General features: G+C 71.3%; 51 protein-coding genes, 1 tRNA gene and 2 pseudogenes (2 of these 54 only partly in view). 40 read left to right on the forward strand and 14 right to left on the reverse strand.

Features of this window, described 5'->3' with window-relative positions:
- The 3 genes and pseudogenes from EV284_RS32645 to EV284_RS33215 form a co-directional block, all read left to right on the forward strand.
- Positions 1-267, forward strand: a pseudogene (locus EV284_RS32645) (DUF262 domain-containing protein) (its annotated part extends 357 nt beyond the left edge of the window); the annotation flags it as partial.
- 498 nt (positions 268-765) lie between these two features.
- Positions 766-1,792: pseudogene (locus tag EV284_RS32960) on the forward strand (site-specific integrase); the annotation flags it as partial.
- A gap of 191 nt (positions 1,793-1,983) precedes the next feature.
- A complete protein-coding gene (locus EV284_RS33215) occupies positions 1,984-2,367 on the forward strand; it encodes a DUF6083 domain-containing protein (RefSeq protein ID WP_242625633.1) in 384 nt (127 codons plus the stop codon).
- A gap of 175 nt (positions 2,368-2,542) precedes the next feature.
- Here the strand turns inward: EV284_RS33215 and EV284_RS09775 are convergent.
- Positions 2,543-2,614, reverse strand: a tRNA-Arg gene (locus EV284_RS09775).
- Between the two features lie 827 nt (positions 2,615-3,441).
- Between EV284_RS09775 and EV284_RS09780 the strand changes: the two genes are divergently transcribed.
- From EV284_RS09780 to EV284_RS09900, 25 genes are all read left to right on the forward strand, one after another.
- Entirely contained in the window at positions 3,442-3,849 is a 408-nt protein-coding gene (locus EV284_RS09780; RefSeq protein WP_130332329.1) for a response regulator, read from the forward strand.
- Between the two features lie 44 nt (positions 3,850-3,893).
- Positions 3,894-4,898: an ArgS-related anticodon-binding protein NrtL gene (gene nrtL / locus EV284_RS09785; protein WP_130332331.1), complete on the forward strand. Its 1,005-nt coding sequence runs from the start codon at positions 3,894-3,896 to the stop codon at positions 4,896-4,898.
- A 16-nt stretch (positions 4,899-4,914) separates the two neighbouring features.
- Positions 4,915-6,306 (forward strand): diaminopimelate decarboxylase, encoded by a 1,392-nt coding sequence (gene lysA / locus EV284_RS09790; protein ID WP_130332333.1) that lies wholly within the window; start codon positions 4,915-4,917, stop codon positions 6,304-6,306.
- A gap of 133 nt (positions 6,307-6,439) precedes the next feature.
- A complete protein-coding gene (locus tag EV284_RS09795) occupies positions 6,440-7,732 on the forward strand; it encodes a homoserine dehydrogenase (RefSeq protein ID WP_165425493.1) in 1,293 nt (430 codons plus the stop codon).
- 6 nt (positions 7,733-7,738) lie between these two features.
- On the forward strand, positions 7,739-8,797 hold the full coding sequence (gene thrC, locus EV284_RS09800; RefSeq protein WP_030815927.1) for a threonine synthase: 1,059 nt from the start codon (positions 7,739-7,741) through the stop codon (positions 8,795-8,797).
- Between the two features lie 259 nt (positions 8,798-9,056).
- On the forward strand, positions 9,057-9,974 hold the full coding sequence (gene thrB, locus EV284_RS09805) for a homoserine kinase (protein ID WP_130332335.1): 918 nt from the start codon (positions 9,057-9,059) through the stop codon (positions 9,972-9,974).
- A gap of 405 nt (positions 9,975-10,379) precedes the next feature.
- On the forward strand, positions 10,380-12,395 hold the full coding sequence (gene rho / locus EV284_RS09810; RefSeq protein ID WP_130332337.1) for a transcription termination factor Rho: 2,016 nt from the start codon (positions 10,380-10,382) through the stop codon (positions 12,393-12,395).
- Between the two features lie 349 nt (positions 12,396-12,744).
- Positions 12,745-13,875, forward strand: coding sequence for an LCP family protein (locus tag EV284_RS09815; RefSeq protein WP_130332339.1), 1,131 nt, complete (start codon positions 12,745-12,747; stop codon positions 13,873-13,875).
- A gap of 191 nt (positions 13,876-14,066) precedes the next feature.
- Positions 14,067-14,285, forward strand: a complete 219-nt coding sequence (gene rpmE, locus EV284_RS09820) for a 50S ribosomal protein L31 (RefSeq protein ID WP_030815934.1) — start codon at positions 14,067-14,069, stop codon at positions 14,283-14,285.
- A gap of 108 nt (positions 14,286-14,393) precedes the next feature.
- Entirely contained in the window at positions 14,394-15,470 is a 1,077-nt protein-coding gene (gene prfA, locus EV284_RS09825; protein ID WP_130332341.1) for a peptide chain release factor 1, read from the forward strand.
- Between the two features lie 83 nt (positions 15,471-15,553).
- A complete protein-coding gene (gene prmC / locus EV284_RS09830) occupies positions 15,554-16,393 on the forward strand; it encodes a peptide chain release factor N(5)-glutamine methyltransferase (protein ID WP_130333005.1) in 840 nt (279 codons plus the stop codon).
- 52 nt (positions 16,394-16,445) lie between these two features.
- Positions 16,446-17,093 (forward strand): L-threonylcarbamoyladenylate synthase, encoded by a 648-nt coding sequence (locus EV284_RS09835; RefSeq protein WP_086692404.1) that lies wholly within the window; start codon positions 16,446-16,448, stop codon positions 17,091-17,093.
- Between the two features lie 52 nt (positions 17,094-17,145).
- On the forward strand, positions 17,146-17,805 hold the full coding sequence (locus tag EV284_RS09840; protein ID WP_030815947.1) for a low molecular weight phosphatase family protein: 660 nt from the start codon (positions 17,146-17,148) through the stop codon (positions 17,803-17,805).
- 117 nt (positions 17,806-17,922) lie between these two features.
- Positions 17,923-19,161: a serine hydroxymethyltransferase gene (gene glyA / locus EV284_RS09845; protein ID WP_130332343.1), complete on the forward strand. Its 1,239-nt coding sequence runs from the start codon at positions 17,923-17,925 to the stop codon at positions 19,159-19,161.
- Positions 19,162-19,300: 139 nt separating this feature from the next.
- Positions 19,301-20,650: an undecaprenyl/decaprenyl-phosphate alpha-N-acetylglucosaminyl 1-phosphate transferase gene (locus tag EV284_RS09850; RefSeq protein WP_130333007.1), complete on the forward strand. Its 1,350-nt coding sequence runs from the start codon at positions 19,301-19,303 to the stop codon at positions 20,648-20,650.
- Positions 20,651-21,043: 393 nt separating this feature from the next.
- Entirely contained in the window at positions 21,044-21,484 is a 441-nt protein-coding gene (locus tag EV284_RS09855; RefSeq protein ID WP_030815953.1) for a hypothetical protein, read from the forward strand.
- A gap of 210 nt (positions 21,485-21,694) precedes the next feature.
- The gene (gene atpB, locus EV284_RS09860) at positions 21,695-22,531 is read left to right on the forward strand and encodes a F0F1 ATP synthase subunit A (RefSeq protein WP_030815955.1); all 837 of its coding nucleotides are present in this window, start codon (positions 21,695-21,697) and stop codon (positions 22,529-22,531) included.
- Positions 22,532-22,605: 74 nt separating this feature from the next.
- Positions 22,606-22,854 carry an ATP synthase subunit C gene (locus EV284_RS09865; protein ID WP_030610088.1) on the forward strand — a complete coding sequence of 83 codons (249 nt, stop codon included), beginning with the start codon at positions 22,606-22,608 and terminating at the stop codon, positions 22,852-22,854.
- Between the two features lie 38 nt (positions 22,855-22,892).
- Entirely contained in the window at positions 22,893-23,438 is a 546-nt protein-coding gene (locus EV284_RS09870) for a F0F1 ATP synthase subunit B (RefSeq protein WP_130332345.1), read from the forward strand.
- Entirely contained in the window at positions 23,435-24,250 is an 816-nt protein-coding gene (locus EV284_RS09875) for a F0F1 ATP synthase subunit delta (RefSeq protein WP_130332346.1), read from the forward strand. Before EV284_RS09870 ends, EV284_RS09875 begins: the two co-directional genes overlap by 4 nt.
- A gap of 135 nt (positions 24,251-24,385) precedes the next feature.
- A complete protein-coding gene (atpA, locus tag EV284_RS09880) occupies positions 24,386-25,978 on the forward strand; it encodes a F0F1 ATP synthase subunit alpha (protein ID WP_130332348.1) in 1,593 nt (530 codons plus the stop codon).
- A 21-nt stretch (positions 25,979-25,999) separates the two neighbouring features.
- Positions 26,000-26,917, forward strand: a complete 918-nt coding sequence (locus EV284_RS09885; protein WP_130332350.1) for a F0F1 ATP synthase subunit gamma — start codon at positions 26,000-26,002, stop codon at positions 26,915-26,917.
- The gene (atpD, locus tag EV284_RS09890) at positions 26,917-28,353 is read left to right on the forward strand and encodes a F0F1 ATP synthase subunit beta (protein ID WP_130332352.1); all 1,437 of its coding nucleotides are present in this window, start codon (positions 26,917-26,919) and stop codon (positions 28,351-28,353) included. Before EV284_RS09885 ends, atpD begins: the two co-directional genes overlap by 1 nt.
- Positions 28,354-28,464: 111 nt before the next feature.
- The gene (locus EV284_RS09895; protein WP_130332354.1) at positions 28,465-28,842 is read left to right on the forward strand and encodes a F0F1 ATP synthase subunit epsilon; all 378 of its coding nucleotides are present in this window, start codon (positions 28,465-28,467) and stop codon (positions 28,840-28,842) included.
- A 172-nt stretch (positions 28,843-29,014) separates the two neighbouring features.
- Positions 29,015-29,461 (forward strand): DUF2550 domain-containing protein, encoded by a 447-nt coding sequence (locus EV284_RS09900; protein ID WP_130332356.1) that lies wholly within the window; start codon positions 29,015-29,017, stop codon positions 29,459-29,461.
- Positions 29,462-29,548: 87 nt separating this feature from the next.
- On the opposite strand, the gene EV284_RS09905 is transcribed toward EV284_RS09900, so the two are convergent.
- Positions 29,549-31,375 (reverse strand): glycoside hydrolase family 18 chitinase, encoded by a 1,827-nt coding sequence (locus EV284_RS09905; protein WP_130332358.1) that lies wholly within the window; start codon positions 31,373-31,375, stop codon positions 29,549-29,551.
- 195 nt (positions 31,376-31,570) lie between these two features.
- On the opposite strand from EV284_RS09905, the gene EV284_RS09910 reads away from it, so the two are divergent.
- Genes EV284_RS09910 through EV284_RS32655 form a run of 4 tightly spaced genes read left to right on the forward strand, consistent with a single transcriptional unit; the run spans position 31,571 to position 34,374 of the window.
- Positions 31,571-32,266 (forward strand): response regulator transcription factor, encoded by a 696-nt coding sequence (locus EV284_RS09910; RefSeq protein ID WP_130332360.1) that lies wholly within the window; start codon positions 31,571-31,573, stop codon positions 32,264-32,266.
- Positions 32,263-33,711 (forward strand): HAMP domain-containing sensor histidine kinase, encoded by a 1,449-nt coding sequence (locus EV284_RS09915; RefSeq protein ID WP_130332362.1) that lies wholly within the window; start codon positions 32,263-32,265, stop codon positions 33,709-33,711. Before EV284_RS09910 ends, EV284_RS09915 begins: the two co-directional genes overlap by 4 nt.
- Before the next feature lie 55 nt (positions 33,712-33,766).
- A complete protein-coding gene (locus tag EV284_RS09920; RefSeq protein WP_130332364.1) occupies positions 33,767-34,171 on the forward strand; it encodes a hypothetical protein in 405 nt (134 codons plus the stop codon).
- Positions 34,171-34,374, forward strand: a complete 204-nt coding sequence (locus EV284_RS32655) for a hypothetical protein (RefSeq protein WP_165425494.1) — start codon at positions 34,171-34,173, stop codon at positions 34,372-34,374. Before EV284_RS09920 ends, EV284_RS32655 begins: the two co-directional genes overlap by 1 nt.
- A 182-nt stretch (positions 34,375-34,556) precedes the next feature.
- Here EV284_RS32655 and EV284_RS09930 read toward each other — a convergent pair whose 3' ends face one another.
- Positions 34,557-35,129: a cob(I)yrinic acid a,c-diamide adenosyltransferase gene (locus EV284_RS09930; protein ID WP_130332368.1), complete on the reverse strand. Its 573-nt coding sequence runs from the start codon at positions 35,127-35,129 to the stop codon at positions 34,557-34,559.
- 420 nt (positions 35,130-35,549) lie between these two features.
- On the opposite strand from EV284_RS09930, the gene EV284_RS09935 reads away from it, so the two are divergent.
- The 3 genes from EV284_RS09935 to EV284_RS09945 all read left to right on the forward strand — a co-directional run bounded on the left by EV284_RS09935 (position 35,550) and on the right by EV284_RS09945 (position 39,648).
- Positions 35,550-36,398: a 3-hydroxyacyl-CoA dehydrogenase family protein gene (locus tag EV284_RS09935; RefSeq protein WP_130332370.1), complete on the forward strand. Its 849-nt coding sequence runs from the start codon at positions 35,550-35,552 to the stop codon at positions 36,396-36,398.
- Between the two features lie 179 nt (positions 36,399-36,577).
- Complete coding sequence (locus EV284_RS09940; RefSeq protein WP_031181232.1) at positions 36,578-36,901, forward strand: STAS domain-containing protein; 324 nt, start codon at positions 36,578-36,580, stop codon at positions 36,899-36,901.
- Positions 36,902-37,158: 257 nt separating this feature from the next.
- Complete coding sequence (locus tag EV284_RS09945; RefSeq protein WP_130332372.1) at positions 37,159-39,648, forward strand: ATP-binding protein; 2,490 nt, start codon at positions 37,159-37,161, stop codon at positions 39,646-39,648.
- Positions 39,649-39,679: 31 nt separating this feature from the next.
- On the opposite strand, the gene nucS is transcribed toward EV284_RS09945, so the two are convergent.
- Positions 39,680-40,351 (reverse strand): endonuclease NucS, encoded by a 672-nt coding sequence (nucS, locus tag EV284_RS09950; RefSeq protein ID WP_130332374.1) that lies wholly within the window; start codon positions 40,349-40,351, stop codon positions 39,680-39,682.
- A gap of 298 nt (positions 40,352-40,649) precedes the next feature.
- On the opposite strand from nucS, the gene EV284_RS09955 reads away from it, so the two are divergent.
- Positions 40,650-41,042, forward strand: coding sequence for an SCO5389 family protein (locus EV284_RS09955; protein WP_030815996.1), 393 nt, complete (start codon positions 40,650-40,652; stop codon positions 41,040-41,042).
- A gap of 113 nt (positions 41,043-41,155) precedes the next feature.
- Here the strand turns inward: EV284_RS09955 and EV284_RS09960 are convergent, their stop codons facing one another.
- Complete coding sequence (locus EV284_RS09960; RefSeq protein WP_130332376.1) at positions 41,156-42,184, reverse strand: LLM class flavin-dependent oxidoreductase; 1,029 nt, start codon at positions 42,182-42,184, stop codon at positions 41,156-41,158.
- Between the two features lie 242 nt (positions 42,185-42,426).
- Here EV284_RS09960 and EV284_RS09965 point away from each other — a divergent pair, with 242 nt between their 5' ends.
- Positions 42,427-42,759 (forward strand): ATP/GTP-binding protein, encoded by a 333-nt coding sequence (locus EV284_RS09965; RefSeq protein ID WP_130332378.1) that lies wholly within the window; start codon positions 42,427-42,429, stop codon positions 42,757-42,759.
- A gap of 12 nt (positions 42,760-42,771) precedes the next feature.
- On the opposite strand, the gene EV284_RS09970 is transcribed toward EV284_RS09965, so the two are convergent.
- From EV284_RS09970 to mce, 5 genes are all read right to left on the reverse strand, one after another.
- Positions 42,772-43,626 carry an ABC transporter permease gene (locus EV284_RS09970; protein ID WP_130332380.1) on the reverse strand — a complete coding sequence of 285 codons (855 nt, stop codon included), beginning with the start codon at positions 43,624-43,626 and terminating at the stop codon, positions 42,772-42,774.
- Positions 43,623-44,750, reverse strand: a complete 1,128-nt coding sequence (locus EV284_RS09975) for an ABC transporter ATP-binding protein (RefSeq protein ID WP_130332382.1) — start codon at positions 44,748-44,750, stop codon at positions 43,623-43,625. Before EV284_RS09975 ends, EV284_RS09970 begins: the two co-directional genes overlap by 4 nt.
- 211 nt (positions 44,751-44,961) lie before the next feature.
- Positions 44,962-45,897, reverse strand: a complete 936-nt coding sequence (locus tag EV284_RS09980) for a cellulose-binding protein (RefSeq protein ID WP_130332384.1) — start codon at positions 45,895-45,897, stop codon at positions 44,962-44,964.
- A gap of 144 nt (positions 45,898-46,041) precedes the next feature.
- Positions 46,042-49,887, reverse strand: coding sequence for a polarized growth protein Scy (scy, locus tag EV284_RS09985; protein ID WP_130332386.1), 3,846 nt, complete (start codon positions 49,885-49,887; stop codon positions 46,042-46,044).
- Positions 49,888-50,095: 208 nt separating this feature from the next.
- Positions 50,096-50,536, reverse strand: a complete 441-nt coding sequence (gene mce, locus EV284_RS09990; protein WP_130332388.1) for a methylmalonyl-CoA epimerase — start codon at positions 50,534-50,536, stop codon at positions 50,096-50,098.
- Between the two features lie 149 nt (positions 50,537-50,685).
- Here mce and EV284_RS09995 point away from each other — a divergent pair, with 149 nt between their 5' ends.
- From EV284_RS09995 to EV284_RS10005, 3 genes are all read left to right on the forward strand, one after another.
- Positions 50,686-51,885: an acetyl-CoA C-acetyltransferase gene (locus EV284_RS09995; RefSeq protein WP_207228986.1), complete on the forward strand. Its 1,200-nt coding sequence runs from the start codon at positions 50,686-50,688 to the stop codon at positions 51,883-51,885.
- A 49-nt stretch (positions 51,886-51,934) separates the two neighbouring features.
- Positions 51,935-52,891, forward strand: coding sequence for a methylmalonyl Co-A mutase-associated GTPase MeaB (gene meaB / locus EV284_RS10000; protein ID WP_130332392.1), 957 nt, complete (start codon positions 51,935-51,937; stop codon positions 52,889-52,891).
- A gap of 142 nt (positions 52,892-53,033) precedes the next feature.
- A complete protein-coding gene (locus EV284_RS10005) occupies positions 53,034-54,248 on the forward strand; it encodes an MFS transporter (protein WP_130332394.1) in 1,215 nt (404 codons plus the stop codon).
- 182 nt (positions 54,249-54,430) lie between these two features.
- Here EV284_RS10005 and EV284_RS10010 read toward each other — a convergent pair whose 3' ends face one another.
- The 4 genes from EV284_RS10010 to EV284_RS10025 form a co-directional block, all read right to left on the reverse strand.
- Complete coding sequence (locus tag EV284_RS10010) at positions 54,431-54,907, reverse strand: MarR family transcriptional regulator (RefSeq protein WP_130332396.1); 477 nt, start codon at positions 54,905-54,907, stop codon at positions 54,431-54,433.
- Positions 54,908-54,999: 92 nt separating this feature from the next.
- On the reverse strand, positions 55,000-55,806 hold the full coding sequence (locus EV284_RS10015; RefSeq protein WP_130332398.1) for an AIM24 family protein: 807 nt from the start codon (positions 55,804-55,806) through the stop codon (positions 55,000-55,002).
- Entirely contained in the window at positions 55,803-56,453 is a 651-nt protein-coding gene (locus EV284_RS10020) for an AIM24 family protein (RefSeq protein WP_130332400.1), read from the reverse strand. The genes EV284_RS10015 and EV284_RS10020 overlap by 4 nt, the downstream gene beginning before the upstream one ends.
- A gap of 1 nt (position 56,454) precedes the next feature.
- A protein-coding gene (locus EV284_RS10025) for an AIM24 family protein (RefSeq protein WP_031181249.1) crosses the window boundary here: on the reverse strand, positions 56,455-56,920 show its 3' portion. The gene runs 167 nt beyond the window's last position; the window shows 466 of its 633 coding nt (coding positions 168-633); its start codon lies beyond the right edge, outside the window; it ends in the stop codon at positions 56,455-56,457.

The following is a 56,920-nucleotide window of genomic DNA, read 5'->3' on the forward strand; positions in this document are numbered from 1 at the left end:
ATTAGACAATCACTGTTTCCGCTTTCTCTAATTGAGTGCGAGCTCATCGAGGAATGGCTCGACAGCATGGAGGAGGCGGTAGCGGGTGAAGATTGGAAAGCTCGACGCAGTGAGGTCTGCCGACTGGTGCGGAGGTATCTTCGGCCGATTGGAAACTATCGATTCCCTGTAGTTGAACTGCCAGAGGCTACGCCCCTTGATGCAGTGTGTCGCATTTTCGAAACCATTAATCGGACAGGTGTGAAGCTTAGTGTTTTCGAGCTCTTGGCCGCTCGCTTCTGGCCTGCTGGGGTTGACCTTCGAAGGAATTGGGAGGATGTGCAGCGAAAGCATCCAATCATCACCTCGTTTGAAGTCGACGCTTATTACTTACTTCAAGCTGTTTCGCTTCGAGCAACGGGTGAAAAGTATCAGGGTGTTCGAGCGTCGGCTCAACGTAGTGACGTTTTGGAGCTGACGCCTACGGAATTCGAAAAGTACTGGGATCAGGTGGCGCAGGGGGCGGCGCGTGCACTAACTTTTCTTCGTGATGAGTGCGGAGTCCTCGCTCCGAAGTGGCTTCCGTATTCCATGCTCCTTGTTCCCTTGGCTGCCGTGTGGCACGAAGTTGAATCTAAGCGTTCCGTAGAGAGTGGCACAGCACTACGAAAGATGCGTCGTTTCTTTTGGCGCTCCGTTTTTTCGAGGAATTATGACCAGGGGAGCAACAGTCAGGCAGGAAAAGACTTTACGGATCTCACTTCTTGGCTAAATGGAGGTGAAGGTCGACCAGGTCGGCCACCCGAGGAGCCGATCAGGAGGGTGCTCCGGAACTGGGCTTTCGTCCTTCCCGGTCCGGATGACCGCGAACTGCCACATGAGATCGCACACGCGCTGCACTGGGTGTCGAAGGCTTCACGCCCCCTCGCCGATCTCGATGACGTTGCGATCGCCAGGGCCGGCTGGACGCGTTGAAGCTGAAACTGGACGGCACAGCGGCAGTCGCGGAGACTGTTCGCCGCAAGCGCCGGACGCTGGTCAACGCCCTGCACTACGCGGTCGACCTCGGGGAGTTTAAGAGAACCCGATCACTGGCATTCGCTGGAAGAAACCGAAGGTCGCCGGAGAAGTCGATCTACGGGTGGTGGCCAACCCAGAGCAGGCGCGTTCTTTGCTGGCCGCTGTGTCGTACGTCGGTGGGTACGGTCGGGCCCGCGGCCGTCGACTGGTCGGCCTGTTCGCCTGCATGTATTACGGCGTCTTCCGCCCCGCTGAAGCCGTGGGCCTTACCGCGGCAGACCTGAAGCTGCTGGAGACGGGCTGGGGCACGGCGTTGCTGAACCGGACGCGTCCCAGTGCTGGCAAGCAGTGGACGGACTCGGGAGAGACCCACGACGACCGGGGCCTGAAGAATCGGCCGGCCTAGGAAGTGAGACTCGTGCCGATCTTGCCCCAGCTCGTTGCCATCCTCAGGCGGCACCTCGATACCTTCGGTACCGCCGAGGACGGGCGGCTGTTCACCAATGGGCGTGGGGGAGTGGTCGGCTCCCCGACGTACTACCGCGTCTGGCAGGAGGCTCGTGCGCTCGCTCTCCCGCCGGCCGCGGTGGCCTCGCCACTCGCTGCCCGTCCGTACGACCTGCGGCACTCGGCGTTGTCCACCTGGCTCAACGCCGGTGTCGATCCAACGGAGGGCGCCGAACGCGCAGGCAACAGCGTGTAGGTCTTGCTGAGCCGGTACGCAAAATGCATAGATGGGCGGCAAGAGGTCGTCAATCGCAAGATCGAAGAGTTGCTGCGCGAGTATGAGTGACACGTACGTGCGTTGTTAGCCCCCAGCCCATGGACTGGGGGCTTCGCCCTATCTCGGCCGTGTGTCGTCGGGTGTTGGTTGCTGGGTGCACCTGCCGCGTCGCCTTTTGTGCCGCTTGTCGACTGCCGCCCCAGACGTCCCGTCCGGTTCGCGCCCTACGCCTGGGCTGCCGGACTGGCGACCCTCACGGTATGGGGCTTTTAGAGAGGGAACCGCGGCGGCTGAGTGGTGGGCAGTCCCCTTGTCCTAACTGCGGTCTGTTGCAGGACCGAGTGCCGACTCTTGAGCAAGAGTGGGTGCTGCTGGAGCCGGACATGAATCCCCTAGCCCATACGGTGCCGGAGAAGCACCGATGGATCGAACTGTCCGACGGACGGGTGACGGTCTACGGGGTGTGTCCGCCAGACCAGTTCCAGCCGTGCCGCGTCGAGCACCGCCTTGCCTGCCCCGCACAGCCTCTGCCGGATCTGTGGCCGTGGTTGTCGAGCCTGCGAGGGGAGAACGCGCGGCGAGTGAAACGGCAGAACGATCCGGAGCCGCCTTCGCCCCGTGAGGAATGGCCGGACGCCGGCTGATGGCTCCTCCGGAAACTCTGGGGCTGACCAGGGGAGACAGTCCAAGATCTTGTCCACGAATAGTCCACAGATCCCGACATACGCCCGCTCCGGGCGGCACACGCCTGCACATACGCGAAGACCCCGACCGCAGCGTTTCCGCTGGTGACGGGGTCTTTGGGCACCTAATTCAAGGTGCCCCCGGCAGGATTCGAACCTGCGCACACGGCTCCGGAGGCCGTTGCTCTATCCCCTGAGCTACGGGGGCGTGTCGGGCGTTGCGCTGGGCGCTTGCGGCGACGGGTAGAACCCTAGCAGGTCTTGGAGGGTGATCAGGAACGGGTTTGCCCAGGCGGGGTCGGCCTCGCCTGGGCGCCCGTGTGGAGGGCTCTGATCTGCGGCTCGACCGGAGCCGAGTCGGCTGCGCGAGGTGCACGTCCGGCACCCGTGACCCCCTCGACTGGCTGCGCCTCCCCGCCTCCGTGAGTTCGCCCCAGGGATTGCAGCGCCCCCGCTCCAGCACTCGGCTTGGCCTCCGTCCGAGGCTCACCGTGTCCGTGGTCCGGGGTCTGACGCCGACCGGTCTCCGCTCCTGTGGCGTCCCCCGCGTCGGTGGCCCGGGGTCTGAGGCCGACCGGTCTCCGCTCCTGTGGCGTCCCCCGCGTCGGTGGCCCGGGGCGCCGGTCGGCATCCCTCCCCGCGACGCCTCCGCGTCCGTGTCCCCGGCTTGGCGTAAACCAGCTCCCACCCCCACGGCCCCCGCGCGTCCGCATCCCCGTCTCGGCGCCAGCCGGTATCCACCGCCACTGCGCTTGCCCGTGCCCGTGTCCCCGGCCCGGCGCCAGCCAGCCCCCACCCCCAGCGCCCCGCGCGTCCGTATCCCCGCCTCGGCGCCAGCCGGTATCCGCCGCCACTGCCCTCCCGCGTCCACGCCCCCCGGCCTGGCACCGGCCGGCATCCACCCGGCGCCCCCCGTCTCCGTATCCCGCCCCATACCCGCCCGCCCCGCGTCCACCCAAATCCCCCCACCACCCGTCAGAGCGAGAACTCGGGAAAACCGGGACGCGGCCGCCCGCCCCGACCTACTCTCGAGTTGTGTCAGGCGCGTCCGGCCGGGTGCTTGTTGTGGATGACAGCAAGGGCATCCGGCAGCTGATCAAGGTCAACCTCGAGCTGGAAGGGCTTGAGGTGGTGACCGCGGTCGATGGTGCCGAGTGTCTTGATGTGGTGCACCAGGTGCGCCCGGACGTCATCACGCTCGACGTCGTCATGCCCCGTCTCGACGGGCTCAGTACCGCCGCACGCCTCCGGGCCGACCCCCGTACCCGCGACCTCCCGCTCGCCATCGTCAGCGCGTGCACGCAGTACGAGGTGGAGAGCGGGCTCGACGCCGGCGTCGACGCCTTCCTGCCCAAGCCCTTCGAGCCCGACGAGCTGGTTCGCCTGGTCAAGGGGCTGCTGGAGCGGAGCGACCGGCGCGACGGGGTCTGCTCCGGCGGCTAGCCACCCGTCTCCGCCCGCCGTCCCGCCTCCCCTAGGCTTGTCCCGTGACCCCCGCCGAGCTGTCCCGTACCGTCCTGGACGCGGTGTGCCGTGCCGTGGACGCGGGGGAGCTGGACGTGGCCCCGCCGGAACGGGTCACCCTCACCGAGCCCGGCCCCGGCGGCTGCGGCGACTTCGCCACCAACGTCGCCCTCCGCCTCGCCCGCCCCGCCGCCCAGCCCCCGCTGCGTGTCGCCGGCATCCTGCGGGCGCGGCTGCTCGACGCGGACGGGGTCCGCGACGTCGTCGTCACCGGGCCGGGGTTCCTCAACATCAGCCTCCGCGCCCGCGACGACCTGCTCACCGCTCTCGTCCGCGAGATCCGCGAGCGCGGTACGGAGTACGGGCACACAGACGCCCTCGCCGGGCAGACCGTGGTGCTGCGCGTGCCGTACGAGGTGCGCGCCGAGGTCGTGGCCGACGCCGTCGCGCGGATCGTCGCCACCCAGGGCGGCCGGGCGGAGATCGAGCACGGCGAGCCCGTCACGCTACGGCCCGTGCCCGCGCCCGAGGACCCCGCGCCGCTCGGCCCCGACGCCGCCCGCTGGGCCCTGCTCCACCCCGCCCCGCACGACCGGCCCCGCATCACCGCGGACCACCTCGTGCAGCGTGAGATCAACCCCCTCTTCCGCGTCCGCTACGCCCACGCCCGCGTACGAGCGCTCACCCGCAACGCCCACGACCTGGGCTTCACGGCGGAACCGGGGGAGCTGGGCCACGACGCGGGCACCCCCCGTCCGGTCCGCCCCCCGCACCCTCTCCAGACCCCCCTCGCCGACCACCCCCGCGTCCTCCGCGCCGCCGCCACCCACCACGCCCCCGACCGCCTCGCCCGGCACCTGCTGACCGTCGCGGACGCGCTGCTCCCCCTTCTCCCCGAGGTGCTGCCCGTAGGGGAGGAGAAACCCGGGGCCGCCCATCGCGCCCGGCTGGCGCTTGCCGAAGCCGCCGGGGCGGTGCTCGCCGGTGGCCTGTCCCTGCTCGGCATCGACGCACCCGAACACCTCTGAGAACAGAGAGCCACTCATGAGCCGTTCCGCCCACCCCGCCGGGCCCCGTCACGCCGATGTGCTGCCCGAGGGGCACTACTCGGCCCCGCCGGCCGACCTCAACTCCCTCGACCCCAAGGTGTGGGCCCACACCGTGCGCCGGGACGAGGACGGTGTCGTCAGCGTCGGCGGCCGCACCGTGACCGAGCTGGCGGAGGAGTTCGGCACGCCCGCGTACATCCTCGACGAGTCGGACTTCCGGGCCCGCGCCCGTGCCTGGCGGACCGCGTTCGGCACCGACGCCGACGTGTTCTACGCCGGCAAGGCGTTCCTCTCCCGCGCCGTCGTGCGCTGGCTGGACGAGGAGGGGCTCAACCTCGACGTCTGCTCCGGCGGCGAACTGGCCACCGCGCTGTCCGCCGGGATGGACCCCGCCCGCATCGCCTTCCACGGCAACAACAAGTCCGTCGGGGAGATCACCCGCGCCGTCGAGGCCGGCGTGGGCCGGATCGTGCTCGACTCCTTCCAGGAGATCGCCCGCGTCGCGCACATCGCGCAGGGGCTCGGCAAGCGGCAGAAGGCGCAGATCCGCATCACCGTCGGCGTCGAGGCGCACACCCACGAGTTCATCGCCACCGCGCACGAGGACCAGAAGTTCGGCATCCCGCTCGCGGGCGGCCAGGCCGCGGAGGCCGTACGGCGTGCCCTCACCCTCGACGGGCTCGAACTCATCGGCATCCACAGCCACATCGGTTCGCAGATCTTCGACATGTCCGGCTTCGAGGTCGCCGCCCACCGCGTGGTCGGCCTGCTGAAGGACATCCGCGACGAGCACGGCGTCGAGCTGCCCGAGATCGACCTCGGCGGCGGCCTCGGCATCGCCTACACCAGCTCCGACGACCCCCGCGAGCCGCACGAGATCGCCAAGGCGCTCACCGAGATCGTCACCCGTGAGTGCGAGGCGGCCCGGCTGCGCGTGCCCCGTATCTCCGTCGAGCCCGGCCGCGCCATCGTCGGCCCGACCGCGTTCACGCTGTACGAGGTCGGCACGGTCAAGCCGCTCGACGGGCTGCGGACGTACGTCTCCGTCGACGGCGGGATGTCGGACAACATCCGCACCGCGCTGTACGACGCCGAGTACAGCGTGGCCCTCGTCTCGCGGACCAGCGACGCCGAGCCGATGCTCACCCGGGTCGTCGGCAAGCACTGCGAGAGCGGGGACATCGTGGTCAAGGACGCGTTCCTCCCCGCCGACCTCGCGCCGGGCGACCTGATCGCCGTCCCGGCCACGGGCGCCTACTGCCGGTCCATGGCGAGCAACTACAACCACGTCCTGCGTCCGCCGGTCGTCGCGGTCGGCGACGGCGAGGCGCGGGTGATCGTCCGGCGCGAGACGGAGGAGGACCTGCTCCGGCTGGACGTCGGCTGAGCCGTGCCGAGGCCGCCCGGGGCCCGTTCCGGGAACACGAAACAGATGTCTCACGATCCGGACGAAAGGCGGAAAGCCCCATCCGGTGAGTGAGACTGGTCGAACCGTAGACGGTGAGAGGAAACGAGGTCGGATGATGCGTACGCGTCCGCTGAAGGTGGCGCTGCTGGGCTGTGGAGTGGTCGGCTCCGAGGTGGCGCGCATCATGACGACGCACGCCGACGACCTCGCCGCCCGCATCGGGGCCCCGGTCGAACTGGCCGGGGTCGCCGTACGGCGGCCCTCGAAGGTGCGCGCCGGGATCGACCCCGCGCTCGTCACCACCGACGCGACCGCCCTGGTCAAGCGGGGTGACATCGACGTGGTGGTGGAGGTCATCGGCGGCATCGAGCCCGCCCGCGCCCTGATTACCACCGCGCTGGAGCACGGCGCCTCCGTCGTCTCGGCCAACAAGGCCCTGCTCGCCCAGGACGGCGCCGCCCTGCACGCCGCCGCCGAGGAGCACGGCCGGGACCTCTACTACGAGGCCGCCGTCGCCGGCGCCATCCCGCTGATCCGCCCCCTGCGCGAGTCCCTCGCCGGCGACAAGGTCAACCGGGTGCTCGGCATCGTCAACGGCACCACCAACTTCATCCTCGACAAGATGGACTCCACCGGCGCCGGCTACCAGGAGGCCCTGGACGAGGCCACCGCGCTCGGGTACGCCGAGGCCGACCCCACCGCCGACGTGGAGGGCTTCGACGCCGCCGCCAAGGCCGCCATCCTGGCCGGGATCGCCTTCCACACCCGGGTCCGCCTCGACGACGTGCACCGCGAGGGCATGACCGAGGTCACCGCGGCCGACTTCCGTTCGGCGCGGGAGATGGGCTGCACCATCAAGCTGCTCGCCATCTGCGAGCGGGCCAGGGGCGGCGCCTCGGTCACCGCCCGCGTCCACCCCGCGATGATCCCGCTGAGCCATCCGCTGGCCTCGGTGCGCGGCGCGTACAACGCGGTGTTCGTGGAGTCCGACGCGGCGGGCCAGCTCATGTTCTACGGCCCCGGCGCCGGCGGCGCGCCCACCGCCTCGGCGGTCCTCGGCGACCTCGTCGCGGTCTGCCGCAACCGCCTGGGCGGCGCGACGGGGCCCGGCGAATCGGCGTACGCGGCGCTGCCCGTCTCGCCGATGGGGGACGTCGTCACGCGGTACCACATCAGCCTCGACGTCGCCGACAAACCGGGTGTCCTCGCGCAGGTCGCCACGGTGTTCGCCGAGCACGGCGTGTCCATCGACACGGTCAGGCAGCAGGGGAAGGACGGCGAGGCGTCCCTCGTCGTCGTCACGCACCGCGCCTCCGACGCGTCCCTCACCGGGACCGTGGAGGCGCTGCGCAAGCTCGACACCGTGCGGGGTGTCGCCAGCATCATGCGGGTTGAAGGGGAGTAAGCGGCAATGACCCACCAGTGGCGCGGAATCATCGAGGAGTACCGGGACAGGCTGCCGGTCACCGACAGCACGCCCGTCGTGTCGCTCCGCGAGGGCGGCACGCCTCTCGTGCCCGCACAGGTGCTCTCCGAGCGCACGGGCTGCGCGGTCCACCTCAAGGTGGAGGGGGCAAACCCCACCGGCTCCTTCAAGGACCGGGGCATGACCATGGCCATCACGCGGGCCAAGGAGGAGGGCGCCAAGGCGGTCATCTGCGCCTCCACCGGCAACACCTCCGCCTCCGCCGCCGCCTACGCGGTGCGCGCGGGCATGGTCTCGGCGGTGCTGGTCCCGCAGGGCAAGATCGCCCTCGGCAAGATGGGCCAGGCCCTGGTGCACGGCGCGAAGATCCTCCAGGTCGCCGGCAACTTCGACGACTGTCTCGACCTCGCGCGCGCCCTGAGCGACAACTACCCGGTGGCGCTGGTCAATTCGGTCAACCCGGTGCGCATCGAGGGCCAGAAGACGGCCGCCTTCGAGATCGTGGACATGCTGGGCGACGCCCCCGACATCCACGTCCTCCCGGTCGGCAACGCGGGCAACATTACGGCCTACTGGAAGGGCTACCGGGAGTACGCCGCCGACGGCCCGGCCACCCGTACCCCGCGGATGTGGGGCTACCAGGCGTCGGGCAGCGCGCCCATCGTGCGCGGCGAGGTCGTCAAGGACCCGTCCACCGTGGCCACCGCCATCCGGATCGGCAACCCCGCCTCCTGGAGTTACGCCCTGGCCGCGCGGGACGAATCCGGCGGTCACATCGACGAGGTGACGGACCGTGAGATCCTGCGCGCCTACCGGCTGTTGGCCGCGCAGGAGGGTGTCTTCGTGGAGCCCGCCTCCGCAGCCTCGGTCGCCGGTCTGCTCAAGGCCGCCGAACAGGGCAAGGTCGACCCCGGCCAGACCATCGTGTGCACCGTCACCGGCAACGGCCTGAAGGACCCCGACTGGGCCGTGGCCGGTGCCCCGCAGCCGGTCACCGTGCCGGTCGACTCGGCCGTCGCGGCCGAGCGGCTCGGCCTGGCCTGACGCCCGGCCCGAGAGGGTGCACAGGGGGCTTGCGACACGCATCGTGCGCCTCCTGTGCGCCCTATGTCGCGGCGGAACCTTCCTTCGATAGGCTGGGGGCAACCCGCCCACCGCACATGCCCACGCGTGTGGCACGGCGCCGCCGCCCCAAGCGGCCCGACGGGTACTCCGTACGTCATCGAGTGTCCGCACCGGATGCCCCTCGCGGGCCATCCGGCAGTCACGTCAGTCAACGCAGCTCAAGGAGAGACTTCGAGCGATGGCCGGTCCCGCCTTCCGCGCCGCCGCCGTCCGGGTGCGCACCCCCGCCACCAGCGCCAACCTCGGTCCGGGCTTCGACGCCCTGGGCCTGGCGCTGGGGCTGTACGACGACGTGGTCGTCCGGGTCGCCGACTCCGGGCTGCACATCGACATCGCCGGTGAGGGCGGCGACACGCTCCCGCGCGACGAGCGCCATCTGCTCGTACGCGCCCTGCGCACCGCCTTCGACCTGCTGGGCGGACAGCCGCGCGGGCTGGAGATCGTCTGCGCCAACCGCATCCCGCACGGCCGGGGCCTCGGTTCGTCGTCCGCCGCCATCTGCGCGGGGATCGTCGCCGCGCGCGCGGTGACCATAGGCGGCGAGTCCCGTCTCGACGACACCGCGCTGCTGGAACTGGCCACCGAGATCGAGGGCCACCCGGACAACGTCGCGGCCTGCCTGCTCGGCGGATTCACCTTGTCCTGGCTGGAGTCGGGCGCCGCCCGCGCCATCCGGACCGAGCCCGACCCCTCCATCGTCCCGGTGGTCTTCGTGCCCGCGAAGCCCGTACTCACCGAGACCGCGCGCGGACTGCTCCCGCGCACCGTCCCGCACGTCGACGCCGCCGCCAACGCGGGCCGTGCCGCACTGCTCGTCGAGGCCCTCACCCGGCGCCCCGAGCTGCTGCTGCCCGCCACCGAGGACCGGCTGCACCAGGAGTACCGCGCCCCGGCCATGCCGGAGAGCGCCGCACTGGTGGAAAGGCTGCGCGCGGACGGCGTCGCGGCCGTCATCTCCGGTGCCGGGCCCACCGTCATGGCGCTCACCGACGAGGCCACCGCCGACAAGGTGCAGGCCCTCGCGGGCGCCGACTGGGCGGCCAACCGGCTGAGCCTCGACACACAGGGAGCGAGCGTGCTGCCGCTTGCGCCCTGACACCCGGTTGCCGGATTTGGAGAGGGGGAATGTTTGTTGCATCCGGTAGTGTTAATCTCAAGTCTGCACCCGACCTCACCATGGCGAGGTGCTTCATGTCCCCGTCAGGGACAGACATTCTTCCGGGAGCCTCCCAAGCCACTCCGTGTTCCGTGCGCCGTACCTGGGCAGTACGTCGCGTGGCAGCACTGAGCGAGTCAGCGGGCACGCTCCGGAATCGGCGCCGCCGCGCCATGTGACACCGGGTGTCACGGCTCGCGGGAGCGCCATCACCAGAAATTCTCTTCCGCCGCTTCATGGCGGACCACCGCCCCGGCTCGGTACTTCCGAATGGCACCGATGCCGGACAGCACAACCGGTCGCCGAGCCAGACAGGCCGACGTCCGCTCCAGGGAAGGACCCTTCGTGAGCGACACCACCGATCTGATGGGCGCACGTGTCGAGGAGACCGCTGCCGCGCCCGCCACGGACTCCGCGCCTGCCACCGGTGCCGGCTCCCGGCGGCGCCGTGGTACCGGCCTCGAGGGCATGGTGCTGGCCGAGCTCCAGCAGGTCGCCTCGGGCCTCGGCATCAGGGGCACCGCGCGGATGCGCAAGAGCCAGTTGATCGAGGTCATCAAGGAGGCCCAGGCCGGGGGAAGCGCCCCCAAGGCCGAGGCCGCCGAGGAGACCAAGCCCAAGCGCCGCGCCACCTCCAAGGCCCGTACGGGTGAGGCCGCCGGCGAGGCGAAGGCGGAGAAGGCCGCGCAGCCGGCCGCCGACAAGGCCGCCCAGATCGACATCCCCGGCCAGCCGGCCGGCGGTCCCGCCCGCTCGGGCGAGGCCGAGCGCGAGGACGCGCCGAACGAGCGCCGCCGCCGTCGTGCCACCGCCGACGCGGGCAGCCCGGCCGCCGCCGAGTCCACCGAGACCAAGGGCGAGAAGAGCGAGCCGAAGGGCGACGCCCAGCAGCAGCCGAACGCCGACGGCAAGGCCGACGACGGCGAGGGCCGCGGCCGCCGCGACCGCCGGGACCGCGACCGCGACCGGGGCGGCCGGGACCGCGACCGCCGCGGCAAGGGCGACGACCAGCAGGGTGGTGGTCGTCAGGACCGCCAGGACCGCCAGGACCGCCAGCAGGGCCAGCAGCAGGGCGGCCGCCAGGACCGGCAGGACCGCGACCGCCAGCAGCAGGACGACGACGACTTCGAGGGTGGCCGCCGTGGCCGCCGCGGCCGCTACCGCGACCGCCGTGGCCGTCGTGGCCGCGACGAGATCGCCGAGCCGCAGGTCAACGAGGACGACGTCCTGATCCCCGTCGCGGGCATCCTGGACATCCTCGACAACTACGCGTTCATCCGCACCTCCGGCTACCTGCCGGGTCCGAACGACGTGTACGTCTCCCTCGCCCAGGTCCGCAAGAACGGTCTGCGCAAGGGCGACCACGTCACCGGTGCGGTCCGCCAGCCGAAGGACGGCGAGCGCCGCGAGAAGTTCAACGCGCTGGTCCGCCTCGACTCCGTCAACGGCATGGCGCCCGAACACGGCCGTGGGCGGCCGGAGTTCAACAAGCTGACGCCTCTGTACCCGCAGGACCGGCTCCGTCTGGAGTCCGAGTCCAATGTGCTGACGACCCGGATCATCGACCTCGTGTCGCCGATCGGCAAGGGCCAGCGCGGTCTGATCGTGGCCCCGCCGAAGACCGGCAAGACCATGATCATGCAGGCGATCGCCAACGCGATCACGCACAACAACCCCGAGTGCCACCTGATGGTCGTCCTGGTCGACGAGCGTCCGGAAGAGGTCACCGACATGCAGCGGTCGGTGAAGGGCGAGGTCATCTCCTCCACCTTCGACCGCCCGGCCGAGGACCACACCACGGTCGCCGAGCTGGCCATCGAGCGCGCCAAGCGTCTGGTGGAGCTGGGTCACGACGTGGTCGTGCTGCTCGACTCCATCACGCGTCTGGGCCGTGCGTACAACCTCGCCGCCCCGGCGTCGGGCCGCATCCTCTCCGGTGGTGTCGACTCCACGGCGCTCTACCCGCCCAAGCGCTTCTTCGGTGCCGCGCGCAACATCGAGGACGGCGGCTCGCTGACCATCCTCGCCACCGCGCTCGTCGACACCGGGTCCCGCATGGACGAGGTGATCTTCGAGGAGTTCAAGGGCACCGGCAACATGGAGCTCAAGCTCGACCGGAAGCTCGCCGACAAGCGCATCTTCCCGGCGGTGGACGTCGACGCGTCCGGTACCCGCAAGGAAGAGATCCTGCTCGGCAGCGAGGAGCTGGCCATCACCTGGAAGCTGCGTCGCGTGCTGCACGCGCTCGACCAGCAGCAGGCGATCGAGCTGCTGCTCGACAAGATGAAGCAGACCAAGTCGAACATCGAGTTCCTCACCCAGATCCAGAAGACGACGCCGGCTCCCGGCAACAATGACTGAGCCCAGCTGAGTCAGCCGCTTCGGACCTGAAGGGCCGCCCCCGCCGCACACGCGACGGGGGCGGCCCCTTTTGCGCGCTGAGCGCTCCCGCGAGACCTTTGCCACAGGTGTGACGTTCGGTACCGGCTTGGCTCGATAGGGCCCCATACGAGAATGCGCAGGTGAACGGGGAGACGGTCCGCCGTCCCGAGCACGGAGGGTGACAACTGCCGTACCGGGCGGCGCGGTGCTTTGTGCGAGCCTGTCCCGAGTTTCCCTGTCCGACCAGGTGGAGCGACGATGGAGTGGTGATGACCGCTCCCGACCCTGAACGCAGGGGGTAACCGAACGGACGAGACCTAGGAGCGCAGTGTCCACCGAGAGCACGCCGGAGCCCGGCATACCGGAGACCGGAGACGGCCCCCGCCGCCGGAGCAAGGGGCGCCGCCGCAAGCCCCGCAGCACGGGCCGCAAGGCCCTGCTCGCCACGGCATGGACAGCCGCGGGCGTGGTCGTGCTGGCGGGCGCCGGCGCCGGGTACGTCTACTTCAAGCTGAACGGCAACATCCGCAGCATCGACATCAACCAGGTGCTCGGCCGCGACCGGCCCGCGAAGGCCGACAACGGCTCGCAGAACATCCTCGTCCTCGGGTCCGACAGCCGCGACGGCGCCAACCGCAGGATCGGCGGGGGAGCGGGCGACAGCGGCGCCCGTTCCGACACCGCGATGATCGTCCACCTCTACAAGGGCCACAAGAAGGCGTCCGTGGTGTCCATCCCGCGCGACACCCTCATCGACCGGCCCGCCTGCGCCGACACCAAGGGCCACACGTACCCGGCCGCGCGGAACGTCATGTTCAACTCGGCCTACGCCACCGGCGGCGCGCCCTGCGCGGTCAGAACCGTCGAGTCGCTCAGCGGCATCCGCATGGACCACTACCTGGAGGTCGACTTCGCGGGCTTCCAGCGCCTCGTCGACGACCTCGGCGGCGTACGCGTCACCACCACCCGCGCCATCCGGGACCCGGACAGCCATCTGAACCTGGCGGCCGGCACCCACACCCTCGACGGCGCCCAGGCGCTCGGCCTGGTGCGCACCCGGCACGGTGTCGGCGACGGCTCCGACCTCGGCCGCATCCAGCTCCAGCAGGCGTTCGTGAAGGCCCTCATCGCCCAGACCAGGCAGGTGGGCGTGCTGAGCAACCCCAAGAAGCTCTACGACCTCGCCGACACCGCGACCCGGACCGTCACCACCGACTCCGACCTCGGCTCGGTCAACTCCCTCGCGGACTTCGCAGGCGGCCTCAAGGGCATCAGCGCCTCCGGGATGCACATGGTCACCATGCCGGTGCGGTACGACCCGGCCGACCCCAACCGGGTGCTGCTGGAGCGGACCAAGGCCCGGCAGATCTGGACGGCGCTGAAGAACGACCGGCCGGTCCCGGACTCCGCCACCGCCGGCTCGGCCACCGGCGGCGCCAAGGGCGTCGTCACCCCCTGAGCCGGCCCGCAGCCGCCCCTGAGCCGCCCCTGAGCCGCCGGGACCCGTCCCGCGGGCCCGGGGAATAGAACAGCCCCACCCCCGGTTTTGGGGGATGGCGCCAGTCCTGGCAGACTGGTACGTCGGCTCCGGTTCACGCACCCGCATTCCCGCGGTGGCGACCCGGCGCCCTCCCGAACCTAGGAGACACCTTGAAGCGCGACATCCACCCCGAGTACTTCGAGACCCAGGTCAGCTGCACCTGTGGCGCCTCGTTCACCACCCGGAGCACCATCGACGGCACCATCCGTGCCGAGGTCTGCTCCGAGTGCCACCCGTTCTACACGGGCAAGCAGAAGATCCTCGACACCGGTGGCCGCGTGGCCCGCTTCGAGGCCCGCTTCGGCAAGGCTTCCGGCTCCAAGAAGTAGCGAGCCCCCGAACCGCCGGTCCACGGTCGCGCCCCGCGAGGGGCGTGACCACGGACCGGCGTTTTTGGTCGCCCGCCAGCCCTTCACCCGCAGTACAGGAGCCGAAAGATGTTCGAGGCAGTCGAGGAACTCGTCGCCGAGCACGCCGATCTGGAGCGTAAGCTCGCCGACCCGTCGGTCCACGCCGACCAGGCCAACGCGCGCAAGCTGAACAAGCGCTACGCCGAGCTGTCCCCGATCGTGGCCACCTTCCGCTCCTGGAAGCAGACCGGGGACGACATCGAGACCGCCCGTGAGCTGGCGGCCGACGACCCCGACTTCGCCGCCGAGGTGAAGGACCTGGAGAAGCAGCGCGAGGAGCTCACCGAGAAGCTCCGCCTGCTCCTGGTCCCGCGCGACCCCAACGACGACAAGGACGTCATCCTGGAGATCAAGGCCGGCGCCGGCGGCGACGAGTCCGCCCTGTTCGCCGGTGACCTCCTGCGCATGTACCTGCGCTACGCCGAGCGCGTCGGCTGGAAGACCGAGATCATCGACGCCACCGAGTCCGAGCTCGGCGGCTACAAGGACGTCCAGGTCGCGGTGAAGACCAAGGGCGGCCAGGGTGCCACCGAGCCCGGCCAGGGCGTGTGGGCCCGTCTGAAGTACGAGGGCGGGGTGCACCGCGTGCAGCGCGTGCCCGCCACCGAGTCCCAGGGCCGCATCCACACCTCCGCCGCCGGTGTCCTCGTCACCCCCGAGGCCGAGGAGGTGGACGTCGAGATCAACCCCAACGACCTGCGGATCGACGTCTACCGGTCCTCCGGCCCCGGCGGCCAGTCGGTCAACACCACCGACTCCGCGGTGCGCATCACCCACCTGCCCACGGGTGTGGTCGCCTCCTGCCAGAACGAGAAGAGCCAGCTCCAGAACAAGGAGCAGGCCCTGCGCATCCTGCGCTCCCGGCTGCTCGCCGCCGCCCAGGAGAAGGCCGAGGCGGAGGCCGCCGACGCCCGCCGCAGCCAGGTCCGCACCGTGGACCGCTCCGAGAAGATCCGCACGTACAACTTCCCGGAGAACCGCATCTCCGACCACCGCGTGGGCTTCAAGGCGTACAACTTGGACCAGGTGCTCGACGGCGAGCTGAGCGCGCTGATCCAGGCGTGCGTCGACGCCGACTCGGCCGCGAAGCTCGCGAGCGCCTGAGAACACCCGGCAGGACCACGCACGAGGACCGGAGGAGAAGCGTGCAGCAAGACTTCGGGGGGCGACCCCCGAGCCCCCGCAGCGTGCTGCTCGCGGAGGTGGCCCAGGCCACCCAGCGGCTGGCCGACGCCGGAGTGCCCTCCCCGCGCACCGACGCCGAGGAGCTGGCCGCCTTCGTGCACGCCGTCAAGCGCGGCGCCCTGCACACCGTGAAGGACTCCGACTTCGACGCCCGCTACTGGGAGGTCATCGCCCGCCGCGAGCAGCGCGAGCCGCTCCAGCACATCACCGGGCGGGCCTACTTCCGCTACCTGGAGCTCCAGGTCGGCCCCGGCGTCTTCGTGCCCCGGCCGGAGACCGAGTCGGTGGTCGGCTGGGCGATAGACGCGGTACGCGCCATGGACGTCGTCGAGCCCAGCATCGTGGACCTGTGCACCGGCTCCGGCGCCATCGCGCTGGCCCTCGCCCAGGAGGTGCCGCGCTCGCGGGTGCACGCCGTCGAGCTGTCCGAGGACGCGCTCAGGTGGACGCGCAAGAACGTCGAGGGCTCCCGGGTCGACCTGCGCCAGGGTGACGCCCTGACCGCCTTCCCGGACCTGGACGGCCAGGTCGACCTGGTCATCTCCAACCCGCCGTACATCCCGCTCACCGAATGGGAGTACGTCGCCCCCGAGGCCCGCGACTACGACCCCGAGCTGGCCCTGTTCTCCGGCGAGGACGGGCTCGACCTGATCCGGGGCATCGAGCGCACCGCGCACCGGCTGCTGCGCCCCGGCGGTGTCGTCGTCATCGAGCACGCCGACACCCAGGGCGGCCAGGTGCCGTGGATCTTCACCGAGGAGCGGGGCTGGGCCGACGCGGCCGACCACCCCGACCTCAACAACCGCCCCCGGTTCGCCACGGCCCGCAAGGCGACGCTGTGACCACCGCGCAGAACCACTTCCAGAGTTACGTGTACGAGGAGGCCCGCTAGACATGGCACGGCGATACGACACCAACGACGCCACCGACCGCGTGACGGGCCTGCGCGAGGCAGCCGCTGCCGTACGCCGGGGCGAACTGGTGGTGCTGCCGACCGACACGGTCTACGGCATCGGCGCCGACGCGTTCTCCTCGGAAGCCGTCGCCGACCTGCTCGCCGCCAAGGGCCGGGGCCGCAACATGCCCACCCCCGTGCTCATCGGCTCCCCGAACACCCTGCACGGCCTGGTCACCGACTTCTCCGAGCTGGCCTGGGAACTCGTCGACGCCTTCTGGCCCGGCGCGCTCACCCTGGTCGCCCGGCACCAGCCGTCCCTCCAGTGGGACCTCGGTGACACCCGCGGCACCGTCGCCGTACGCATGCCGCTGCACCCGGTCGCCATCGAGCTGCTCACCGAGGTCGGCCCGATGGCCGTCTCCTCCGGCAACCTCACCGGCCACCCCGCCCCGGAGACCTGCGACGACGCCCAGCGCATGCTCGGCGACTCCGTCTCCGTCTACCTCGACGGCGGCCCCACCCCGGGCAACGTGCCCTCGTCCATCGTGGACGTCTCCGGCCCCGTCCCGCTGCTGCTGCGCCAGGGCGCCATCTCCCCGGAGGAGCTGCGCAAGGTCGTACCCGACCTCGAGGTGGCGAATTGACGGCCCCCCAGCGGTACGTCCCGCCCGAGCGCTCCGGGCAGGGGGTCACCCCATGCGCGGCATAGGCGGCGCGGACCGCCCGGCGGAGCAGACCACGACCTTCGGGTTCCCGCGCGACACCTTCCGCATCCTCCACGTCAGCACCGGCAACGTCTGCCGCTCGCCCATCACCGAGCGGCTGACCCGGCATTTCGTGGCGGAACGGCTGGGGGTGCTCGGCGGCGGCCTCATCGTGGAGAGCGCCGGCACCTGGGGCCACGAGGGCGCCCGGATGGAGGAGAACGCGGAGACCGTGCTCTCCGAGTTCGGCGCGGACGCGGCCGGGTTCACCGGCCGGGAACTGCTGGACGAGCACGTCATCATGGCCGACCTGGTGCTGACCGCGACCCGCGACCACCGGGCCCAGGTCATCTCCATGGGCCACTCGGCGGGCCTGCGCACCTTCACGCTGAAGGAGTTCACCCGTCTGGTCCGCGCGATAGACCCGGCCACCCTGCCGCCCCTGGAGGACGGCGTGGTGCTGCGCGCCCGCGCCCTGGTCCGCGCGGCCGCCGCGCTGCGCGGCTGGCTGCTCGCCCCCACCGCGGAGGCGGACGAGGTGTACGACCCCTACGGGGCCCCGCTGCCCTTCTTCCGCTCCATCGGCGACGAGATACGCGACGCCCTCGATCCGGTCGTCACCGCGCTGACGGGCGTGCCCGCCCGCATGTGACGTGCGCGGGCTCCGGCGCCGTGACGGGTCCGGCGGCCGAGCGGCCGTCCCCGGCACGGCCTACATTGGAGAGGTGGGGCCTCGCCCCACGTCACCGTCGACCGCCCGGAGCCCGTCATGTCGGTCACACCCGTGCTGGAAGCGGACAACTTGAGCCGGCAGGACCCGGAGCTGGCCGAGATCCTGCGCGGGGAGCTGGACCGGCAGTCGACGACCCTCCAGCTCACCGCGGCCGAGAACTTCGCCTCGCCCGCCGTGCTCGCCACCCTCGGCTCCCCGCTGGCCAACAAGTACGCCGAGGGCTACCCCGGCTCCCGCTACCACGGGGGCTGCGCGCTGGCCGACACCGCCGAACGCATCGCCGTGGAGCGCGCCAGGGCCCTCTTCGGCGCCGAGCACGCCAACGTGCAGCCCCACACCGGCTCCTCGGCCATGCTGGCCGCCTACGCGGCCGTGCTGCGCCCCGGTGACACCGTCCTCGCCCTCAGCCTGGACGACGGCGGTCATCTCACCCATGGCTCGCCCGCGAACTTCTCCGGCCGCTGGTTCGACTTCGTCGGCTACGGGGTGGACCCGCGGACCGGTCTCGTCGACCACGACGAGGTGCGCCGGCTGGCCCGCGAGCACCGGCCCAAGGCGATCGTGTGCGGCTCGATCGCCTACCCCCGCCACCTCGACCACGCCTTCTTCCGCGACGTCGCCGACGAGGTCGGGGCGTATCTCATCGTCACCCTCGCGCACTCCGCCGGGCTGGTCGCCGGGGGAGCGGCGCCGAATCCGGTGCCGTACGCGGACCTGGTGTGCGCCACCACGCACAAGACGCTGCGCGGGCCGCGCGGCGGGCTCCTCCTGTGCGGGGCGGGGCTGGCCCGGCGGGTCGACCGGGCGGTGTTCCCCTTCACCCAGGGCGGCGCCCAGATGAACGGCGTCGCCGCCAAGGCCGTCGCGTTCGGTGAGGCGGCCACCCCCGCGTTCGCGGCCTACGCCCACCAGACGGTCGCCAACGCGCACGCGCTCGCCGGCCATCTGGCCGACGCCGGCTTCACGGTCGCCACCGGCGGCACCGACACCGCCCTGATCGTGGCCGACCCCGCCCCGCTCGGCATGGACGGCCGCACCGCGCGCGGGCGCCTCGCGGCCGCCGGGCTGGTGCTGGACTGCTGTGCGCTTGCGCACACCGGCGGCCGGGCGCTGCGGCTCGGCACCGCCGCCGTCACCACCCAGGGCATGGGGGAGCCGGCCATGGCCCGGATCGCCGCGCTGCTGGTCGGCGTGGTCAGCGGCGCCCTGGACCCGGCCGCCGCACGGGCCGAGGTGCGCGAGCTGACCGCCGACTTCCCGCCGTACCCGGAGTGAGCACCCGGGTGCGAAGGGGTGGCATACGGGTACGGAACGCCCCGGCGGAACCGTCCCCGTCCCCCGCCGGTCCTTAACCGTACGCGTCCCTCGCTAGGGTGTGGGGCTGTGATGGCCAGCGAACTCTGTGGGGATGCCCGTGCGTGAATACCTGCTGACGCTTCTCATCACGGCCGCGGTGACCTACCTGCTGACAGGGCCGGTACGGAAATTCGCGATCGTGGCGGGAGCGATGCCGGAGATCCGGGCACGGGACGTGCACCGGGAGCCCACTCCGCGGCTCGGCGGTATCGCCATGTTCTTCGGACTGTGCGCGGGCCTGCTCGTCGCGGACCACCTGGAGAACCTCAACGAGGTCTTCGCCAAGTCCAACGAGCCCCGCGCCCTGCTGTCCGGGGCCGCGCTGATCTGGCTGATCGGCGTGCTGGACGACAAGTTCGAGATCGACGCCCTGATCAAGCTGGGCGGCCAGATGATCGCCGCCGGTGTGATGGTGGTGCAGGGTCTGACGATCCTGTGGCTGCCGGTGCCCGGGGTGGGCCTGGTCGCCGTCACCCAGTGGCAGGGCACCCTGCTGACCGTCGCCCTGGTCGTCATCACCATCAACGCGGTCAACTTCGTCGACGGCCTCGACGGTCTCGCCGCCGGCATGGTCTGCATCGCCACCGCCGCGTTCTTCATGTACGCCTACCGCATCTGGTACGGCTACGGCATCGAGGCGGCCGCCCCTGCGACGCTGTTCGCGGCGATCCTGATGGGCATGTGTCTGGGCTTCCTGCCGCACAACATGCATCCGGCGCGCATCTTCATGGGCGACTCCGGCTCGATGCTGATCGGCCTGGTGCTGGCCGGCAGCGCCATCTCCGTCACCGGCCAGATCGACCCGGACCGGCTGAACCTGTTCTCCGGTTCCGAGCGCAGCACCGTGCACCAGATGGTGCCCGCGTACATCCCGCTGCTGCTGCCGCTGTCGATCATCGCCATCCCGGCCGCCGACCTGGTGCTCGCCATCGTGCGCCGCACCTGGCGCGGCCAGTCCCCGTTCGCGGCCGACCGGGGGCATCTGCACCACCGGCTGCTGGAGATCGGGCACTCGCACAGCCGGGCGGTGCTCATCATGTACTTCTGGTCGGCCCTTATCGGCTTCGGCGTGCTCGCCTACTCGGTCAACTCGGCCTCGATGTGGATCGTCCTCGGCGTCGTCTTCCTCAGCGCCGTCGGCCTGGTCATGCTCCTCCTCCCCCGTTTCACCCCCCACGCCCCCCGCTGGGCCCAGCGCTTCGTCCCCCCGCGCTACCGCCGCTATCCGGAACCGTCGGAAGCCGTCGAGGAGGCGGCCACCGACTCCGCCGGGACGCCCGCCGAGGCCCTCACCGAGCCGCCCCCGGAGCCGGCCACCGCGTCGGCGGCCCCGAGCCTCAACGGAGCGACCGCCCTCGGCCACCGGCCGCGGCCGTCCGCCCGCCCCAAGGACAAGACCTACGGCTGACGCGCCGACCGAGTCGGTCCCGAGCGCCCCAGGAGAAGCCCGCTGCGGCTTTCCCCGGGGCGCTCGTGGTGTTACCCGGGCGTACGCGTCGGCACCGTCACAAGGTAAGAATCTGACTAGAGCATTGCCAAGTCGTGGGGGAGCAAAGACCCCCAATACCAGACAAGCTCACCCGGTTCTTGCACCTGTGCGCGCCGTCACTCTCATGTGTGACATTCGATGCGCCTCCAGGTAAAGACCTCATCAAATAGTTTGTGATACGGTTCACGAGAACCCAGGACAGAGCCGGAGACCGTGAAGTCACGGTCCGACGGCGTGAGAGTTTCCGTACTCGGTCCGGGACTACGCTCGTCCATGACGACACCTGCCCCCTGTGAAAGCGGAGTTGCCGCCATGCCGTCCAATGACGTCCGGATTCTTGCCCAGGCCGCCGTGCCCACGGCTGCCGTCGGCGCGATCGCTGCCGTCGTCAGCGGTGTGGTCGCCGGCGGCAAGGGTGCGATCGGGGCCGTCGTGGGCACACTGATCGTCATTCTCTTCATGGGGATCGGTCTTTACGTCCTGCAGCGCACCGCCAGGTCGTTCCCGCAGCTGTTCCAGATGATGGGCCTCATGCTCTACGCGGCCCAACTCCTGCTGCTGGTCGTCTTCGTGGCGGTTTTCAAGAACACGAACCTGTTCAACCCCCGTGCCTTCGCCATCGTTTTGGTGGTCACCACCCTGACGTGGATCGCCGCTCAGGCGCGCGCCCACATGAAGGCCAAGATCCTCTATGTCGATCCCGATGCTCCGTCGAAGGGCGACAAGCCCGAGAAGACGGGGCGCTCGTCATGAGGGGTAGGGCCGGGATAAAGGCACGGGAGAGATCCTGCTATCGTCCGTTGCCAACTGCGGCATCGCGGGCGCGGGCATCCGAGCTGACGCCTGTTCCACTGCGAGGCTAGATGCCCCTCAGCCGCCCCCACATCCGTAACACCAGTCCCGTGCCGAACCGCGGCCGTACGCCGCGCCGACACAACGAGGTTGCCGTACCTATGCGCCACGATGAAGGAGCCCGCGGTGAGTGCTGACCCGACGCAGACGCTCGCTTTCGATACGAGCTGCCACCTGTTCACCGGGTGCGGCTTCCCGGCTCCGGGCCTGCACTCGTTCCTGTTCAAGCCGCTCTGGGGCGACGCGGACAGCAACCTGTACTTCAACAAGACGATGCTGCTGGCCCTGATCGGCTCCATCGTCGTCGTGGCCTTCTTCTGGGCCGCCTTCGCCCGCCCGAAGGTCGTCCCCGGCAAGCTCCAGATGATCGCCGAGTCCGGCTACGACTTCATCCGGCGCGGCGTCGTCTACGAGACCATCGGCAAGAAGGAGGGCGAGAAGTACGTACCTCTGGTCGTCTCGCTGTTCTTCTTCGTCTGGATGATGAACCTCTGGTCGATCATCCCGGTCGCTCAGTTCCCGGTGACGGCGATCATCTCGTACCCGGCCATCCTGGCCGCGATCGTCTACGTCCTCTGGGTCGGTCTCACCTTCAAGCGCCAGGGCTTCGTCGGCGCCTTCAAGAACTTCACCGGTTACGACAAGTCGCTCGGCGCGGTGCTTCCGCTGTCGATGACGATCGAACTGTTCTCGAACCTGCTGGTCCGGCCGTTCACGCACGCCGTGCGGCTCTTCGCCAACATGTTCGCCGGTCACACGCTGCTGCTGCTCTTCACGATCGCCAGCTGGTACATGCTGAACGGCATCGGCATCGCCTACTCCGCCGTCTCGTTCGTCATGGTCCTCGTGATGACCGCCTTCGAACTCTTCATCCAGGCTGTCCAGGCGTACGTCTTCGTGCTCCTCACGTGCAGCTTCATCCAGGGCGCGCTCGCCGAGCACCACTGAGCACCTGCGCCTCACCCATCCAGACATCCGGTGGCCATCCCCCACCGGTCATTGAAAGAGAAGGAAGAACCGGCATGTCCGCTCTCCAGACCCTTGCCGCCGGCGTCGAGATCAAGGGCAACCTCGGCTCCATCGGTTACGGCCTCGCCGCCATCGGCCCGGGCGTCGGCGTCGGCATCATCTTCGGTAACGGCACCCAGGCGCTCGCCCGCCAGCCCGAGGCGGCCGGCCTGATCCGCGCCAACCAGATCCTCGGCTTCGCCTTCTGTGAGGCGCTCGCCCTCATCGGTCTGGTCATGCCGTTCGTCTACCCGAGCTCCTGATCCGACCGACGCCCTTTAGCTAGACGAAAGGCACTGATATGAGCCCCCTGGTTCAGCTTGCGGCTGAGGAGGCCGAGAACCCCCTCATCCCGCCGATCCCAGAGCTCGTCATCGGCCTGATCGCCTTTGTCATCGTCTTCGGCTTCCTCGCCTGGAAGCTCCTCCCGAACATCAACAAGGTTCTGGAGGAGCGCCGCGAAGCGATCGAGGGCGGGATCGAGAAGGCCGAGGCCGCGCAGACCGAGGCTCAGAGCGTCCTCGAGCAGTACAAGGCCCAGCTTGCCGAGGCCCGTCACGAGGCCGCCCGGCTGCGCCAGGAGGCTCAGGAGCAGGGTGCGACGCTCATCGCGGAGATGCGGGCCGAGGGCCAGCGTCAGCGCGAGGAGATCGTGGCCGCCGGTCACGCCCAGATCGCGGCCGACCGCAAGGCCGCTTCGGCCTCGCTCCGCCAGGACGTCGGCAAGCTCGCCACCGAACTGGCCGGCAAGCTCGTCGGTGAGTCCCTCGAGGACCACGCCCGGCAGAGCCGTGTGATCGACCGCTTCCTCGACGAGCTCGACGAGAAGGCCGAGGCCACGCGATGAACGGAGCGAGCCGCGAGGCCCTGGCAGCCGCACGGGAGCGTCTCGACGCGCTGACGGACTCCACCTCCGTGGACGCCGCGCAGCTCGCCGACGAGCTGGCGGCCGTCACCGCGCTGCTCGACCGCGAGGCCGGCCTGCGCCGGGTCCTCACCGACCCGGCGCAGCCCGCCGAGGCCAAGGCCGAGCTGGTGCACCGCCTGATCGGCGGCCAGGTGAGCGGTCCGACCGCCGACCTGGTGGCCGGTCTTGCCCGGTCCCGCTGGTCGCAGCCCCGCGACCTGGTGGACGCGCTGGAGCAGCTGGCGGACATCGCCGACCTCACCGCCGCGGAGAAGTCGGGCACGCTGGACGACGTCGAGGACGAGCTGTTCCGGTTCGGCCGCATCGTCGCCTCCGACCCGGCCCTGCGGGCCGCGCTGACCGACCGGTCGGCGTCCACCGCGGCCAAGGCCGAGCTGGTGCACCGGCTGCTGGGCGGACGGGCCAAGCCCGCCACCGAGCGTCTGGTCACCCGGCTGGTCACCGCGCCGCGTGGACGTAGCCTGGAAGCGGGACTCGAGTCCCTGTCCAAGCTGGCCGCGGAGCGCCGGGACCGGCTGGTGGCGACCGTCACCTCGGCGGTCCCGCTGAGCGAGACCCAGAAGCGTCGCCTGGGCGACGCCCTGGCCAAGCTCTACGGCCGCCGGATGCACCTCAACCTGGACGTGGACCCCGAGGTCATCGGTGGCGTCCGGGTGCAGGTCGGTGACGAGGTCATCAACGGTTCCCTGGCGGACCGGCTGGACGACGCCGCTCGCCGCATGGCGAGCTAGAACGCAAACAAGCAGTACGTAATTACGGCCCTGGTTGGGCCGTGCAGAGGATTCACCTCGTTCAGGGGGGAGTCCGGAGTCAGACATCCCCCCAAAGTGAAACTTCGGGCCCAACAAGGAGAGCAGGGAACCCAGATGGCGGAGCTCACGATCCGGCCGGAGGAGATCCGGGACGCACTGGAGAACTTCGTCCAGTCGTACAAGCCGGACGCGGCCTCGCGCGAGGAGGTCGGTACGGTCACCGTCGCCGGCGACGGCGTCGCGAAGGTCGAGGGTCTTCCCTCGGCCATGGCCAACGAGCTGCTGAAGTTCGAGGACGGCACCCTCGGCCTCGCCCTCAACCTCGAGGAGCGCGAGATCGGTGCCATCGTTCTCGGCGAGTTCAGCGGCATCGAGGAGGGCCAGCCGGTGCACCGCACCGGAGAGGTTCTCTCGGTCGCCGTCGGCGACGGCTACCTCGGTCGTGTCGTCGACCCGCTGGGCCAGCCGATCGACGGCCTCGGCGAGGTCGAGACCGACGGCCGCCGCGCCCTCGAACTGCAGGCCCCCACGGTCATGCAGCGCCAGTCGGTGCACGAGCCGATGGAGACGGGCTACATGGCGGTCGACGCCATGACCCCGGTCGGCCGCGGCCAGCGCCAGCTCATCATCGGTGACCGCCAGACCGGCAAGACCGCCCTGGCCGTCGACACGATCATCAACCAGCGCGACAACTGGCGCACCGGCGACCCGAACAAGCAGGTCCGCTGCATCTACGTCGCCATCGGCCAGAAGGGCTCCACCATCGCCGGCGTGCGCCGCGCGCTGGAGGAGAACGGCGCGCTGGAGTACACGACCATCGTCGCCGCCCCGGCGTCCGACCCGGCCGGCTTCAAGTACCTGGCGCCGTACACCGGTTCCGCCATCGGCCAGCACTGGATGTACCAGGGCAAGCACGTCCTGATCGTCTTCGACGACCTGTCGAAGCAGGCCGACGCCTACCGCGCCGTGTCCCTGCTGCTGCGCCGTCCGCCGGGCCGCGAGGCCTACCCCGGTGACGTCTTCTACCTGCACTCCCGTCTGCTGGAGCGCTGCGCGAAGCTCTCCGACGACATGGGCGCGGGCTCGATGACCGGTCTGCCGATCGTCGAGACGAAGGCCAACGACGTCTCGGCGTTCATCCCGACCAACGTCATCTCCATCACCGACGGCCAGTGCTTCCTGGAGTCGGACCTCTTCAACGCCGGTCAGCGTCCCGCGCTGAACGTCGGTATCTCCGTCTCCCGAGTCGGTGGTTCCGCCCAGCACAAGGCGATGAAGCAGGTCTCCGGCCGACTGCGCGTGGACCTCGCCCAGTACCGTGAGCTGGAGGCGTTCGCCGCCTTCGGTTCCGACCTGGACCAGGCGTCCAAGAACCAGCTCGAGCGCGGTCAGCGCATGACCGAGCTGCTGAAGCAGAACCAGTACCAGCCGATGTCCACCGAGGACCAGGTCGTCTCGATCTGGGCCGGTGGTACGGGCCGCATGGACGACGTCCCGGTCGAGGACGTCCGCCGCTTCGACAAGGAGCTGCTGGAGTTCCTGCACCGCAGCCACCAGGGTCTGATGACCTCCATCCGGGAGGGCGGCAAGATGTCTGACGACACCCTGCAGGCTCTCGGTGACGCGATCGCGGAGTTCAAGAAGCAGTTCGAGACCTCGGACGGCAAGCTCCTCGGCGACGACACCCCGGCCTCTCCCGCCAAGTGACGTAAGGAAGGGACCTGACTCATGGGAGCCCAGCTCCGGGTCTACAAGCGTCGCATCCGATCCGTCACCGCGACCAAGAAGATCACCAAGGCGATGGAGATGATCGCCGCCTCGCGTGTCGTCAAGGCGCAGCGCAAGGTGGCGGCTTCCAAGCCGTACGCGGACGAGCTGACCCGCGCGGTCAAGTCGGTCGCCACCGGCTCGAACACCAAGCACCCGCTCACCACGGAGGCCGAGAACCCGAACCGTGCCGCGGTCCTGCTCCTCACGAGCGACCGCGGCCTGGCCGGCGCCTTCAACTCCAACGCCATCAAGGCGGCCGAGCAGCTCACCCAGCGCCTCGAGCGCGAGGGCAAGCAGGTGGAGACGTTCATCGTCGGCCGCCGCGGTGTCGCGCACTACAACTTCCGTGAGCGCAAGGTCGCGGAGTCGTGGACGGGCTTCACCGACGAGCCCACGTACGGGGACGCCAAGAAGGTCGCGGCGCCCCTGATCGAGGCCATCGAGACGCCCGACGTGGACGGCGGCGCGGACGAGCTGTACATCGTCTTCACCGAGTTCGTCTCGATGATGACGCAGACGGCGGTCGCCGAGCGGCTGCTCCCGCTGCGTCTCGACGAGGTCGCGGAGGAGAAGACCGGCGACGGTGAGATCCTCCCGCTGTACGACTTCGAGCCGTCGGCGGAGGACGTCCTGGACGCCCTGCTGCCCCGGTACGTGGAGAGTCGCATCTACAACGCGATGCTCCAGTCGGCCGCTTCGAAGCACGCCGCCACGCGGCGCGCGATGAAGTCGGCCACCGACAACGCGGGCGAGCTGATCAACACGCTCTCCCGTCTTGCCAACGCGGCCCGCCAGGCCGAAATCACCCAGGAAATCAGCGAGATCGTCGGTGGCGCCAGCGCCCTGGCCGACGCGACCGCGGGGAGTGACCGATAATGACCACCACTGTTGAGACCGCGGCGGCCACGGGTCGCGTCGCCCGCGTCATCGGCCCGGTCGTCGACGTGGAGTTCCCCGTCGACGCGATGCCGGAGATCTACAACGCCCTGACCGTCGAGGTCGCCGACCCGGCGAACGCGGGCGAGAAGAAGACGCTGACCCTGGAGGTCGCCCAGCACCTGGGTGACGGCCTGGTCCGCACCATCTCCATGCAGCCCACCGACGGTCTGGTCCGCCAGTCCGTGGTGACGGACAGCGGCGACGCCATCTCCGTCCCGGTCGGCGACTTCACCAAGGGCAAGGTGTTCAACACCCTCGGCGAGGTGCTGAACGTCGACGAGAAGCACACCGGTGAGCGCTGGCCGATCCACCGCAAGGCCCCGAACTTCGACGAGCTCGAGTCGAAGACCGAGATGTTCGAGACGGGCGTCAAGGTCATCGACCTGCTCACCCCGTACGTCAAGGGCGGCAAGATCGGCCTGTTCGGTGGTGCCGGTGTCGGCAAGACGGTGCTCATCCAGGAGATGATCTACCGCGTCGCCAACAACCACGACGGTGTCTCCGTGTTCGCCGGTGTCGGTGAGCGCACGCGTGAGGGCAACGACCTCATCGCGGAGATGACCGAGTCGGGCGTCATCGACAAGACCGCGCTCGTCTTCGGTCAGATGGACGAGCCGCCGGGCACCCGTCTGCGCGTCGCGCTGGCCGGCCTCACCATGGCCGAGTACTTCCGTGACGTCCAGAAGCAGGACGTGCTGTTCTTCATCGACAACATCTTCCGCTTCACGCAGGCCGGTTCCGAGGTCTCCACGCTGCTCGGCCGCATGCCGTCCGCCGTGGGTTACCAGCCGAACCTGGCCGACGAGATGGGTCTCCTCCAGGAGCGCATCACGTCGACCCGCGGTCACTCGATCACCTCGATGCAGGCGATCTACGTCCCCGCGGACGACCTGACCGACCCGGCCCCGGCCACCACGTTCGCCCACCTCGACGCGACGACGGTGCTCTCCCGTCCGATCTCGGAGAAGGGCATCTACCCGGCCGTGGACCCGCTGGACTCCGTGTCCCGCATCCTGGACCCGCGGTACATCGCGCAGGACCACTACGACTGCGCCATGCGCGTCAAGAGCATCCTGCAGAAGTACAAGGACCTCCAGGACATCATCGCGATCCTCGGTATCGACGAGCTGGGCGAGGAGGACAAGCTCGTCGTCCACCGTGCCCGTCGCGTGGAGCGCTTCCTGTCCCAGAACACCCACGTCGCCAAGCAGTTCACCGGCGTGGACGGTTCGGACGTTCCGGTGGACGAGACCATCGCCGCGTTCAACGCGATCTGCGACGGTGAGTACGACCACTTCCCGGAGCAGGCGTTCTTCATGTGCGGTGGCATCGAGGACCTGAAGAAGAACGCGAAGGAGCTGGGCGTCTCCTGACCCCCGCGCTCCTGGCCGGGGGGCGGGCACGCCCCGCCCCCTCGGCCACGCCCCCTAGAATTGACCCCGACACCCGGCACATCCGCCGGGTGGTGATCCGAGGAGCCAACCTTGGCTGCTGAGCTGCACGTCGAGCTGGTCGCCGCCGACCGCCAGGTCTGGTCCGGCGAGGCCACCCTGGTCGTCGCGCGCACCACGTCCGGCGACATCGGCGTCATGCCCGGTCACCAGCCGCTGCTCGGTGTGCTGGAGTCGGGCCCGGTGACCATCCGCACCAGTGACGGCGGGACCGTCGTCGCCGCGGTGCACGGCGGTTTCATCTCGTTCGCGGACGACAAGCTGTCGCTGCTGGCCGAGGTCGCCGAGCTGGCGGAGGAGATCGACGTCCAGCGCGTCGAGCGCGAGCTGGAGCGAGCGAAGGCGGAGGACGACGAGGACGCCCAGCGTCGCGCCGACGTCCGTCTGCGGGCGGCGACCTCCGCGCGCTGATCATCGCGCCGTGTGACCATCATTCAGCCGCGGCCGGCCCGGAAACATTCCGGTGCCGGTCGCGGCTGAGGTGAATCCGGGTGTTTTTCCGGTTCCATTACCTGGCTCTGCGGTTTCATTACCCTGAGCCGAAAGCAGTTCCACTACCTGGGAGACGAGGAGGTCGGTGCCGATGGTCCTCGCTCTGACTGTGTGCGGAATCGTGGTCGCGCTCGTGGTGGTGGGTCTGTTCCTGTTCGGCCTGCGCCGCAGGCTCATCCAGCGCTCCGGCGGCACCTTCGACTGTTCGCTGCGCTGGGACGTGGCGGAGCAGTCCGATGTGAACGGCAAGGGCTGGAGCTACGGCGTGGCCCGCTACAACGGGGACCGCATCGAGTGGTTCCGGGTCTTCTCCTACGCCCTGCGCCCGCGCCGGGTGCTGGAGCGCTCGCGGATCGAGGTGGCCGGACGCCGGCTGCCCGAGGGCGAGGAGGAGCTGGCGCTGCTGTCCGACGCGGTGATCCTCGCCTGTGTCCACGAGGGCGTCCGCCTCGAACTCGCCATGAGCGAAGACGCGCTGACCGGATTCCTCGCGTGGCTGGAAGCAGCCCCGCCCGGTCAGCGAGTGAATGTGGCGTAGCCACATTCACTCGCTGTGTGTGGGTCCCCCCGGACGAAGTCTGGGGGAGCGTCAACGTCGCTCAGGGGCTGAGCCCCCCGAACCTGTCTACGACAGGCCGTTGCTGAGGGCCGTCACGAGTTCACCGTTGCTGGTGTCCCCGGTGAAGTCCCAGAAGAACGCGCCGCCCAGGCCCTGGCTCTTGGCCCAGCTCATCTTGCCGGCGATGGTCGACGGAGTGTCGTACGACCACCAGTTGCTGCCGCAGTGGGCGTACGCGGTGCCCGCGACCGTGCCGGTGACCGGGCAGGAGCCCTTGAGCACCTTGTAGTCCTCGATGCCCGCCTCGTAGGTGCCCGGAGCGGCTCCGGTGGCGGTGCCGCCGGGGGCGTCCTGGGTGACACCGGTCCAGCCGCGGCCGTAGAAGCCGATGCCGATGAGCAGCTTGTTCGCCGGGACGCCGACCGCCTTGTACTTGGCCATCGCGTCGGCGGTGGTGAAGCCCGCCTTCGGGATGCCGCTGTACGAGGTGAGCGGGGAGTGCGGGGCCGTCGGACCCTTGGCGTCGAAGGCGCCGAAGAAGTCGTACGTCATCACGTTGTACCAGTTGAGGTACTGCGAAGCGCCCGCGTAGTCGGCGGCCTCGATCTTGCCGCCGCTGGAGCCGTCCGCGGTGACCGCGGCGGTGACCAGGTAGTTGGCGCCGAACTTCGAGCGCAGCGCGGAGACCACGTTCTTGAAGGCCGCCGAGCCGCTGGTGTCGCAGGACAGACCGCAGGCGTTGGGGTACTCCCAGTCGATGTCGATGCCGTCGAAGACATCGGCCCAGCGGGGGTCCTCCACCAGGTCGTAGCAGGACTGGGCGAACGCGGCCGGGTTCTTGGCCGCCTCGCCGAAGCCGCCGGACCAGGTCCAGCCGCCGAAGGACCACAGCACCTTGATGTTGGGGTACTTCGCCTTGAGCTGGCGGAGCTGGTTGAAGTTGCCGCGCAGCGGCTGGTCCCAGGTGTCGGCGGCGCCGCTGACCGACTGGTCGGCGGTGAACGCCTTGTCGTAGTCGGCGTAGGAGTCGCCGATCGCGCACTTGCCGCCGGTGACGTTGCCGAAGGCGTAGTTGATGTGCGTGATCTTGGCGGCGGAGCCGGACGTCACGATGTTCTTGACGTTGTAGTTCCGGCCGTAGATGCCCCACTCGGTGAAGTAGCCGAGCTTGACCTTGTCGCCGGTGGCGGGCGGCGGGTTGGTGCCGCCGCCGGTGGTGCGCACGGCCGTCGCGGCGCTCGCCGGACCGGTCTGGCCGGCGGTGTCGCGGGCGCGCACGCTGTAGGAGTAGTCGGTGCCGGCGGTGAGGCCGGTGTCCGTGTACGAGGTGGTGGTGACGGTGGCGACCTTGGCGCCGTCGCGCAGGACGTCGTAGTTCTTGACGCCCTTGTCGTCGGTGGCGGCCGACCAGCTCAGCTTGACCGAGGTGTCGGTCACGGCGGAGGCGGTGGGCTGGCCGGGGGCGGAGGGCGCCGCGTCGCCGGGCACCGTGGTGCCGTCACAGCTGTCGCCGTTCAGCCTGCAGTTGCCGGGTGAGCCGGAGCCCGCGCCGTTGAAGGCGAAGGAGATGGAGGAGCCGGGGGCGACCGAGCCGTTGTACGACTTGTTCTTCGCCGTCCAGTGGGTGCCGGAGGAGGTGACGTCGGCGTCCCAGGCGGAGGTGACGGACGTGCCCGAGGGGAAGTCCCACTCGATCGTCCAGGAGCTGATGGCGGTGGTGCCGGTGTTCTTGACGGTCCACTTGCCTTCGAAACCGCTGCCCCAGTCCTGGGACTTCACGTAGCTCGCGGTGACGTTGGTGGCCGCCTCGGCGGGGGCGGCCAGGCCGACGAGGCCGGCCAGGGGGAGCAGCAGGGTCACGGCACCCGCCGCGACTCTGTGTCTGAAGCGCATGTGCGCCTCCCTCGATGTCGGGGGGAACTTCCGAAAGGCATGGGGGGCATGACTGAGCCTTCACGCCCATGCTGCCGCGAGAATAGGAAAGGTCTGGACCAGCGGTCAATAGGTCTGGACCATTTGTTCCGCAATTCGACTTAACCTCAACTCCTCTGCTGCCGTAGGAGTTTGACCGCCCAGCGAGGAGGAAGCGTGAGTGACTCGGCAAGCCCCGGGACCGTCCTGGTGGTGGACGACGACGCGGCGATCCGCCGCTCCCTCGAGCGCGGCCTGCGGTTGAACGGCTTCACCGTGCGCACCGCCGCCGACGGCCGCCAGGCGCTCGCCGCCCTCGGCCACGAGCCGCCGGACGTGCTGGTGCTGGACGTGTCGATGCCCGGCCTCACCGGCATCGAGGTGTGCGCCCGGCTCCGCGAAGAGGGCCGTGAACTGCCCGTGCTGATGCTGTCCGCGCTGGACGAGACCGCCGACCGGATCACCGGGCTCCAGGCGGGCGGCGACGACTACCTCGTCAAGCCCTTCGCCCTCCAGGAACTCGTGCTCCGGCTGCGCGCCCTGCTGCGCCGCAGCCCGCCCACCGGCCGGGAGGTGCTGCGCGAGGCCGGGGTCGAGATCGACCCCGGCGCCCGCACCGCCGAGCGCGACGGGCGCGTACTCGACCTGACCCGGCGGGAGTTCCAGCTCCTGGAGGTGCTGATGCGCAACGCCGGGCTCGTCCTCACCCGCGACCAGCTCCTCGAACGGGTCTGGGGCTACGACTTCGAGGTGCGCACCGACGCCGTCGACACCTTCGTCAGCTATCTGCGCCGCAAACTCGAGGTCGGCGGCGCCCCGAGGCTGGTGCACACCGTGCGCGGGGTCGGCTTCGTGTTCCGGGAGGCGCGGTGAGGCTCTCCGCCCGCGTCGGCCTCGCCGTCGGCTGCACCGTCCCCCTGCTGGTGCTGGCCTCCGGCTGGCTGCTGACCCACCTGGTCGCCCGCGACCTGCACCGGGCCGGCGACCAGCACCTGCGCCAACGCGCCGCCGCCATCGCCCCGGACGCCCGCGCCCTGCTGCGCGCCTCGGCGGGCGACCGCCCCCGCGTCGCCGACCAGCGGGAGCGGCGACTGTTCAGCGCCGCCCTCGATGTCGGCGTACGCGTCCAGGGGCCGGACGGCGTCTTCAGCGGCGGTCCGCAGCCCGGCCCCTCGGCCCGGCTGCCCGAGCGGGCCGGCGTGCCGGTGACCATCCGCGACGGCGCCCGGAGCTGGCGCGGGCTGGGCCGGCCGGTGCGCGGCGGCACCCTGTGGGTGTTCGCCCCCGACACCGCCGACCGGGCCGGGGTCCTGCTGGTCCGGCGCCGGGTGGTGTTCACCGCACTGCTCGCCGCGCCCGCCTCCGGCGCCCTCGCCTGGGCCCTGGCGGCCGGGGCGAGTGCCCCGCTGCGCCGCCTCACCCGGCGCACGGCGGGCCTGGACCCGCGTACCAGCGGCGTCAGGCCGGAGCCGGAGCGGACCGGCGTCACCGAGGTCGACGAACTCGGCTCCACCCTGCGCACCGTGCTCGCCCGCTACGACGAACAGGCGGCCCGCACCGCGGAGGCGCTCGACACCGCCCGCTCCTTCTCCTCGGCCGCCGCGCACGAACTGCGCACCCCGCTGATGAGCATGGGCACCAACCTGGACGTCCTCGGCATCCCCGGCCTGCCCGCACCGGACCGCGACGAGGCGCTGGCCGACCTGCGCCTCGAACACGCCCGGCTGCTGCACCTGCTGGTGATGCTCCGGGAGCTGGGCCGGGGTGATCTGGTGGAGGCCGAGACCTTCGCCGCCGTCGACCTGGCGGACCTCGCCGACACCGCCGTGGCCGAGGTGCGCCGCCGGGACCGGGGCGCCGATGTCGCGCTGGACGCCGAGCCGGAGGTCACCGTGCCGGGCTGGGAGCCGGGGTTGCGGCTCCTGCTGGACAACCTGCTGGCCAACGCGCTCGCCCACGGCCGCGATCCGGCGGGCGCCGCCCGGATACGGGTGGCCGTGCGGCGGGCGGGGGAGCAGGCGGTGGTGGTCGTGACCGATCAGGGGCCCGGCATACCGCCCGCCTCCCGGCAGCGGCTCTTCGAGCGGTTCCAGCGGGGCCCGCACAGTACCGGTTCCGGGCTCGGGCTCACCCTCGTCGCCCAGCAGGCCGCGCTGCACCGGGGGAGCGTCGGCGTCACCGACGGCCCGGACGGCACCGGTGCCCGCTTCGAGGTACGGCTGCCGCTGGACGGCACCGGGGCGCCGGGGCGGCGGGACTGGCTGATCGGGACGGCCGGGGCGAACCGGTCACAGGGTTTCCCCAAAGAGACCTCCTAGCCTCCGGGGCGACGGACGGCACCACGGCCCGTCCCGGACGTGAACGGAGACGCACATGGACGCACGACGAAGCACCCGCACCCTCCTCGCGGGCCTCGCCACCGCGGCGCTGCTGGCAGGCTCGGCCGGTGCCGCGTCCGCCGCCGGCGCCTCTCCCGGCGCCAAGCCCGCCGGTGACGGGGCGCGGGCACTCTGCAAGCGGGAGCCGAAGATCGACAAGCGCGTCGACCGCGCCCTGAAGCGGCTGGACGCCGGCAAGGGCCGGCGCGGCTCGGTGGCCCGGCTCCAGCAGCGCGTCGACAACGCGAAGAAGGCGGGCCACACCGAGATCGCCACCTTCCTCCAGGGCCGTCTCGACCACCGTGTGTCGCTTAAGAGGACGCTGGAAGAGCGGCAGAAGGACCTCGCCGGGGTCAAGACCTGGTGCGAGAAGAACGACGGCGGCAAGGCGGCCGGCTGATGCGCGGTCTCCGGCGCGCGGCGGCGGCCGCGACCCTCGCCGCGCTCGCGGTCCTCACCACGGCCTGCGGCCACGACGAGACGGCCGCCCCGGCCACCACCGCGACCCCCTCCGGGTACGCGGACATGAAGCAGAAGGTGGACGCGGCGGAGTCCGCCGCCGCCGCGGCGGACAGCGACGCCACGAGCGACGCGGACCGATAGCGGCCCCCGGGGTGCCGGCCCTAGGGCCTCTCGTTTGGATCTTGCCGGGCTCGCGGGGTCTGGCACCGCGCCTCGCGGCGTTGTCGTCGGTTGCCATGGCTCCGCCATGGCGCCCTCCTCCGCCTTGCGATGCACGGCACCAGACCCCGCTCTCTGATCCGGCCTGATCCAAACGAAAGACCCTAGCGCTCGCCGCCCGGCACCCACAGCACGTCCCCGGTCTCCTTGTTCGCCGTGCGGGCCAGGATGAACAGGAGGTCGGAGAGGCGGTTGAGGTAGGTCGCGGTGAGCGGGTTCATCGTCTCGCCGTGCGCCTCCAGCGCGGTCCAGGTGGAGCGTTCGGCCCGGCGCACCACCGTGCACGCCTGGTGCAGCAGGGCCGCGCCGGGGGTGCCGCCGGGCAGGATGAACGAACGCAGCTTCTCCAGCCGCTCGTTGAACCGGTCGCAGTCCGCCTCCAGACGGTCCACGTAGAACTGCTCGACCCGCAGCGGGGGATACGCCGGGTCCTCGACCACCGGCGTGGACAGGTCGGCGCCCACGTCGAACAGGTCGTTCTGCACCCGGGTGAGCACCGTGACGACCTCCTCCGCCAGCCCGCCCAGCGCGATGGCGGTACCGATCACCGCGTTCGCCTCGTTGGCGTCCGCGTACGCGGAGATCCTCAGATCGGTCTTGGCGGTCCGGCTCATGTCACCGAGGGCGGTGGTGCCCTGGTCGCCGGTCCTGGTGTAGATGCGCGTCAGATTGACCATGCGGCCAGCGTAGTGACGCGCCGGCCGCGCGGACCAGACAGACCTGCGGCTCAGCTCGACCTGCGGCGGCGGGCGACGGTGAACGGCGTGGCGCCGACGGCCGGGACCGCGGCCGCTCCGACCGCCACCGCCGCCCGGGGCGGGGCTGGAGCCGTCGCCCAGCTTGCCGGAGGGCTTGTCGACGCGCAGGCCGAAGTCGTACGACGCGAAGCGCCTGCCCAGACCCCCGCCCGCGGGAAACGGTGGTACGGGGAGCTCTCCAACTGCGCGGCCGCGGAGCCGAACTGATCCTCCGCCGACGACGTGACGGGTGTCTCACGCCCTGAGACCGTGACACGCGTTACTTACGGTCCTCACGACCGCGACGGAGCGCTAATGTCCGCCGAGAGGAACCATAAACAGCGCGTAAGGGGAGTCGGAGTGGCAGGGAAGCTCGCCGTCATCGGGGCCGGTCTCATGGGGTCCGGCATCGCCCAGGTCGCCGCACAGGCCGGCTGGGACGTGGTTCTGCGCGACGTCACCGACGAGGCGCTGAAGCGCGGCATCGACGGCATCCGGGCCTCCTACGACAAGTTCGTCGCCAAGGGCAGGCTGGACGCGGCCGACGCCGAGGCCGCCCTCGCCCGGATCGCCCCGACCACCGACCTGGACGACGTCGCCGACGCGGACATCGTGATCGAGGCGGTCTTCGAGAAGCTGGAGGTCAAGCACGAGATCTTCCGCGCGCTCGACAAGATCGTGCGCCCGGACGCCGTGCTCGCCTCCAACACCTCCGCCATCCCGATCACCAAGATCGCGGCCGCCACCGAGCACCCCGAGCGCGTGGTCGGCGTGCACTTCTTCTCGCCGGTGCCGATGATGCAGCTCGTCGAGCTGGTCCGGGGTTACAAGACCAGCGACGAAACCCTGGCCACCGCGCGGGAGTTCGCCGAGTCGGTGGGCAAGACCTGCATCGTCGTCAACCGCGACGTCGCCGGCTTCGTCACCACCCGCCTCATCTCGGCCCTCGTGGTCGAGGCCACCAAGCTCTACGAGTCGGGCGTGGCCACCGCCGAGGACATCGACCTCGCCTGCAAGCTGGGCTTCGGGCACGCCATGGGCCCGCTCGCCACCGCCGACCTCACCGGGGTCGACATCCTGCTGCACGCCACCGGCAACATCTACACCGAGAGCCAGGACGAGAAGTTCGCGCCGCCGGAGCTGATGCGCCGGATGGTGGACGCCGGTGACATCGGCCGCAAGAGCGGGCAGGGCTTCTACACGTACTGACCGCGTCCGGATCACCCGCCGATCCCGTGCGCGTCCGTACAGCCGCTCAGGGGGCTCACCCCCGCGGGTGAATTCGGTATCGGTTCGCTTACAACCAGCAACCGCATCGACACCCACACAGTCAGACGTTGCACAGCACCGTCACGGAGAACGCCACTCGCACTCAACGGGGAGCGCATATGTACATCAGGGGCGACCACGCCGAGCTGGTCGTCGGGGGGCGCCTCGACGTCCGCAGCGCGGCGGACGCCCGTACGGCCCTCCACGCGGCCCTCGACGACGGGATCGGCGATCTGGTGCTGGACCTGTCCGAACTGGACTCCTGGGACGCCACCGGGCTCGGCGTCATCATGGGCGCGCACCGGCGCGCGGGCCGCTGCGGCCGGCGTCTGGTGCTGCGCCGGGTGCCGCCGCAGATGCAGCGGCTGCTCGTGGCCACCCGGCTGCACCGCATCCTCGCCATCGAGGGCGGAGTCGGCGTGGAGTCGCTGCCCCGCGTGTGAGGTCCCGGAACCGGGGCAGGCTCCAACTCGTCCCGAACGTCGCGTCGCGCACATTCCTCACCGGAAGGTGATCTCCCGGATCTCTCGGGCCGTCCGGCACCCCGCCCTGTCGGGGACCCCTGCCGACGGTTTAGGGTTCGGTCGCCCGCCGCCTCGTGTAATCCGCGAGCGGGCCCGGACCAGAAGCGACAGCGCGACGTGCGGCAGGCCGGGAGGGGCCGAGATCGGCACACGACGCTTTTGGGGGCTTTGAACCCATGGACCCGATACTTCCGGGAACCGAGGACCACGGTCAGGCACTGAGCCGCCGTCCGCCGCGGGACCCCCTCACCGCCGACTTCGCCCCGGGCGGCCCCGTGCCCGCCCGCACCACCCGGCTGGTCTGCGGCGACTTCCTGCTCACCGTCAACCCGGTCGACGGCAGCGAGATAGAGCCCTGCCCGCCGCACGAGCGCCCCGAAGCCCCCGCCAAGCGCACCCCGGCCGCCCGGGCCGAGTACGAGCGGGCCGCCCTGCCGCCCGCCCCGCCCGGACACCGGATGCCCGAGCCCGAGCTGCTGGAGCGTCAGGAGATACGCGAGCGGCTGGTCCGGTTGCTCACCCGCGGCCGCACCGTCCGCCTCACCGGCCCCGGCGGCTCCGGCCGCACCGCCCTGCTCGACCTCGTCGCGGAGGACTGCGCCGGCCTCGCCCCCGACGGCGTGGTCCGGCTCGACGGCCTCCACCGCACCCCCGACGACCTGCTGCGCGACCTCTTCCACACCGTCTACGACGCCCCCCGCAACCGCCTCCAGCCGGACGAGCTGCGCGAGACCGTCAAGGCGATCGGCGCCGTCGTCCTCATCGACGACCTGGAGTTCGGCGGCACCGCCCTGACCGAACTGCTCGAAGCCGCCCCCGAGTGCGCCTTCCTCCTCGCCGCCACCCCGGACACCCCCGCGGCCGCCGGTGACATCGAGGACGTCGACCTGCCCGGTCTCGACCGCGCCGCCGGGGTGGAGATCCTCCAGCGGTCGGTGGGCCGGGACCTCACCGAGGAGGAGGCGGTCTGGGCCGGCGACCTCTGGTTCGAGTCCGAGGGCCTGCCGCTGCGCTTCGTCCAGGCCGGTGCCCTGCTTCGCCAGCGCGAGCAACTGCGCGCCAGCGGCGACGTGGTGGACGAGTACGGCGTCTTCGAGGACGTGCGCGCCCCCGCCGACGCGGTGCTCGGCCTGCCGCTGGAGGGCGAGGAGGCCGAGGAGGTGCCGCTGCCCTCCCTCGCGGAGGCCGCCGCGCCCGCCCCGCTGCTCGCCTCCCGCCTCAGTACCTCCGCCCGCGCCGCCCTGCGCCTCGCCGTCGCCCTGGACGGCGAGCTGCCGCACCCGGCGCATCTGCCCGCCCTGGTCGGCGACACCCACGCCGACGCCGCGCTCGGTGAACTCCTCGGCTGTGGGCTCGTCTCCCCGGCCGGCCCCCGCTACCGCCTCGCGGCCGGGGTGCGCGCCCAGCTGGAGGCCGCCGGATACGACGAGGACGCCCCCGCCGAGGCCCGTACCGCCGCCCGGCACTACGCCTGGTGGGCCGCCCACCCCTCCGTCACCCCGGAGCGGGTGTGCGCGGAGGCCGCGGCGGTGCTGACCGCGCTGGAGGCCGTACTGCCCGGCACCGAACCGGCCGCCGAGGGCGAGGACGAGCAGGCGACCGCCGTCCGGCTCGCCCACGCGGCCGGCGCCGCCTTCGCCGCCGGACTGCACTGGACCGCCTGGGAACAGGCCCTGCACGCCGGCTCCGAGGCCGCCCGCCTCGCCCAGGACGTCCCGGAGCGGGCCTACTTCCACCACGAGCTGGGCATCCTCGCCCTGGTCGACGGCCAACTGGACCGTGCGCGCTCGGAGTTGGAGGTCTCGCACGGGATGCGCACCGCGCTCTCCGACATGCGGGGCACCGTCGCGGGCCGCCGGGCGCTCGCCCTGGTCGCGGACCGCAGCGGGGACCTGCCGGGCCTCGCCGCGCTGATGGCCGCCGAGGAGCCCCCGGCCGCCCGCACGGCACCGCTCGCCCCGGTCCCGGCCGCGTTCACCCCGGCGTACGGCCGCGGGCAGGAGACGGTCGTCGCCCGGCAGCCCGGCGCCGCGAAGGAACGCGCCGGAGTACGGGCCGTCGCGCGGCGCAATCTGGTGGCCGCAGGCTCCGGCGCGCTGCTGGTCGCGGTGCTCGGCACCGTCGTCACCCTCGGCATGACCTCCGACGAGGGCACCGGACGCAACCCGGCGAGCGACGTGGGCGGCAACCCGACCTCGAGCCAGAACCTGGACGACGGCACGCTGGGCGCCGTCCCGAAGCGGGACGAGCCCGCCCCCGCCGGCGTCACCACCACCCGCCCGGTCGCCCCCGGCCCGGACGGTACCCCCGGCACCTCCGACGACCCCTCGCCGTCCGCCACCACCGGCAGCCCGAGCGCCGACCCGACGGGCACCCGGGGCCCCGGCGGCGGGACGAGCCCCAAGCCGTCGCACGGCGGGTCCGGCAAGCCCTCGGGCAAGCCGAGCAAGAGCGGCACGCCGTCGACGCCTCCGAGCAGCACCGGCCAGCCGACCTCACCGGAGCCGACCGGCTCGCAGACGACGCCTCCGGACGACCCCACCACGCCCCCCACGACCTCGACCTCGGCCAGTGGCCCGGCCGACGGCGCCACGGCGTCCGCGCCCGCCTCCGCCGAGGCCACCGAGGCCACGGAGAGCGCGAGCACCGAGCCGCCGGTGATCTGAGGACCCCGAAGGCCGGGGCGGCTCGGAACCGTCAGAACAGGCGGAGCTTGTCGTCCTCGATGCCGCGCATGGCGTCGTAGTCGAGGACCTGGCAGCCGATGCCCCGGTCCGTGGCCAGCACGCGGGCCTGCGGCTTGATCTCCTGGGCCGCGAACACCCCGCGCACCGGGGCGAGATGGGGATCGCGGTTGAGCAGCTCCAGGTAACGGGTGAGCTGCTCCACGCCGTCGATCTCGCCGCGCCGCTTGATCTCGACGGCGACCGTGCCGCCGGCGGCGTCCCGGCAGAGGATGTCGACCGGGCCGATCGCCGTCATGTACTCGCGGCGGATCAGGGTGTAGCCCTCGCCGAGGGTCTCGATGCGGTCGGCGAGCAGCTCCTGGAGGTGCGCTTCCACGCCGTCCTTGATCAGACCGGGGTCCACGCCCAGTTCGTGGGACGAGTCGTGGAGGACTTCCTCCATCGTGATGATCAGTTTCTCGCCCGCTTTGTTGATGACGGTCCACACCCCCGCCTCGTCGCCCGTGCCCTCCTTCAGGGTGCAGGGCGGCGACATCCAGTTGAGGGGCTTGTAGGCCCGGTCGTCCGCGTGGATGGAGACGCTGCCGTCCGCCTTGACCAGGATCAGGCGGGGGGCCGAGGGCAGGTGGGCGGTGAGCCGGCCGGCGTAGTCGACCGAGCACCGGGCAATGACGAGACGCATGGTCGGCAACGCTACTCGACGCGCACCCGTGCACGCGATTCGCCCGCGTCCCACCACCCGCCCGCCACCACCCCCGTCCGGTGGGTCACCCCAATTGTCCCTGATAACTCTTGTTCATCCCTGGCCGATTGTGACCGCAGGACGACCGTTCCATATACGCATTCTGCTGGTGTGGTCACCGACGGTTGCCTACCGTAGGAGCAGGGAGGCCGCGTGGGGGTACGGAGCGTCTCCGGTTTCGCGCCCTCCCTTATCTGTCCGGCAACCCCTGTCCATCAGGGGTGCGAGAGGAGAACCCATGTCGCTCGACGTCTCACCGGCCCTACTGGAACAGGCCGAGCGAGGCGAGGTCGACGAAGCAGAATTCGTCGACTGCGTCCGGACCTCCCTGCCCTTCGCGTGGGAGATGATCAGCTCCCTGGTGGCCCAGCTGAAGGTGGACGGCGGACCCTTCGCCGACAACCAGACGCCCCCGCCGGACGAGCAGGCGCGCGGCCAGTTGCTGCGCGCGCTCGCCAGTGACGCCATCCGCGGCGCTCTCCAGCGTCACTTCGGCGTACGCCTGGCCTTCCAGAACTGCCACCGGGTGGCGGTGTTCCCGCTGGACCCGTCGGTGGACGAGCGGCTGGCCCGCTTCACCTCGGTGCGCGCCCAGCTCCTCAACCAGTCCCCGGAGCTGCGGGACTGCTGACGCACGCGCGCGACGTCGGCTCCATGAGCCGCCGGCTTGCCGTTCCCGTCCGGGGGAGGTGCATGCGGGACGGGCGCGGCAGGCTCTCCCGGCGGCCGGGGAGCCGGTGGCGGTCAGCGCAACCCGGGCAGCACCTCGGCGCCCAGCCGCCGCAGGTTCTCCTCGGTCGCGTCCAGGTCGCCGGAACCCTCGACGAGCAGGGCGAAGCGGGAGATCCCGGTCCGCTCCGCCGTGGCCGCGAGACGATCCGCGGCCAGCCGGGGCGTACCCACCGGGTGCAGCCCGCAGAGCAGTTCGGTGTAGGCGTACGGGTCGCGCATCGCGCGCGCCCGGCCGTCCACCGTGACGTGGGCCTCAAGGCCCTGTTTCAGCCAGCCCGGCATCGCCTTCAGCAGTGTCTCCACCGCGTCGGAGCGGCTGTCCGCCAGCTGGCAGACGCCGGCCGAGACATGGCCGGCGGCCGCGATCTCCTCGGGCGAGCGGCCCGACTCGCGCGCATGACGCCGCCAGAGGGCGACCATCTCGGCCTTCTCCTCGTCCCCGACATGCATCCCCAGCAGCATCGGCAGACCCCGCTCCGCCGCCAGCCGCACGCTCTTCGGGGAGGTGCACGCCACCACCACCTCCGGGCCCGGTGACTCGGCCAGCGCGTCCGCCGGGCGCGGCACCACCGGCACCTCGCGGAAGGCGTACCGCTCGCCCTCGGCGCCGACCGACGGCTCGCGCAGCCAGCGCAGGAGCAGGTCCAGCGACTCCGGGAAGCCGCGCTCGTACGCCCCGAGCCCCGCGCCGAACACCTCCAGATCCACCCAGGGGCCGCCCCGGCCGACCCCCAGGGTGAACCGGCCGCCGCTGGTGACGTGCAGCAGCGCGGCCTGTTCGCCGAGGGCCACCGGGTGGACGGTGGGCAGCACGCTGACCGCTGTGCCGACCCGGACACGGCGGGTGCGGCCCAGCAGCAAGGCGGCCAGGGTGACGGCCGACGGGCAGGTGCCGTACGGCACGAAGTGGTGCTCGGCCAGCCACACCGTGTCCAGACCGGCCTCGTCGGCCACCTCGGCGGAGCGCACCGCCCGGTGCAGGGCCTCTCCGGCGCCCTGGCCCGGATACTGGGCCGCCAGCACAAAACTTCCAACGCGCATCGCATTTCCCGCTTCCTTGGCTCCGATCGGGAGCTCCCCCGACCGGCATAACCACATGACACGTGCCCAGGACACGGCTTCGTGGAGGGATTTGCGGATTGTCTGCAGAATGGTCGCTTCTCTGCTGGAATGGATCGGCCTGGAAGGGGACTTGTACGGGTTGGCGCCCTACGCGTACCCCGGCCGCCGCCGCGTAGGCTGGACGCGGCCCGTGCTCCCTGTATAGCCCCAAGAGGTGTCCCGTGTCCCCGCGTCGCAACCGACCCAAGGCGGCAGACTCGTCCGGCCGAGGTGCCGAGGACGACCGGTCGGGCCGGTACGGCGGCTGGCAGTCCACCGAGAGCTGGCGGGGCGAGGAGTGGAGCGTCCGCCATGTCGCCGGGGCGAGCGCCGACGGCAAGACCTACCGCTGCCCCGGCTGCGACCAGGTGATCCCCTCCGGCCTCCCGCACGTGGTGGCCTGGCCGGAGCACGCGGGCGTGGACGACCGGCGGCACTGGCACAAGGCGTGCTGGAACGCACGGGACCGCCGCACCACACGGGTACGGCGGTCCGGGAACTCGCCCTGGTTCTGAAGGCCGGCGCGCTTACACGTCCCGGCTCTCCAGCAGCGCGTACGCCCCGGCGAACGCCGCCGCCGTCACGCCCAGCATGATCCACAGGGGCTCCCAGCCCGAGGGCCCGGAGTGGCTGAGGGTGTTGTCGTAGAACACGCCCATCTGGCTCGGGATCGAGTACTCCAGCAGCGCCTGCTGGACCTTCTCCAGGGAGCCGGCGTTCATGAACAGCGCGATCACCAGCGGGGCCAGCACGGCGCCGATCATGATGGTGATGGCGCCCGCGGAGTGCCGGATCATCGAGCCGACCAGCAGCGACAGCAGGCCGAGCAGCGCGATGTAGAGGCTGATGCCGAGCGTCGCCTTCAGCCACTCCGCGCCGGACGGGGTCCGGGTGCCGTTGCCCTCCAGCATCGAGGTCTGGATCAGCGCCACCAGGGACACCGTCGCCAGCGTCACCACGAAGGCGACCGCGAAGAACACGATCGACTTGGCCGCCAGCACCCGGCCCCGGCTCGGGCACGCGGTCATCGTGGTACGGATCATGCCCGTGCCGTACTCGGACGCCGTGGTCAGCACGCCCAGCGTCATCACGCACATCATGCCGAGCAGCAGCCCGAAGAAGCCGAGGGTCAGCGGGTTCTGGCCGTCGAGCTCGCCGGCGCCCCGGACCGCCACCGCGGCCAGCAGGCCGATACCGACCACCAGCAGCACGAACACGCCGAGCGTCCACACCGTGGAGCGCACCGACTTCATCTTCGTCCACTCCGAGGCCAGCGCGTGCCCGAGATGCGTGGGCGTGACCGGGATCGGTGAGCTGTAGCCGGAGGAGAGAGCGCCGGCCGCGTGGGGCGCCTCGGGCATCGGGGGCTGCTGGGTGCTCATCGGGAGTCCTCGGGCTTCGTCGGTTCGGCGGGCGCGGCGTACGGGTTCGGCGCCTGGGGGCCGGGCGCGGCCGGCGCCGGCGGGGCGTACGGGGCGCCCGGCTGGGGCGGCGGCGGGGCGTACCAGCCGGGCTGGCCCTGGCCCGGCACCGGCATCGGGGGCTGCACACCGGGCGGCAGCGGCTGCTGGAGCCCGGAGCGCTGGTCCGCGGTGGAGCGGTAGTCGACGACGCCCTGCGTCATCCGCATGTACGCCTCCTCCAGCGAGGCCTGGTGCGGCGACAGCTCCCACAGCCTTACGTCCGCCTCGTGCGCCAGGTCGCTGATGCGGGGGAGGGCGAGTCCGGTCACCCGGAGCGCGCCGTCCAGCTCGGGCATGACATGGCCGCCGGCCTCGGTCAGCGCCGAGGTCAGCTTCTCCCGCTGCTGCGGCTCGCTGTCCGGCGTGCGCACCCGCGCGAAGTCGGCGGAGTTGGCGGAGATGAAGTCCGTCACGCTCATGTCGGCGAGCAACTGACCCCGGCCGATCACGATCAGATGGTCCGCGGTCAGCGCCATCTCGCTCATCAGGTGCGAGGAGACGAAGACCGTACGGCCCTCCGCCGCGAGCGCCTTCATCAGATTGCGGACCCAGAGGATGCCCTCGGGGTCGAGGCCGTTGACCGGCTCGTCGAACAGCAGCACCTGCGGGTCGCCCAGCAGGGCCGCCGCGATGCCGAGGCGCTGGCCCATGCCGAGCGAGAAGCCCTTGGAGCGCTTGCGGGCCACCTCCTGGAGCCCGACGACCCCGAGCACCTCGTCCACCCGGCGGGCCGGGATGCCGGAGAGCTGGGCGAGGCTGAGCAGATGGTTGCGGGCGCTGCGGCCGCCGTGCACCGCCTTGGCGTCGAGCAGCGCGCCGACCTGGCGGGGCGCGTTGGGCAGCTTGCGGTACGGGTAGCCGCCGATGGTCACCGAGCCGGAGGTGGGGTTGTCCAGCCCGAGGATCATCCGCATGGTCGTCGACTTGCCGGAGCCGTTGGGCCCGAGGAAACCGGTCACCGCGCCGGGACGCACCTGGAAGGAGAGGTCGTGCACGGCGGTCTTGTCGCCGTACCGCTTGGTCAGGCCAACAGCCTCGATCATGCTCCGCACCCATCGGAAGGTTCAGGACAGCGGGGCGCGTGCCCCCGTAAGGGTTAGGAGGATAACCGGGCCGGAGCGGTTCCGCCCAAGAGAAAGTAAAGCCAGAGGTTCACGGCGCGTGTCCGATTCCCCGCCGAGAGCGGCCGAAGCCCTCTGCCGCGTCGGCGGCAGAGGGCTTCGCCCGCGCTCAGCGGAAAAACGCCCGGGAACGTTACCGGGTCTGCTGCGCCGGCACGCCGCGGCCCGCGGTCTCGTCCTCCACCGGGGAACCGGCGGCGGCGACCGCGGCACCCGTCAGCGTGGCGAGCATCTCGCGGACGTTGGTGAGCTGGGCGTTGATGCTGTCGCGGCGGTTGGTCAGCGCCGCCAGCTCCCGCTCGGACTCCGAACGGATGCGGTCCGCCTTGGCGTTGGCGTCGGCCACGATGTCCTCGGCCTGACGCTGTGCCGTCTCCACCGTCTGGCGCGCACGGCGGTCGGCGTCGGTGCGCAGCTTCTCCGCCTCCAGACGGAGCTGCTCGGCGCGGTGCTCGATCTCCGCGAGCCGCTTCTCCGCCTTCTGCTGACGCGACGCCAGGTCACGCTCGGACTGCTCGCGGCGCTTGGCGAGGTTCGTCTCGAAGTCGGCGGCGGCCTGCGCGGCCTTGGCACGGGTCTCCTCGAAGAGGGCGTCGGCCTCCTCGCGCTTGGACTGCGCGTCCTTCTGCGCGTCGCTGCGGAGCTGTGCCGCCTCGCCCTTGGCCTTCTCGACGATCCGGACGCCCTCGTCCTCGGACTTCGCCTTGCGCTCGGCGGCGAAGGACTCCGCGTCGTTGCGCACCTGCTGGGCGGCCGACTCGGCCAGCTCGCGGTGCTGTTCGGAGGCGCGCCGGGCCTCCTCGCGCAGGTCCTTCGCCTCCTCCTCGGCAAGGCGCAGGATCTTCTCGACCCGCGCGCCCAGACCCGCGTACGACGGCTCCGCGTCGGTGATCTGGGCCTGGGCGTTCTGCGTTTCGAGGTGGAGCTCCTCGATGCGCTTCTCCAGTGCGGTGATCCGGGAGAGCGCGCTGTCACGGTCGGAGACGAGCTTGGAGATGCGTTCGTCCACCTGAGCACGGTCGTATCCACGCCGCACTAGCTCGAAGCCGTAGGGGGAAGTGTCGCTCATGGGGTTCCTGTCGAATGAGACCGGTGAGGTGATAGAGGGAATCCTAGGCGCCCAAGCGGTGTGTCATCGCGCGGATACGTTTTTGGTCCGGAGAATGACACCTCTTTCGGGTGGCCGACCCCCCGAAACTTGCCACGCCCCGTCCTACCCGTCGGAGTTCTTGCCACCCGACCGGGGCGGACCCACCGTCGCTCCCGCCTTGACCCCGCTGTCCTTGCCCGCCGGGCCCTCGAACGACTCCAGCGCCTCCAGCACGTCCTGCACCCGCGAGATCTCGGTGTTGATGTCCTCGCGGCGGCGCACCAGGATCTCCAGCTCCCGCTTGCCCTCGTCGACCGTGCGCCGTGCCTCGCGGATCGCCTCGGCCTTCAGGTCCTCGGCCTCCTTGACGAGCCTGGTCTTCTTCTGCTCGGCCTCCTTGAGCAGGCCCTCGGCCTTCTTCACGGCCGCGATCCGCACCTTGCCCGCCTCGGAGTTGGCCTCCGACACCAGCTCCTTGGCCTTCGCCTGCGCCTTGGAGAGCTGCTCCTCGGCCGCCTTGATCAGCGCGTCGCAGCGGTCGCCCGTCGACTTCATCGTCTCGGCCGCCTCCCGGCGGGCCCGCTCGTGCAGCTCCTCGATCTCCGCGGTGACCCGCTCGCGCAGCTCCTCGGCCCGCTCCCGGATCGCGGTCGCGTCCCGGCGCGCGCCGACCAGCAGCTCGTCGGCGTCCGTACGGGCCTTCTCCACACGGGAGTTGCCCGCCACCGTCGCCTCGGACACGATCCGCTCCGCCTCGGTGCGGGCAGCGCCCACCATCGAGTCGGCCTGGCCCTCCGCGTCCGCGGTGGTCTTCTGCGCCTGCTGGCGTGCCTCCGCGAGCAGCTTGTCCGCCTCGGCCGCCGTCTCCGAGATGAGGGTGTCCACCTGCTCGGCCGCCTCCGAGCGCCGCTTGTTGGCCTCGCCGCGCGCCTCGTCCAGCGTCCGTTCGGCCTCCGCCCGCGCGGAGTTGGTCAGCCGCTCGGCCTCCGTCTCCGCCTCGGACCTGACCCGCTCGGCCTCGGCGCGCATCCGCTCCGCGTGCCGCTGCGCCGTACCGACCGTCTCCGCCGCCTCGGCGCGCAGCCGCTCGGCGTCGTCGGTCGCGTCCGCGATCAGCTGCTCGGCGCCCGCCACCGCTTCGGCGCGGACCCGCTCCGCCTCCGCGGCGGTCTCGTTCTGGAGCCGCTCCGCCTCGGAACTCGCCTCGGTGATGAGGGTGTCGGCCTGCGTCGCCGCGTCCGACCTGATGCGGTTGGCGTCCTCGCGGGCGTCCGCCCGGGTCCGGGACGCGGCCTGGTCGGCCTCCGCCAGCTTGTCCGACGCCTCGGTACGCACCCGCTGCGCGTACTCGGCGGCCTCCGAGCGCAGCCGCGCCGACTCCTCGGACGCCTCGGCGACCGTGCGCTCGGCGAGCGCCTTGGCCGCCTCGGACTCCTCGCCGGCCTCCCGGCGCAGCCGCGTCGCGTCCTCGCTCGCCCGCTCCCGCTCGGCGTAGGCGTCGGTGCGGACGCGGCCCGCCTCCTCCTCGGCCTCCCGCCGGGTACGGTCCGCCGCGTGCTCGGCGGCCGAGCGCAGGCCGGCGATCTCCTCCTGCGCCTGCTCGTGCAGCCCGCTGACGGAGTCGCGTACCTGTGCCGCGTGGGTCTCGGCGGCGGACACCATCTCGGTGGCCCGGCGGTCCGCCTCCTCCACCAGCCGGGTCGCCTCGGCCTGCGCCTCCTCCACCCGGGTGCGCGCGGCGGCCAGCAGCTCCTCGCTCTGCTCGCGGGCCCGCTCGCGCTCCTGGTCCGCCTCCTCGCGGGCGGCACCGAGCAGCTCCTCCGCCTCGCGGCGGCGCCGGGCGGCCTCCTCCTGGGCGGCGGCCAGCGTCTCGGAGGCCTCCGTGCCCAGCCGCTCGGCGGCGGCCTGCGCCTCCGCGCGGACCCGGTCGGCGCTCTCCTGCGCCTCGGCCTTGAGCCGCTCGGCCTCGGTCGCGGCCTCCGACCGCAGCCGCACGGCCACCGACTCGGCCTCGGCACGCGAGGCGGACGCGTCCGCCGCGGCCTCGTCCCGCAGCCGCTCGGCCTCGGACGCGGCCTGCTCCTGGAGCGTACGGATGCGCTCGGCGGCCTCCGACCGCAGCCGCTCGGCCTCCTCACCGGCCTCGCGCCGGATACGGGACGCCTCCTCGCGGGCCTCGGCCAGCGCCTGCTCGGCCGACTCGAGGCGCTCCTGGGCCTCGGTCTGCAGCCGGGTCAGCTCACCGGCGGCCTCCTCGCGGCGGGCCTCGGCGGCCTTCTCGGCCTCCTCGCGCAGCTCGCGGGCGGCCTTCTCGGCGTCCGCGCCGACCGTCTCGGCCCGCTCCTCGGCCTCGGCCTTGAGCCGCTCGGCCTCCTTGCGGGTGCGCTCCAGCGTCTCCTCGGCCTGCCGGCGCAGCGCGGTCGCGCGCTCGATGGCCTCGGTGCGGACCTTCTCGCTGTCGGTGGTGGCGCTCTTGCGCAGCTCGTCCGCGTCCGCCTTGGCCTTGGCGAGGAGCTCCTCGGCGGACTTGGCCGCCTCCTCGATCTGGGTGACCGCCTCCCGCCGGGCCTCGGCGCGGATGGAGTCGCCCTCGGTGACCGCGTCGGCGCGGAGCTGCTCGGCCTCGCCGCGCAGGCGCCGGGCCTCCTCCTGCAGCTCGACCGTCTTGGCCCGGTACTCCTTGGTGTCGTCCTTCGCCGTGCCCTTGAGCTCCTCGGCGATGTCGTGCGCCTCGGCGCGCAGCCGGTCCGCCTCCGCCTCGGCCTCCGAGCGGATGCGCTCGGCCTCCTCGGTCGCGGCCTTGGTGGTCCTGCGGGCGTCCTCGGCGGCCTTGTTCAGGACCTCCTCGGCCGTCCGGGCCGCCTTGGAGAGCTGGCTCGCGGTCTCCTCGGCGGTGGCGCTGCGGGCGTTCTCCCCGGCCTCGGCGAGGATCTTCTCCGCCTCGGCGCGGGCGTCCGCGACGATCTGCTCGGCGTCCGCCTTGGTGGACTCGGCCTCCTTGGTGGCCTCGCTGACCAGCCGGGCGACCTGCTCCTTGGCGGTGCGCGTCCGGGTCTCGTTGGCGGCCTCGGCGCTGGAGAGCGCCTTGGCGGCGGCCTCCTTGGCCTCGGTGACCAGCTTCTCGGCCTCGGACCGGGCGCTGCGCAGCGCGCGCTCGGCCTCCGCCATCCGCTCCTCGGCACTCCGGCTCAGCTCGGCGGCCTGCCGGCGCGCGGCGTCCGACTCGCTGGCGGTGGAGGTGCGGAGCTGCTCGGCGTGGTCGGTGGCCTCCTGCGCCTGCGAGGAGGCGGCGTTCAGCAGCCGCTCGGCGTCGGTACGGGCCCGGCGCAGGATCTGCTCGGCCTCGGACCGGGCCGCCTCCGCGTCGGTGCGCAGCCGCTCACGGGCCTCGTGGGTCAGCCGCTCGGCCTCCGCGCGGGCGGCGGCCATGGCCTGCTCGGCCTCGGCGCGCGACTCGTCCAGCAGCCGGCGGGCCTGCTGCTCGGTACGGGCGCGGAGCTGCTCGGCCCAGGCCACGTTCTCGTTGACGTGGGACTCGACGGTCTGGCGGCGCTCGGCCAGCTCCTGGTCGAGCTGCTGGCGGCGGGTGACCGCCTCCTGGTGCAGCTCCGCCTGGAGCCGGGCGGAGTGCTCGGCGTGCTCCTGGAGGATGCGCTGGGTCTGCGCGCGGGCCTGGCTCAGCTCGCGCTCGGCGTCCTGGCGCAGCTGGTCGGCCTGCACCTGCGCGTTGCGGAGCAACTGCTCGGCCTGGTAGCCGATGTCACCGCCGTCGTAGGCGGGACGGGTCATCAGGGTGCGGCGCGCCTCGTGCAGCTTGGCGCGCAGCACCTCGACCTGGTAGCCGAGATCCTCGGCGTGCTGGATCGCCTTTTCCCGCTCGGTCTTCAGCCGCTTCATCTCGGCCTCGAACCGAGAGAGGTGGTCGACGTCAGCCGCCGGCTCTCGCTCCTGGCTCTCGTAGCCCCGCACTGCGCGGTCCCATCCGTCCCCTGGTGAATTTCTCCGACGAGCACCGTCCATCCGCCGGACGGGGCCCTCCGGGGAATGGTGTCAGATCAACGGCGGAGCACGGGCTGCTGCCCCGACGCTCGTCCCCCGAAACCCGGACCCCGGCATCGGTCGTCCCCCGTGTTCGGGGACGACCGACCCCAACCCTACCGGCCCTTATGTACGAGAGTCAGTGCTCAGGTGACTCAACTGCCGCCGATGTGACCAGTTCTGTCAGGACTCCGTGGCAATCCTTGGGGTGCAGGAAGGTGATCCGGGACCCCATCGAACCGACTCGGGGCTCGTCGTACAGCACGCGTACGCCCTTGTCGCGGATGCCGGCGGCGTCCGCGTCGACGTCCGCGGTGCCGAAGGCGATGTGGTGGACGCCCTCGCCGTTCTTGGCCAGCCACTTGCCGACCGCGGAGTCCTCCCGCGTCGGCTCCAGCAGCTGGAGGTAGGAGGCGCCGCCGTCCGAGGTCCCGTTGATCCTGAGCATGGCCTCCCGGACGCCCTGCTCCTCGTTCACCTCGGTGTGGAACACCTCGAAGCCGTAGGTCGTCCGGTAGAACTCGACGGTGGTGTCGAGGTCGTGGCAGGCGATCCCGATGTGGTCGATTCGCGTCAGCATGGTTTCAGTGCAGCGCTCCGGCGGTGGTTACGCAACGTGCGCGCGATCACACCGTAAGGGCGATGACGGGCTCCGGTACCGGTCAGTACATTCGAAGTAAACCCTCGTTCACTCCTCGGCTGTGCAGGCCGGTAAGGGGATCGCAGCTCATGTCTTCTGGAACGACCACCTCAGTGATCGTCGCGGGCGCTCGGACGCCCATGGGACGGTTGCTCGGTTCGCTGAAGTCCTTCTCGGGTGCCGACCTCGGCGGCTTCGCCATCAAGGCGGCCCTCGACCGCGCCGGGATCAGCGGCGACCAGGTCCAGTACGTGATCATGGGCCAGGTACTCCAGGCGGGTGCCGGTCAGATCCCGGCCCGCCAGGCGGCGGTCAAGGCCGGCATCCCGATGAACGTCCCGGCGCTCACCGTCAACAAGGTCTGCCTCTCCGGCCTCGACGCGATCGCGCTGGCCGACCAGCTCATCCGCGCGGGTGAGTTCGACATCGTGGTCGCGGGCGGCCAGGAGTCGATGACCAACGCCCCGCACCTGCTGCCGAAGTCCCGCGAGGGCTTCAAGTACGGCGCGATCGAGATGCTGGACTCGATGGCCCACGACGGGCTGACCGACTCCTTCGAGAACATCGCCATGGGCGAGTCGACGGAGAAGCACAACACCCGCCTCGGCATCGGCCGGGCCGCGCAGGACGAGATCGCCGCGCTGTCCCACCAGCGCGCCGCCGCCGCGCAGAAGAACGGCCTGTTCGAGGCCGAGATCACCCCGGTGGAGATCCCGCAGCGCAAGGGCGACCCGGTGCTGTTCAGCAAGGACGAGGGCATCCGCGGGGACACCACCGCCGAGTCGCTCGGCCGGCTCCGGCCCGCCTTCACCAAGGACGGCACCATCACCGCCGGTTCCTCCTCGCAGATCTCCGACGGCGCCGCCGCGGTGGTCGTGATGAGCAAGGCGAAGGCGGAGGAGCTGGGCCTCGACTGGCTGGCGGAGATCGGCGCGCACGGCAATGTCGCCGGTCCCGACAACTCCCTCCAGTCGCAGCCGTCCAACGCCATTCAGCACGCGCTGGGCAAGGAGGGGCTCGAGGTCTCCGACCTGGACCTCATCGAGATCAACGAGGCGTTCGCGGCGGTCGCCGTGCAGTCAATGGACGACCTCGGGGTGTCCACGGAAAAGGTGAACGTCAACGGCGGTGCCATCGCGCTGGGCCACCCGATCGGCATGTCCGGCGCCCGGCTGGTGCTGCACCTGGCGCTGGAGCTGAAGCGCCGGGGCGGCGGGGTCGGCGCGGCCGCGCTGTGCGGTGGCGGTGGCCAGGGTGACGCGCTGATCGTGCGGGTACCCAAGGGCTGAGTCCTGCTTTTCCGGCGGTGTGCGTGGTGCGAGTGAACGGAGCTGTTTGATGCGGGACGTCTCCTCTCTGGTGGCCGAGGCCAGGGAAGGCCGGCCTCGGGCCGTGGCCCGGCTGATCTCCCTGGTCGAGGGGGCGTCCCCGCAGCTCAGGGAGGTGATGGCGGCACTGGCCCCGCTGACGGGCAACGCGTACGTGGTCGGTCTGACCGGCTCGCCCGGCGTCGGCAAGTCCACCTCCACCTCCGCGCTCGTCACCGCGTACCGCAAGCAGGGCAAGCGGGTCGGCGTGCTCGCCGTCGACCCCTCCTCGCCGTTCTCCGGGGGCGCGCTGCTCGGGGACCGGGTCCGGATGTCCGACCACGCCTCGGACCCCGGCGTCTACATCCGCTCCATGGCCACGCGAGGGCACCTGGGCGGGCTCGCGTGGGCCGCGCCGCAGGCGATCCGGGTACTGGACGCGGCCGGCTGCGACGTGGTCCTGGTCGAGACGGTCGGCGTCGGCCAGTCCGAGGTGGAGATCGCCTCCCAGGCCGACACCAGCGTGGTCCTGCTGGCGCCCGGCATGGGCGACGGCATCCAGGCGGCCAAGGCCGGAATCCTGGAGATCGGCGACGTCTACGTCGTCAACAAGGCCGACCGCGACGGCGCGGACGCCACCGCCCGCGAGCTGAACCACATGCTCGGCCTCGGCGAGGCCCGCGGTCCGGGCGACTGGCGTCCCCCGATCGTCAAGACCGTCGCCGCCCGCGCGGAGGGCATCGACGAGGTCGTGGAAGCCCTGGAGAAGCACCGGGCCTGGATGGAGGAACACTCCGTCCTCACCGAACGCCGCCGGGCCCGAGCGGCCCGCGAGGTGGAGACCATCGCGGTCACCGCCCTCCGCGAGCGCATCGGCGACCTCCACGGCGACCGCCGCCTCTCCGCCCTCGCGGACCGCATCGTCACCGGCACCCTGGACCCGTACCGGGCGGCGGACGAACTGGTCGAGGGACTTACCCGGGGCTGAGGGTCCCTGCTAGCTTGACCGGCATGTTCCTCCTCATGGCATAGAGCGCACCCCTCGCGCCCGCCCGGCCGTCCGGCTCCTCGCCGGGATCCCGGGTGGCGCACCGGTGCCCTCGTCCCGCCTCCCGTGAGGAACCCCGCGCATGTCCGCGCCCGCTTCCGCGCGCCCCGCCGCGCCGTCCTACGCCACCGTCCTCCGCGTCCCGCACGCCCGCCGTACCTTCGCCACCGCCCTGGTGGGCCGGCTGTCCTACGGCACGGTCCCGCTGTCCCTGCTGCTCGCCACCCAGCGGGCCACGGGCTCGTACGCGGCCTCAGGCGCCGTGCTCTCCCTGTACGGCGCCGCCGTGGTCTTTCTGACCCCGGCCCGCGCCTCGCTGGTGGACCGGCACGGCGCCCGGCGCGCCCTGCTGCCGCTGGCCGTCGCCCACGGGGCACTGCTCTGCGTGCTCGCCGCGCTCACCTGGCGGACCGGTGCGCCGGTGCCACTGATCGGGGGCGCGGCCGTCCTCGCGGGCGCCTGTGCCCCGCCGCTGGGGCCGACGATGCGGGCGGTGTGGTCCGACCTGCTCCCCGACCCGGATCTGCTGCGGCGTGCGTACAGCCTCGACGGGGTCGCCGAGGAGCTGCTGTTCGTGTCCGGTCCCGCCCTGGTGGGCGTCCTGGTCGCCTGGGCTCTCCCGGCGTCCGGGCTGCTGCTCGGGGCGCTGCTCATGGTCGTGGGGACCGCCGCCTTCGTCACCTCCCCGGCGATGACGGGTCCCCGGCCCCGGACCGGGGGAGGGGGGCGTCGGGGTGGCGTGCGGGGGCTGGCGGCGCCGGTCGTGGTGGCCGCGGGCACGGGGCTCGCGATCAGCGGGGTGGAGCTGCTGGTGCTGGCCCATGTCGGCCGGGACTCGGGCGACACCGGCCTCGTCCCCTGGGTGCTGGGCGCCCTCTCGGCGGGCAGTGCGCTGGGCGGCCTGGCCAACGGGGCGATCGACTGGCGCTGCCCCGCCCGGTCCCGTCTCGCCGGTTTCGCGGTGGCCCTGGGTCTGACGATCGCGGCGGCAGGACTGGCGCCCGGTGTCGTCACGCTCGCGGTGGCCATGACCTGCGCGGGTGCCTTCATCGCCCCGGCGCTCACCACGGCCTACCTGCTGGCGGACGAGTCGGCCCCCGCGAGCGACCGCACCCGTGCCGGTGCCTGGGTGAACATGGCGGTCAACGCGGGAAGTTCGGCCGGCGGCCTGACCACCGGCGCCCTCCTCGGCCACCTCCCGCTGCCCCTCTGCTTCGCCCTGACCGGAGCCACCGCGCTGGCTTCCGCCGCGGTGGCCCTGGTGGGTGGGGGCCGGGCGGAGCCCGCGCGGGCGTGAGCCGGGGCCCGTGCGGGGCCCCGGACAGCCGAGCGCCCCACCCTCCCTCGCACCGGGGCGGTGCGTCGGGTGGGCGGGGCGTCATGCCTCAGGAGTGGCCGAGGCACGGGCTCGGACCGTGCCCGGCGCGGGGTTGCCGCTCGCCGGGCGCGGTAGGGCCGGTTGCCCGTGGAGCCGAACGGCTACGGGCGGCCGCGGTGGTCTCTGAGGTGTTCCGCGATGGGCTTCAGGGACTTGTCGAGGTCCTGGAGGGCGTCGGGGGAGAGCAGGTCGATGAAGTGGCGGCGGACGGAGGCCACGTGGTGCGGGGCCACCTTCCGCATCGTCTCCAGCCCGTGCTCGGTCAGCACGGCGAAGAGGCCGCGCCGGTCCGACTCGCAGTTCTCCCGGCGGACCAGGTCCGCGTTCTCCATGCGCGTGATCTGATGCGAGAGGCGGCTCTTGGACTGCATGGTCGCGCCCGCCAGGTCGCTCATTCGCATCCGCATGTCTTCCGACTCGGAAAGATTGACGAGGATCTCGTAGTCGTTCATCGTCAGGCCGAACGGCTGAAGATCCTTCTCTAGCTGGTACGTCAACAGCCTGTTGACCTCCAGGTGGGTGCGCCAGGCGCACTGCTCCGCATCGGTCAGCCAGTGCGTGGCCGTCTCGGTCTCCATGAATGAAGTCTACCTAAGAAGTTGAATGGCGAACTACTCTGGGTGATGTGACTGTGCGCACGCGTTCGACGTCACACTCCGCAGACTACCGCTCACAGCCCGAAGCGACGCTGGAGGTCTCCCAGCTGTCCGGGAAGGCGCGGTACCCCGGAAGCCCCCGTTCCGGGCCCCATCGGCCCCGCTGCGCCCCCTCCGGGTACCCCCGGCTCGGACGGAACAGCACCTGTGGACGGCTCGGCCATCAGCGTCTCGCTGGACTGGAGCAGCACCGTCCCCGCGCCCGTGAACTCGAACTGGTGCTCCTCCCCGGAAGCCCCGCCGATCCCCGTCATCGCACGTAGACCGCCCATCACGCCGGTGAGGTAGGAGTGGTCGTAGTGGTGGCACGGGGAGGGGCAGTCGGCCCAGCCGACCAGCGCCTGGGGGTCCACCCGGATCGGCGGCTCCATGAAGACCACCGGCCCGTTGGAAGCGGCGACGAACTTTCCGGTTCCGATGAGCGTCAGAAAGCCCGGCACGATCGACTGTTTGAGTGCCAAGCTTGGCTGAAAAGCGATCAAGTTGCCCGCGCGAACGGTCAGGTTGCCCTGATCCAGGTCGTACGAGTTCACATCGAAGGCCCGGTCCGCGAGGAGCATCTTGCCCGAGCCCTCCGCCACCACCCAGTCGCTCGCGTGCAGTGGCGAATGGAAGGAAGTGCGCACCAGCCGGTCCAGCCGGCCGTGCCCGATGCCGTTGAAGTCGATCGACCCGTAGTAGGCGATCATCTTCCCCTTCTGCAGGAACCACTGGCTCCCCTTGAGCTCCACGCAGAAGGTGTACGGGTTCACGTTGTCGTCGGCGGGGAGCGTCACCGGGTCGAAGACCACCGGCCCGCCCGCGCTCGCGTAACCGCTCACAGCTTCTCCTCCGACGCCTGGACGTACACCGTGCCGTGGCCGCTCAGCTCCAGCTGGAACGCCTCACCGGAGCCGCGCCCCACCATGTCGCGCCAGCCCAGCGCGGTGGACAGCTTGTTGCGCACCTCGCCGTGATGGGCGACGTACGCCTGGGGGTCCACGTGGACCGGGCGCTGCGGGGTGATCGGCAGCTCGAAGATCCCGCCGTGCGCCATCACCGCGACCGCGCCGTGGCCCTGGAGGGTCGTGGTGAACAGGCCCTGTCCGGTCGCCTGGCCGCGCACCAGGCCCATGACCCCGCCCTGCGAGCCGAGGAACATCGTGCCCTGCCGCAGCGAGCCCTCGAAGGCGAGCAGCCGGTCCGCCTCCACGTACAGGGTGTCGCCGGTGAGGGCGATGACATGCACGTGATGGCCGCCGTGCCCGAACAGGACCGTGCCGCTGCCCTCCACCGTCATCAGCGGAGCCGCCTCCCCGGCGACCCGGCGCCCGAGCATCGACATCACCCCGCCCTGCCCGCTCTGCATGTTCGGGGTGAAGGACACCTCGCCGGTGTACGCCAGCATCGCCCCGCGCTGACTGAACAGCCGCTGCCCCGGCGCCAGCCGGGCCTCGACCATCTTGGAGTTGATCTCCCGGAAGCTCATCTCACAGATCCCCCGCGATCGTGTTCCGCTCGCTGGGCTGCACATAGACCAGCCCGTCGCCCTCGAAGCGGATCTGGAACGCCTCCCCGCCACCCTCGCCCATGAGGGTGCGGAAGGTGACGCCGGACTGGAAGGACTGCCGGACGTTCCCCTGGTGCGCGATGTAGGCGCCCGGATCGACGGTCAGCGGGTACTGCGGGCTGACCCGGAGCACCACCGCCGGACCGTCGGACAGGATCGCGGCCTGCCCGGTGCCCTCCACGGTCGTGGTGAACAGTCCGTTGCCCTGAGAGGCGCCGCGCAGGCCGGTGAAGGTGGTGCCCGTGCGCAGGCCCGCGTCGGTCGCCAGCAGGTTGCTCGACTCCACGTACAGCGTGTCGCCGCGCAGGGCGACGAGATTGATCTCGGACGCCCGGTCCGCGAACCAGCAGGTCCCCTGTCCCCTCACCTCCATCACCGTCATCTGC

The organism is Streptomyces sp. BK022, assembly GCF_004217355.1.
Taxonomy (GTDB): Bacteria; Actinomycetota; Actinomycetes; order Streptomycetales; family Streptomycetaceae; genus Streptomyces; species Streptomyces griseoluteus.

Excerpts from the sequence above, each read along its gene's own strand:
- EV284_RS33215 (WP_242625633.1), top strand. The coding sequence starts at position 1,984 with ATGGGGCTTTTAGAGAGGGAACCGCGGCGGCTGAGTGGTGGGCAGTCC.
- lysA (WP_130332333.1), top strand. The coding sequence starts at position 4,915 with ATGAGCCGTTCCGCCCACCCCGCCGGGCCCCGTCACGCCGATGTGCTG.
- EV284_RS09795 (WP_165425493.1), top strand. The coding sequence starts at position 6,440 with ATGATGCGTACGCGTCCGCTGAAGGTGGCGCTGCTGGGCTGTGGAGTG.
- thrC (WP_030815927.1), top strand. The coding sequence starts at position 7,739 with ATGACCCACCAGTGGCGCGGAATCATCGAGGAGTACCGGGACAGGCTG.
- thrB (WP_130332335.1), top strand. The coding sequence starts at position 9,057 with ATGGCCGGTCCCGCCTTCCGCGCCGCCGCCGTCCGGGTGCGCACCCCC.
- prfA (WP_130332341.1), top strand. The coding sequence starts at position 14,394 with ATGTTCGAGGCAGTCGAGGAACTCGTCGCCGAGCACGCCGATCTGGAG.
- EV284_RS09835 (WP_086692404.1), top strand. The coding sequence starts at position 16,446 with ATGGCACGGCGATACGACACCAACGACGCCACCGACCGCGTGACGGGC.
- EV284_RS09840 (WP_030815947.1), top strand. The coding sequence starts at position 17,146 with ATGCGCGGCATAGGCGGCGCGGACCGCCCGGCGGAGCAGACCACGACC.
- glyA (WP_130332343.1), top strand. The coding sequence starts at position 17,923 with ATGTCGGTCACACCCGTGCTGGAAGCGGACAACTTGAGCCGGCAGGAC.
- EV284_RS09855 (WP_030815953.1), top strand. The coding sequence starts at position 21,044 with ATGCCGTCCAATGACGTCCGGATTCTTGCCCAGGCCGCCGTGCCCACG.
- atpB (WP_030815955.1), top strand. The coding sequence starts at position 21,695 with ATGAAGGAGCCCGCGGTGAGTGCTGACCCGACGCAGACGCTCGCTTTC.
- EV284_RS09865 (WP_030610088.1), top strand. The coding sequence starts at position 22,606 with ATGTCCGCTCTCCAGACCCTTGCCGCCGGCGTCGAGATCAAGGGCAAC.
- EV284_RS09870 (WP_130332345.1), top strand. The coding sequence starts at position 22,893 with ATGAGCCCCCTGGTTCAGCTTGCGGCTGAGGAGGCCGAGAACCCCCTC.
- EV284_RS09875 (WP_130332346.1), top strand. The coding sequence starts at position 23,435 with ATGAACGGAGCGAGCCGCGAGGCCCTGGCAGCCGCACGGGAGCGTCTC.
- atpA (WP_130332348.1), top strand. The coding sequence starts at position 24,386 with ATGGCGGAGCTCACGATCCGGCCGGAGGAGATCCGGGACGCACTGGAG.
- EV284_RS09885 (WP_130332350.1), top strand. The coding sequence starts at position 26,000 with ATGGGAGCCCAGCTCCGGGTCTACAAGCGTCGCATCCGATCCGTCACC.
- atpD (WP_130332352.1), top strand. The coding sequence starts at position 26,917 with ATGACCACCACTGTTGAGACCGCGGCGGCCACGGGTCGCGTCGCCCGC.
- EV284_RS09900 (WP_130332356.1), top strand. The coding sequence starts at position 29,015 with ATGGTCCTCGCTCTGACTGTGTGCGGAATCGTGGTCGCGCTCGTGGTG.
- EV284_RS09905 (WP_130332358.1), bottom strand. The coding sequence starts at position 31,375 with ATGCGCTTCAGACACAGAGTCGCGGCGGGTGCCGTGACCCTGCTGCTC.
- EV284_RS09920 (WP_130332364.1), top strand. The coding sequence starts at position 33,767 with ATGGACGCACGACGAAGCACCCGCACCCTCCTCGCGGGCCTCGCCACC.
- EV284_RS32655 (WP_165425494.1), top strand. The coding sequence starts at position 34,171 with ATGCGCGGTCTCCGGCGCGCGGCGGCGGCCGCGACCCTCGCCGCGCTC.
- EV284_RS09930 (WP_130332368.1), bottom strand. The coding sequence starts at position 35,129 with ATGGTCAATCTGACGCGCATCTACACCAGGACCGGCGACCAGGGCACC.
- EV284_RS09940 (WP_031181232.1), top strand. The coding sequence starts at position 36,578 with ATGTACATCAGGGGCGACCACGCCGAGCTGGTCGTCGGGGGGCGCCTC.
- EV284_RS09945 (WP_130332372.1), top strand. The coding sequence starts at position 37,159 with ATGGACCCGATACTTCCGGGAACCGAGGACCACGGTCAGGCACTGAGC.
- nucS (WP_130332374.1), bottom strand. The coding sequence starts at position 40,351 with ATGCGTCTCGTCATTGCCCGGTGCTCGGTCGACTACGCCGGCCGGCTC.
- EV284_RS09955 (WP_030815996.1), top strand. The coding sequence starts at position 40,650 with ATGTCGCTCGACGTCTCACCGGCCCTACTGGAACAGGCCGAGCGAGGC.
- EV284_RS09960 (WP_130332376.1), bottom strand. The coding sequence starts at position 42,184 with ATGCGCGTTGGAAGTTTTGTGCTGGCGGCCCAGTATCCGGGCCAGGGC.
- EV284_RS09970 (WP_130332380.1), bottom strand. The coding sequence starts at position 43,626 with ATGAGCACCCAGCAGCCCCCGATGCCCGAGGCGCCCCACGCGGCCGGC.
- EV284_RS09975 (WP_130332382.1), bottom strand. The coding sequence starts at position 44,750 with ATGATCGAGGCTGTTGGCCTGACCAAGCGGTACGGCGACAAGACCGCC.
- EV284_RS09980 (WP_130332384.1), bottom strand. The coding sequence starts at position 45,897 with ATGAGCGACACTTCCCCCTACGGCTTCGAGCTAGTGCGGCGTGGATAC.
- mce (WP_130332388.1), bottom strand. The coding sequence starts at position 50,536 with ATGCTGACGCGAATCGACCACATCGGGATCGCCTGCCACGACCTCGAC.
- EV284_RS09995 (WP_207228986.1), top strand. The coding sequence starts at position 50,686 with ATGTCTTCTGGAACGACCACCTCAGTGATCGTCGCGGGCGCTCGGACG.
- meaB (WP_130332392.1), top strand. The coding sequence starts at position 51,935 with ATGCGGGACGTCTCCTCTCTGGTGGCCGAGGCCAGGGAAGGCCGGCCT.
- EV284_RS10005 (WP_130332394.1), top strand. The coding sequence starts at position 53,034 with ATGTCCGCGCCCGCTTCCGCGCGCCCCGCCGCGCCGTCCTACGCCACC.
- EV284_RS10010 (WP_130332396.1), bottom strand. The coding sequence starts at position 54,907 with ATGGAGACCGAGACGGCCACGCACTGGCTGACCGATGCGGAGCAGTGC.
- EV284_RS10020 (WP_130332400.1), bottom strand. The coding sequence starts at position 56,453 with ATGAGCTTCCGGGAGATCAACTCCAAGATGGTCGAGGCCCGGCTGGCG.